The sequence below is a fragment of the Pseudomonas sp. NPDC089741 genome (assembly GCF_044748825.1).
GTDB classification, from domain to species: domain Bacteria; phylum Pseudomonadota; class Gammaproteobacteria; order Pseudomonadales; family Pseudomonadaceae; genus Aquipseudomonas; species Aquipseudomonas helmanticensis.
Genome location: NZ_JBIVGT010000022.1, coordinates 1 through 57,671, shown reverse-complemented (window position 1 = coordinate 57,671; position 57,671 = coordinate 1). Strand labels below are relative to the sequence as shown.

Annotated in this window: 46 protein-coding genes (1 of these 46 running past the window's edge); 9 read left to right on the top strand and 37 right to left on the bottom strand. The window is 60.0% G+C overall.

From position 1 onward, the window contains the following. The 8 genes from ACIPZE_RS19755 to ACIPZE_RS19720 form a co-directional block, all read right to left on the bottom strand. Window positions 1-59, bottom strand: partial view of a type II toxin-antitoxin system VapC family toxin gene (locus tag ACIPZE_RS19755; protein ID WP_283437758.1) — the 5' end (the start) only. It extends 361 nt beyond the left edge of the window; only the first 59 of its 420 coding nucleotides appear in the window; its start codon is at window positions 57-59; the stop codon falls past the left edge of the window. Next, entirely contained in the window at window positions 56-301 is a 246-nt protein-coding gene (locus tag ACIPZE_RS19750) for a FitA-like ribbon-helix-helix domain-containing protein (protein WP_034154589.1), read from the bottom strand. Before ACIPZE_RS19750 ends, ACIPZE_RS19755 begins: the two co-directional genes overlap by 4 nt. Before the next feature lie 89 nt (window positions 302-390). Continuing rightward, complete coding sequence (locus ACIPZE_RS19745; RefSeq protein WP_400774774.1) at window positions 391-1,719, bottom strand: DUF1329 domain-containing protein; 1,329 nt, start codon at window positions 1,717-1,719, stop codon at window positions 391-393. 208 nt (window positions 1,720-1,927) lie between these two features. Continuing rightward, window positions 1,928-3,886 carry a DUF1302 domain-containing protein gene (locus ACIPZE_RS19740; protein ID WP_283437761.1) on the bottom strand — a complete coding sequence of 653 codons (1,959 nt, stop codon included), beginning with the start codon at window positions 3,884-3,886 and terminating at the stop codon, window positions 1,928-1,930. A gap of 50 nt (window positions 3,887-3,936) precedes the next feature. Further along, window positions 3,937-5,226, bottom strand: coding sequence for a phospholipase (locus tag ACIPZE_RS19735; RefSeq protein ID WP_400774746.1), 1,290 nt, complete (start codon window positions 5,224-5,226; stop codon window positions 3,937-3,939). Window positions 5,227-5,455: 229 nt separating this feature from the next. Beyond that, window positions 5,456-7,024 (bottom strand): FGGY-family carbohydrate kinase, encoded by a 1,569-nt coding sequence (locus ACIPZE_RS19730; RefSeq protein WP_400774743.1) that lies wholly within the window; start codon window positions 7,022-7,024, stop codon window positions 5,456-5,458. Between the two features lie 20 nt (window positions 7,025-7,044). Next, complete coding sequence (locus tag ACIPZE_RS19725) at window positions 7,045-8,640, bottom strand: glycerol-3-phosphate dehydrogenase/oxidase (protein ID WP_400774741.1); 1,596 nt, start codon at window positions 8,638-8,640, stop codon at window positions 7,045-7,047. A 5-nt stretch (window positions 8,641-8,645) separates the two neighbouring features. Further along, complete coding sequence (locus ACIPZE_RS19720) at window positions 8,646-10,241, bottom strand: FAD-binding oxidoreductase (protein WP_400774738.1); 1,596 nt, start codon at window positions 10,239-10,241, stop codon at window positions 8,646-8,648. A 210-nt stretch (window positions 10,242-10,451) separates the two neighbouring features. Between ACIPZE_RS19720 and ACIPZE_RS19715 the strand changes: the two genes are divergently transcribed. Both ACIPZE_RS19715 and ACIPZE_RS19710 read left to right on the top strand, forming a co-directional pair. Beyond that, a complete protein-coding gene (locus ACIPZE_RS19715) occupies window positions 10,452-11,468 on the top strand; it encodes an AraC family transcriptional regulator (protein ID WP_400774736.1) in 1,017 nt (338 codons plus the stop codon). A 479-nt stretch (window positions 11,469-11,947) separates the two neighbouring features. Next, on the top strand, window positions 11,948-12,313 hold the full coding sequence (locus tag ACIPZE_RS19710) for a DUF6124 family protein (protein ID WP_283437767.1): 366 nt from the start codon (window positions 11,948-11,950) through the stop codon (window positions 12,311-12,313). 395 nt (window positions 12,314-12,708) lie between these two features. Here ACIPZE_RS19710 and ACIPZE_RS19705 read toward each other — a convergent pair whose 3' ends face one another. From ACIPZE_RS19705 to ACIPZE_RS19670, 8 genes are all read right to left on the bottom strand, one after another. Then, window positions 12,709-13,077: a glyoxalase superfamily protein gene (locus ACIPZE_RS19705; protein WP_129388804.1), complete on the bottom strand. Its 369-nt coding sequence runs from the start codon at window positions 13,075-13,077 to the stop codon at window positions 12,709-12,711. Window positions 13,078-13,228: 151 nt separating this feature from the next. Beyond that, window positions 13,229-14,686 carry an amidohydrolase family protein gene (locus tag ACIPZE_RS19700; protein WP_283437768.1) on the bottom strand — a complete coding sequence of 486 codons (1,458 nt, stop codon included), beginning with the start codon at window positions 14,684-14,686 and terminating at the stop codon, window positions 13,229-13,231. Window position 14,687: 1 nt separating this feature from the next. Continuing rightward, entirely contained in the window at window positions 14,688-15,548 is an 861-nt protein-coding gene (locus tag ACIPZE_RS19695; protein ID WP_400774732.1) for a MurR/RpiR family transcriptional regulator, read from the bottom strand. A gap of 16 nt (window positions 15,549-15,564) precedes the next feature. Continuing rightward, the gene (locus tag ACIPZE_RS19690; RefSeq protein WP_283437770.1) at window positions 15,565-16,914 is read right to left on the bottom strand and encodes a GntP family permease; all 1,350 of its coding nucleotides are present in this window, start codon (window positions 16,912-16,914) and stop codon (window positions 15,565-15,567) included. Between the two features lie 658 nt (window positions 16,915-17,572). Next, window positions 17,573-17,740 (bottom strand): hypothetical protein, encoded by a 168-nt coding sequence (locus ACIPZE_RS19685; RefSeq protein WP_400774731.1) that lies wholly within the window; start codon window positions 17,738-17,740, stop codon window positions 17,573-17,575. 158 nt (window positions 17,741-17,898) lie between these two features. Then, the gene (locus ACIPZE_RS19680; protein ID WP_400774728.1) at window positions 17,899-18,792 is read right to left on the bottom strand and encodes an NAD-dependent epimerase/dehydratase family protein; all 894 of its coding nucleotides are present in this window, start codon (window positions 18,790-18,792) and stop codon (window positions 17,899-17,901) included. Between the two features lie 103 nt (window positions 18,793-18,895). Continuing rightward, window positions 18,896-19,807: a LysR family transcriptional regulator gene (locus ACIPZE_RS19675; RefSeq protein ID WP_129388789.1), complete on the bottom strand. Its 912-nt coding sequence runs from the start codon at window positions 19,805-19,807 to the stop codon at window positions 18,896-18,898. Between the two features lie 119 nt (window positions 19,808-19,926). Next, window positions 19,927-20,517: an NAD(P)H-dependent oxidoreductase gene (locus ACIPZE_RS19670; protein WP_105709250.1), complete on the bottom strand. Its 591-nt coding sequence runs from the start codon at window positions 20,515-20,517 to the stop codon at window positions 19,927-19,929. Between the two features lie 184 nt (window positions 20,518-20,701). Here ACIPZE_RS19670 and ACIPZE_RS19665 point away from each other — a divergent pair, with 184 nt between their 5' ends. Continuing rightward, complete coding sequence (locus ACIPZE_RS19665; protein ID WP_283437774.1) at window positions 20,702-21,016, top strand: putative quinol monooxygenase; 315 nt, start codon at window positions 20,702-20,704, stop codon at window positions 21,014-21,016. On the opposite strand, the gene ACIPZE_RS19660 is transcribed toward ACIPZE_RS19665, so the two are convergent. Then, window positions 21,006-21,770, bottom strand: a complete 765-nt coding sequence (locus tag ACIPZE_RS19660; protein WP_400774724.1) for a sulfite exporter TauE/SafE family protein — start codon at window positions 21,768-21,770, stop codon at window positions 21,006-21,008. The two genes, ACIPZE_RS19665 and ACIPZE_RS19660, sit on opposite strands and share 11 nt — an antisense overlap. A gap of 212 nt (window positions 21,771-21,982) precedes the next feature. Here ACIPZE_RS19660 and ACIPZE_RS19655 point away from each other — a divergent pair, with 212 nt between their 5' ends. The 3 genes from ACIPZE_RS19655 to ACIPZE_RS19645 all read left to right on the top strand — a co-directional run bounded on the left by ACIPZE_RS19655 (window position 21,983) and on the right by ACIPZE_RS19645 (window position 23,909). Next, window positions 21,983-22,864, top strand: coding sequence for a LysR substrate-binding domain-containing protein (locus tag ACIPZE_RS19655; RefSeq protein ID WP_400774722.1), 882 nt, complete (start codon window positions 21,983-21,985; stop codon window positions 22,862-22,864). Window positions 22,865-23,059: 195 nt separating this feature from the next. Next, complete coding sequence (locus tag ACIPZE_RS19650; protein ID WP_045123182.1) at window positions 23,060-23,566, top strand: flavin reductase; 507 nt, start codon at window positions 23,060-23,062, stop codon at window positions 23,564-23,566. Between the two features lie 67 nt (window positions 23,567-23,633). Next, window positions 23,634-23,909 carry a LysR family transcriptional regulator gene (locus tag ACIPZE_RS19645; RefSeq protein ID WP_129388777.1) on the top strand — a complete coding sequence of 92 codons (276 nt, stop codon included), beginning with the start codon at window positions 23,634-23,636 and terminating at the stop codon, window positions 23,907-23,909. A gap of 33 nt (window positions 23,910-23,942) precedes the next feature. Here ACIPZE_RS19645 and ACIPZE_RS19640 read toward each other — a convergent pair whose 3' ends face one another. The 7 genes from ACIPZE_RS19640 to ACIPZE_RS19610 all read right to left on the bottom strand — a co-directional run bounded on the left by ACIPZE_RS19640 (window position 23,943) and on the right by ACIPZE_RS19610 (window position 33,144). Next, window positions 23,943-24,503, bottom strand: a complete 561-nt coding sequence (locus ACIPZE_RS19640) for a chorismate--pyruvate lyase family protein (RefSeq protein ID WP_400774719.1) — start codon at window positions 24,501-24,503, stop codon at window positions 23,943-23,945. Between the two features lie 80 nt (window positions 24,504-24,583). Next, window positions 24,584-24,949 (bottom strand): helix-turn-helix transcriptional regulator, encoded by a 366-nt coding sequence (locus tag ACIPZE_RS19635; RefSeq protein ID WP_283437779.1) that lies wholly within the window; start codon window positions 24,947-24,949, stop codon window positions 24,584-24,586. Between the two features lie 129 nt (window positions 24,950-25,078). After that, a complete protein-coding gene (locus tag ACIPZE_RS19630; protein WP_400774715.1) occupies window positions 25,079-26,530 on the bottom strand; it encodes an efflux transporter outer membrane subunit in 1,452 nt (483 codons plus the stop codon). Window positions 26,531-26,540: 10 nt separating this feature from the next. Beyond that, window positions 26,541-29,618, bottom strand: a complete 3,078-nt coding sequence (locus ACIPZE_RS19625; protein ID WP_129388765.1) for a MexW/MexI family multidrug efflux RND transporter permease subunit — start codon at window positions 29,616-29,618, stop codon at window positions 26,541-26,543. Then, entirely contained in the window at window positions 29,615-30,715 is a 1,101-nt protein-coding gene (locus ACIPZE_RS19620) for an efflux RND transporter periplasmic adaptor subunit (RefSeq protein WP_400774712.1), read from the bottom strand. Before ACIPZE_RS19620 ends, ACIPZE_RS19625 begins: the two co-directional genes overlap by 4 nt. 134 nt (window positions 30,716-30,849) lie before the next feature. Further along, on the bottom strand, window positions 30,850-32,007 hold the full coding sequence (locus ACIPZE_RS19615; protein WP_129388759.1) for an oxidoreductase: 1,158 nt from the start codon (window positions 32,005-32,007) through the stop codon (window positions 30,850-30,852). A gap of 228 nt (window positions 32,008-32,235) precedes the next feature. Continuing rightward, window positions 32,236-33,144: an NAD(P)-dependent oxidoreductase gene (locus tag ACIPZE_RS19610; protein ID WP_400774772.1), complete on the bottom strand. Its 909-nt coding sequence runs from the start codon at window positions 33,142-33,144 to the stop codon at window positions 32,236-32,238. Window positions 33,145-33,266: 122 nt separating this feature from the next. Between ACIPZE_RS19610 and ACIPZE_RS19605 the strand changes: the two genes are divergently transcribed. Further along, window positions 33,267-34,412 carry an LLM class flavin-dependent oxidoreductase gene (locus tag ACIPZE_RS19605; RefSeq protein ID WP_129388753.1) on the top strand — a complete coding sequence of 382 codons (1,146 nt, stop codon included), beginning with the start codon at window positions 33,267-33,269 and terminating at the stop codon, window positions 34,410-34,412. Window positions 34,413-34,513: 101 nt separating this feature from the next. Here ACIPZE_RS19605 and rfbA read toward each other — a convergent pair whose 3' ends face one another. The 5 genes from rfbA to ACIPZE_RS19580 all read right to left on the bottom strand — a co-directional run bounded on the left by rfbA (window position 34,514) and on the right by ACIPZE_RS19580 (window position 41,066). Beyond that, the gene (gene rfbA / locus ACIPZE_RS19600; RefSeq protein ID WP_129388750.1) at window positions 34,514-35,437 is read right to left on the bottom strand and encodes a glucose-1-phosphate thymidylyltransferase RfbA; all 924 of its coding nucleotides are present in this window, start codon (window positions 35,435-35,437) and stop codon (window positions 34,514-34,516) included. Window positions 35,438-35,500: 63 nt separating this feature from the next. Beyond that, complete coding sequence (gene rfbB / locus ACIPZE_RS19595; protein ID WP_400774708.1) at window positions 35,501-36,583, bottom strand: dTDP-glucose 4,6-dehydratase; 1,083 nt, start codon at window positions 36,581-36,583, stop codon at window positions 35,501-35,503. A 64-nt stretch (window positions 36,584-36,647) separates the two neighbouring features. Next, on the bottom strand, window positions 36,648-38,825 hold the full coding sequence (locus ACIPZE_RS19590; protein WP_400774705.1) for a prenyltransferase/squalene oxidase repeat-containing protein: 2,178 nt from the start codon (window positions 38,823-38,825) through the stop codon (window positions 36,648-36,650). 22 nt (window positions 38,826-38,847) lie between these two features. Continuing rightward, complete coding sequence (locus tag ACIPZE_RS19585; RefSeq protein WP_400774703.1) at window positions 38,848-40,056, bottom strand: hypothetical protein; 1,209 nt, start codon at window positions 40,054-40,056, stop codon at window positions 38,848-38,850. Window positions 40,057-40,094: 38 nt separating this feature from the next. Then, entirely contained in the window at window positions 40,095-41,066 is a 972-nt protein-coding gene (locus ACIPZE_RS19580; RefSeq protein WP_400774701.1) for an acyltransferase, read from the bottom strand. A 567-nt stretch (window positions 41,067-41,633) separates the two neighbouring features. Here ACIPZE_RS19580 and ACIPZE_RS19575 point away from each other — a divergent pair. Next, window positions 41,634-41,978 (top strand): cupin domain-containing protein, encoded by a 345-nt coding sequence (locus ACIPZE_RS19575; protein ID WP_008083343.1) that lies wholly within the window; start codon window positions 41,634-41,636, stop codon window positions 41,976-41,978. Window positions 41,979-42,239: 261 nt separating this feature from the next. Here ACIPZE_RS19575 and mmsB read toward each other — a convergent pair whose 3' ends face one another. Continuing rightward, on the bottom strand, window positions 42,240-43,127 hold the full coding sequence (gene mmsB, locus ACIPZE_RS19570; RefSeq protein WP_400774699.1) for a 3-hydroxyisobutyrate dehydrogenase: 888 nt from the start codon (window positions 43,125-43,127) through the stop codon (window positions 42,240-42,242). A gap of 9 nt (window positions 43,128-43,136) precedes the next feature. After that, window positions 43,137-44,663 carry a CoA-acylating methylmalonate-semialdehyde dehydrogenase gene (locus tag ACIPZE_RS19565; RefSeq protein WP_400774696.1) on the bottom strand — a complete coding sequence of 509 codons (1,527 nt, stop codon included), beginning with the start codon at window positions 44,661-44,663 and terminating at the stop codon, window positions 43,137-43,139. Window positions 44,664-44,812: 149 nt separating this feature from the next. Between ACIPZE_RS19565 and ACIPZE_RS19560 the strand changes: the two genes are divergently transcribed. Beyond that, window positions 44,813-45,760, top strand: coding sequence for a LysR family transcriptional regulator (locus ACIPZE_RS19560; protein ID WP_400774694.1), 948 nt, complete (start codon window positions 44,813-44,815; stop codon window positions 45,758-45,760). On the opposite strand, the gene ACIPZE_RS19555 is transcribed toward ACIPZE_RS19560, so the two are convergent. The 6 genes from ACIPZE_RS19555 to recC form a co-directional block, all read right to left on the bottom strand. Beyond that, window positions 45,757-46,209, bottom strand: a complete 453-nt coding sequence (locus tag ACIPZE_RS19555) for an OmpA family protein (protein WP_174823960.1) — start codon at window positions 46,207-46,209, stop codon at window positions 45,757-45,759. The two genes, ACIPZE_RS19560 and ACIPZE_RS19555, sit on opposite strands and share 4 nt — an antisense overlap. Window positions 46,210-46,255: 46 nt before the next feature. Next, window positions 46,256-47,524, bottom strand: coding sequence for a diguanylate cyclase domain-containing protein (locus tag ACIPZE_RS19550; protein ID WP_400774691.1), 1,269 nt, complete (start codon window positions 47,522-47,524; stop codon window positions 46,256-46,258). Then, window positions 47,521-48,096 (bottom strand): YfiR family protein, encoded by a 576-nt coding sequence (locus tag ACIPZE_RS19545; protein WP_283437801.1) that lies wholly within the window; start codon window positions 48,094-48,096, stop codon window positions 47,521-47,523. The genes ACIPZE_RS19550 and ACIPZE_RS19545 overlap by 4 nt, the downstream gene beginning before the upstream one ends. Window positions 48,097-48,215: 119 nt before the next feature. Then, window positions 48,216-50,333: an exodeoxyribonuclease V subunit alpha gene (recD, locus tag ACIPZE_RS19540; protein ID WP_400774688.1), complete on the bottom strand. Its 2,118-nt coding sequence runs from the start codon at window positions 50,331-50,333 to the stop codon at window positions 48,216-48,218. Beyond that, a complete protein-coding gene (recB, locus tag ACIPZE_RS19535) occupies window positions 50,330-54,019 on the bottom strand; it encodes an exodeoxyribonuclease V subunit beta (RefSeq protein ID WP_283437803.1) in 3,690 nt (1,229 codons plus the stop codon). Before recB ends, recD begins: the two co-directional genes overlap by 4 nt. Further along, window positions 54,016-57,468, bottom strand: coding sequence for an exodeoxyribonuclease V subunit gamma (gene recC / locus ACIPZE_RS19530; protein WP_400774686.1), 3,453 nt, complete (start codon window positions 57,466-57,468; stop codon window positions 54,016-54,018). The genes recB and recC overlap by 4 nt, the downstream gene beginning before the upstream one ends. Between the last annotated feature and the right edge of the window lie 203 nt (window positions 57,469-57,671).

Genomic DNA, 57,671 nt, shown 5'->3' with positions numbered 1-57,671 from the left:
CGGGACGCTGGCTCGACTCGCATGAACTCTGATAGAACGTTGGTATCAAGCACTATCATTCGGAGAAATCCACCGCAGTGGCTTTCTCTGAACGCTCCGGCAAATCGAGGTCTATTCCGCCGACAGCACTGAATCTGTTGCGGATTCGGCTGCCAAGGCCACCGGCACGGTCTACCGTTGTCAGAGCCCGGCCTAAAATAAGTCGAGCCTCTTCCTCCATGGAATGCCCATTGTGAGCCGCGGTGATGCGCAGTTGTTCCTTGAGCTTTTCATCAAGGTTTCGAATTGTAATGCTGGCCACGACGCCTCCTGCAATCAATGAAATCATTGATTGCAGGCTAGCACATCTTCAACTATCAAAACCCGGCAACTTTACCAATGGTATCCCGCTTAACGAGTCCCACGCTGGCGCAACGCCGACGGCATGAAATACGCGTCCTCCGGCACCGGTTGCGCAAAATCCACGGTCTCCGCTTCTTCGTTATCAAGGTTCTGCACGTAGTAACGGCGCGCCTGTAGATCATGGAAGACGTCCAGCGCACTCCAGGTGGTCGGTAGGTCGTAGAAGTTTTTCAGGTAGGCCATCGACACGCGCCACAACTCCCCTCGCCCATCGTATTGATCGACCAGTGCGGCGCCCCAGCTGTCTTCATCGAGAAACAGCACGCGTTTGGAATAGATGTGTCGCGAACCTGGTTTGAGGTTGCCTTCCACCACCCAGACCCGGTGCAGTTCGTAGCGGGTGAACTGCGGGTTGAGGTGGCCGGGGGTGAGCAGTTGCGCGTATTTCACGTCGGGGCTGCCGACTTTGTAATTGTTGTAGGGAATGTAGATTTCCTGTTTGCCCTTGAGCTTCCACTCGTAGCGATCCGGCGAGCCGTTGAACAGGTCGGTGTCGTCGGCGGTGCGCAGGCCATCGGAGGAGGCGATTGGCGTGTCGTAGGCGAGGTTCGGCGCACGGCGTACGCGGCGTTGGCCGGCGTCGTAGATCCAGGCCTGGCGCGCGTCCTTGAGCTGGTCGAGGGTTTCGTGCACGAGGGCAGCGCCACCGGCCAGTCGCGCCGGGCTTTTCACGAAGGCGAGGTAGTAGAACAGGATGTTTTTCAGGTCAGCGAACTGGCCGTTCGGGCGGTAGTAGTTAAACAGCGCTTCCTGCTGCGAAGTGACCAGCGCGAAGCTGCCGTTGCGTTGGACCGGCGCTTCGGAGGCGCGGCGCACGACGTAGATGCCGCGATAGCGGGTGATGTGGTTCCACAACACTTCGATGCCGTCCTTGGGCACCGGAAACGGTACGCCGCCGTAGGCATCGGAGAAGCCGCTGCCGCCTTCGAGCAACTTTGCCGAGGTGGCGTTTTTCAGGGTGTTGTCGTACACCCATTGCGGCGCCGAGCCGGAGCGGCGGGACGGGTAAATCGGCATCTGGAAGGTGTCGGGATAGCTGTTGAACAAGGCGATCTGGCCGGGGCTGAGGTGCGTTTTGTACTGGTCGAGATTGGCTTTGGTGATGGTGAACAGCGGTTTGTCGGCGGCGTACGGATCGGGGTGATGCTGACCCGACTTGTAACCGGCGGGGGCTTGGGTGATGCCGCCCGTCCACGCTGGGATGGTGCCGGCGGCGTTGCCAGCCCGCTCGGCGCCCATGGGAGTCAGGGTGGTTTTCAGTTGTTCGGCTTGTTGCGGGGTTATGGCGGCGAAGACGCTGCCGGCGGCCAGACTCATGACGAGCGCGAGCGTGGTCTTGGTCAATCGTGAAGTGTGAAACATGATCAATCTCCGAAATGGGAGTGAGGTCTGCAATGCTCCGCAGTTCCCCTGTAGGAGTGAGCCTGCTCGCGATAGCGGTGTGTCAGACAACACCTACAACGACTGAAAGTCCGCCATCGCGAGCAGGCTCACTCCTACAAGGGGTGCGTCGATATTCTGGGTATCAAAGGAAATACTTGAGGTTGAACCCGACGTTGTCGCGGTCGCGGATGCCGTTGTTCTGCCCGCCGCCGTAAAACTCGGTGTACTGCAGTTCGGCCTCGAGCTTGTTCTGGTAGTTGGCCTTGATCCCCAGCGTGTAGGCCTTGCGCCCTTCGATGGTGTTGCCGGCCTGGTAGCTGTTGCCCTGGAAGTCGTCCTTGTAAACGATGTAAGGCGAGACGTTGACCCCGGCGTACACGTCGTTCCACGTGCCGTTGAGCATCGCCGTGTAGCTGTAGGAATCACGGTTGACCTGATCGTCGCGATCACCGCCCGACACATAGGAATAGTTACCGGTACCCGCGTAATAACGGTTCGTGCCGTCATAAGCGGTGTATTGCAGACTGCTGCCGCGCAGGTGTTCGGAGGCCAGTTCGAAGATGCCGAACAGCGAGTCGAACGAGGCCGTCGGGCCGAAGTTGTAGATGGTCCCCAGCGAGGTGTTGAACGCTTCGACACGTTCGGCGTTGTTGATCTCGCTGTTGAGGTTGACCATCTGCCCACCGACATTGATCGACCGACCCGTCACCGCCACAGCCGCACCGTTGGCCAGGTCGCCAATCAAATCGTTGGTCGCCGCGACGCCGATCGGCAGATTCGGTCGATAAGCGATTTCACCGAACACCGAGGCCTCGCCCAACGTCGTGTTGAAACTGAAGCCATACATGCGGATGTCTTCGGCGTAACGCCGATGCGCCTGGATATTGCCCATCACATCAGCGGTGGCCAGACCGTTGGCGAGCGCTCCCGCCTGATCGCCCGCGACGCCCGCCAGCAGGTTGGTCAGGGCGTTCATGTCGATGCCCTTGTAACCGCCGAGATCCGCCGCGATGGTCGGTTCCTTCGCGTGGTAGTTGACCATGTACAAACCGAACTCGGTGCTGTTGAGTTGCTCGGCGATGTAGCGAAACGCGAAGCCAAACTGGCCGTCGTTGCGCGCGTTGTAGTCTTTGCCGATCGACGCCACTTTCAAGGTATTGCCGTAGGCCGGGGTCACCCCGTTGGCGTACAGCCCGGTGGATTTCAGCACCGGCCCCAGCAACGGGTTGTTGCCCAGCGCGCTGTACAAACCGATGACATTGCCAAATCCCGGCACCGGCGTATCGAGTGCGGTGCCGCTGAAATTGTTGTAACCGGTGTTGCCGCCGTCAGCGAACAGATCGGTCTGCGAGTAGAAAGTGCCGACCGGATCGATGCGAGTTTCCTTCCAGTTGGTCTGGTAGAAACTCTCCATGGTCAGCGAATCGGTCAGGCCGATGTTGAAGCTCAGCGCCTCGACCGGCACCAGCACTTCTTTCACTTCGGCGCCGGGCAAACGGTACTTCGCGGCGTCCACCGGGTTGGTGGTGTTGATCCCGCCGCGATAGAAAATCCCCTCGCCCCAGTTGAACACCTGACGGCCGACACGCGCGGTCACCGGCATCTGCGCAACGTCCCAACTGCCGTGTACATAGGCGTCGAGCATCTCGATGCGGCTGCCGGCGATGTCGCGGGTCTGACTGGTGAAGCGGTCGTCCTGCGGGTAACTCTGGCTTGGTTGCGAAGGGCTGTTGTTGTCGTAGTAGTTGTTGCGCTTGTCCATCAACTGCGTGTCGTAAAACGCGGTGCCGCGCATGAACAAACCGTAGTTCTGATAGTTGGCTTCAAGCTCGGAGGTGATCTTGTACACCTCGGAAACCAGCCCGGTGTCGAAGTTGCGATTGCCGTCGTTGGTGTTGACGTCATCGTTACTTTTATCGCGACCCTGCACCCGCCACAAACGACCGTAGGACAAGGTCGTGTCGAACGAGCCGGTGACCTGTTTGTCGAGCACGCTGAATTCCACCGCGTGCGCGCCATCGACTGCGCACAGTTGCAGCAAGCCGGCGAGGCCGACACCGGGCAGCGCGGCGCCCGTCAGGCGCAATCGAGTGTTGATCATGTGTTCCTCCTTCCCTGTTTTTTTATTGTTTTTTTATCCTGCCGCGAGGGCTAGGGTGCCAATCCCGCGCTGACGTAAATCCGGCTGTGCGCGCCGAAATGGCCGAGCAATTTGAACAGCTGCTGATTGAGCGCCGGATGGTCGAAATTTTCCCGTTGCAGCTGATTGCCGCTGCTGAAATCACTGGTCGCTGGCGCCGTTGCAAGCCACTGGCCGATGGCCTCGTCGAAGGCTGCGGAATCGTCGACCGACTCGGCACTGACCACTTCACGCAGGTAGTCCACCGAGTACGGCGGATAGCGTTTGTCCTGGGCGACATCGACGTAAGCGTCGAGCATCGGATGCGGCTGCCCGACGCGCAGCAAGCGGCGCAGCCAGGTCGACTGGTACTTCTCCACTTCCATGTGCCGCGTGGCGACGCGCTCGATGGCGGCCTGTTTGTCTTCGGCGAAACCGGCGATTGCCTTGCCTTCCAGCAGCAGCAGACTGGCGAGGTCGACGCCCGGCAATGGCTTGGCGTGATAGGGCTGGGTCAGGTCCTGAATGTGGTGCAGGCCCCAGCCAAGAAAGCGATAGCCCCAGTACGGATGACCGCTGGCAAACGCCAGTCGCGCCAGCCCCATGTATTGATACGCGCGCCAGTCCGGCCAACTGCGTTCGAGGAACCCGGCAGCCGCGTAGACCACCGCGCTTTCGTGGAAGAAGCCCATGTGAAACGGCGCCTGCGAGCTGTATTGAAACCGTGCATCGCCGAACGGCTGCGGGCCGAATCCGTAGAGCGCGCCGACGTTACCGGGGTTGTCGCTGAACAGATTGATGTCGTGACCGTAATCCGGCTCATCGGCGGCGCTGGCCAGCACCGCCAGTGGGGCGACTTTTTCATGCTCGGCGACAACGATAAAGCGCTGGCGATTCCATGGTGAAAGGGTCTGTTCGACCATGACTTGATCGGCTTGCAGATGCGTACGTTCGGGCAGGTCTTTGCCCGGCAATGGCTGAATGACCATCGCCAGATGAATCTGCGGATTGATGCGCAACGCGGTAAGGAAGTCGTGGCGCAGATTGTCACTCGGCGTGGCGGGTAATTTCAGGATGTCGGGGCGCGGCGGGTATTGAGTGAAGTGCTTGCGGGCGAAGGTTTCCTGCTCCTCCAGCAGCGCACTCACGGCCTCGTATTGCTGCGCAAGAAAGGTTTCCAGCGGCTCGACTTCGACCAGTGGCGCGTCGCGCAAGGCCGGCAGATCCTGCAATGCCAGATAGCTGCCCACCGTATGGTTCGACCAGCCCCAGGCACTCGGGGCCGTTGCACAAAGCAGCAACAGGAGGAAGGTCAGCTTCATGGCTTGTGGTTCTTATTGGAGAGGCCGTGGGGGATGAGCCTAACAACCGACCTCGCTGCTGACACTGTCCGATCTCACCAGAAAAACTCTCCGATGGCGCCATTCCAAATCTCAACACGATCCCTGTAGGAGCTGCCGAAGGCTGCGATCTTTTGATGTTGATCTGAAAAAACAAGATCAAAAGATCGCAGCCTTCGGCAGCTCCTACAGGGGGATTTATGGTGGGTTTTCAGGCGGGGTAGCCGGTGATTTTGCGGATGCTCTGGTACAGCGGTTTGAGTTGGCGGTACATGCGCAGGTAGACGTCTTTGTACAGTTGCTCGTAGATTTTTTGTGCCTCGGGTTGGGGGTGGAAGACCGCACCGACTCGGGTCATCGCCGCGATGGCCGTGGGGAAATCCACGTGCAATCCCAACCCCACCGCACAACAAATCGCCGCGCCCAGGCCCGACGCTTCGTAGACATGCGGACGCTCCGCCGGCAGGCCGAAAATATTTGCCGTCAGTTGCATCGCCGCATCACTTTGCGAACCGCCACCGGCCACGCGCAGACGCTTGATCGACACCTTTGAACGCCGCTCGATATTCTCCATGCCCTGACGCAACGCATACGCCAACCCTTCAAGAATCGCCCGGTAAATATGCGCGCGGGTGTGCACATCGCCGAAGCCGATCATCGCGCCTTTCGCCTCGACACCCGGCTCGCGAATCCCCGGCGACCAGTACGGTTGCAGCATCAAACCCATCGAACCTGGCGGCACCGCATCGACCAGCGCATCGAACAGTTGCTCCGGCTCGATACCCTGCGCTTGCGCCTGCTGCATCTCGCGCAGACCGAACTCGTTCTTGAACCAGCTGACCATCCAGTAACCGCGATAAATCATCACCTCGCAGTTGTACTGATCCGGCACCGCCGAGGGGTACGGCGGAATCAACGGGACGATTTCCAGATAGCGCGAACGGGTGCTGGTGATCGTCGCCGTGGTGCCGTAAGACAAACACACCGTGTTCGTATCGACCACGCCGGAACCGACCACTTCGCAGGCCTTGTCGGCACCCGCCGCAATCAACGGCAAGCCTTCCGGAATACCGGTATGGCGAGCGGCTTCAGCGGTGATGTAGCCAAGGGTTTCACCGGGTTTGTGCAGGGTCGGCAATTGCTCGGGCCGCACCGCCAGCGCCTGCCATTTCCAGTCACTCGGCGCAGCCCATTTCAGGCGTTTGAAGTCGAACGGCAGATAGCCGACGCAGCAGCCCACCGAGTCGACGAAGCGTCCGCAAAGACGATGGGTGAGAAACCCCGACAGCAGCAAAAACTTGTCCGTCGTCGCCCACACCTCAGGCTGATGCTGAGCGATCCAGTTCGCCTCAGCCTGGGCACGAAAATAATCCACGGTGCCCTGCGCGCCGACCAGTTTGAACAGCCAGCCCCAAGGCCCTTTGATCCCGCCTTCGACTTCGCTCTGACGCTGATCGAGCCACAGAATCGCCGGACGCAATGGCTTGCCCTCGGCATCGACGTTGATCACCGTACCGCGCTGAGTGGTCAGCGAAACACCGGCAATCTGCGAACGATCAATGCCAGTCTGCGCCCACACCTGCTGACAAGCCTCGCCGAGTTTCGCCCAGTAATACTCCGGATCCTGCTCGGCCCAGCCCGGTTGCGTCGAGTAATACGCCTGCAATTCAACCTTGCCTTTGCCGAGCAGATTGCCCTGCAAATCGAAGAGCAGCGCGCGCACGCTCTGGGTGCCGTTGTCGATCGCCAGCAGGTAACGCTTGTTTGGGTGGTTATCCATGGAGCTCTCTTCAAGGGGCATCAACGCGTGGCATCCGGCAAACCGTGATGGCGTTGCCACAACGCCCGATAACGCTGAGTTTCTTGCTGCCAGCGTTCATCGCTCCAGGCCAGTCGTGGCTGGCAGAGTTGGCGGATGGCGGTGAAATATTCTTCGCCGCCATGAGGCAACAGCAGACCGAGACGCGTGCGGCGCAGGAGCAGATCGTCGAGATGCAGAACCATTTCAGACTCGCAGGCGAAAGCCAGTTCGGCCCACAAAGTGTCCGTAGCGCCGACCGCGTCGTGGCCGACTTCTTTGATCAATTGCGCCAGCCTCGGCAAGTCGCGGCCATGCCGTCCGGCCAGACGTCGCCATTGTTGGCGATTCAATTCAGCAATCGGCAGCGCAGGCACAGCGGCAAACACTGGCGCGGCGTCATCGACGAAGGGACGTTCGAGCATGTCCGCGCAGGCCTTGAGCACTTCGATGGCTTGCGGGCGGAACGTGGTCAGTTTGCCGCCGGCCAAGGTCACGCAACCGGGCTCCTGCCACAGCACATGTTCACGGGTTTCGTTCGAGGGTTTGTGTTGATGATCGCCCGCTGCACTGCCGACTACCGGACGTACGCCCGACCAGGTCGACAACACGTCATTCGCCATCACTTCTGCGCCAGGGAATTGTTGCGTGCAGGCGGCCAGCAGATAGTCGAGTTCTTCAGCGCTGATGCTCGCGCTCTGATCCAGATCTTCGCGATGATCAAGATCCGTGGTGCCCACCACCGTCGCGCCTTCCCACGGAAAAACGAACACCGGTCTCCGGTCGCGCTCATGCAGAAACGTGAACGCCTGCGCCACCGGCAGACGCCAGCTCGGCAGCAATAAATGACTGCCGCGTAACGGCCGTAATTGCCGTGGAGTCTCAGTCGGGCGCAAGCGTTCAGCCCACGCACCAGTGGCCACCGCGAGCACACCACAACGCAATTGCAGGGTCGCGCCGGCTTCGCAATCTTCGATCTGCACGCCGCACACTCGGCCGTTTTCTCGCAGCAAATGTTCGACGCGAATGCCGTTAACCACGACCGCGCCATCGGCGCGCGCCTCGCTCAATACGCGCATCACCAGCCGCGCATCGTCGGTCAGTGCATCGACAAAACGGGTGCCGCCGAGCAAGTCATTTTCCTTCACGCCAGGCGCCAGATAACGCAGCTGCTGCGCGTCATGAAAACGATGGCTGCGCCGACCCGCCAAGGCGTCGTAAACGCTTAGCAAACCACCCAACACCCGAGGCCCGGGAAAACCACCGCGATAGTGCGGCATCATGAAACTCATCGGCTCGACCAGCCCCGGCGCTTCGTCGAGCAAGCGCTGACGCTCGCGCACCGAATCACGGGTCAGGCGCCATTGTCCTTTAGCGATGTAACGCAAACCGCCATGGACCATTTTCGAGGATCGGCTAGACGTGCCCCAGGCAAAATCACGCTGTTCCAGCAACAGACAACGCCAACCACGGCGCGCCGCTTCACGCAGGATGCCGGCGCCGCTGATGCCGCCGCCAATGACGATCAGATCCCAGGTTTCCTCCGCCAGTGTTGGCAGAATCTGCTGGCGCCACGCGGCGTTCCAGTCCTGACTCATGGCCGTCACTCCGGCAGCAGCGTGCCGGGGTTGAGGCGCCCGGCCGGATCGAAGTGTTTGCTCAGCGCCTGCAAGGTATCCATCGCCAATGCGCCCTTCTCGCGCAACAGATACGGCGCGTGATCCTTGCCGACGCCGTGCTGGTGACTGATGGTGCCGTGGTTGTCGACGATGGTCTGGCTGGCCGCGTGTTTGAGCGCTTTCCAGCGCGCCAGCGTCGCGGGGTAATCCGCCGCCGGGCGAAACACGTAGGTGGTGTAGATGCTCGAACCTTCGCCATAGACGTGGGACAGGTGGGTGAACACATGCACGCGTTCGCCCTCGGCGGCCAAGGCCTCGCGCAGACTGTTTTCGATGAGGTTGAGCAGGTTGTCGACGTTGCTCCAGTCGGTGGCGGTTTCGAGGGTGTCGACCACGTAACCGGCGTTCCACAGATTCTCGCGCAGGTAAGGGAAACGGAAGCGGTTCTGCGCCCATTTCTTGCCGAGCAAGGTGCCGGTGAACACGCCGCCGAAGGCCTTGAGATGTTGCCGCGCCTGGGTCAGCGACAATGCGTTTTGCCTACGATTGCCGGTCACGCCGAAGGTCAGCAGGCATTTGCCCTCTGCCGCCCCCCTTAGCTTCAGGTATTTTTCCAGCCAGGCGATTTGCTGCGGATGACCGGCCAGCGCCAGTTGCGTTTCGGTTTCCACCGCATTGGACAGGCGCAACATCGACAGCGGTACGCGCGCCTGGGCCAATTGGCGGATGGCTTGCAGGGCCTTGGTCCAAGAGGGCAGAAATACACCGTAGAAACGCTCATCCGCCGGCAACGCGCTGACCCGCACTTTGACCTCGGAAATGATCCCGAAACGGCCTTCACAACCGAGCACCACTTCGCGCAAATCGGGTCCGGCGGCCGAAGCCGGGAAGGTTGGAATGTGCATCGGCCCGGCGAAGGTTTCCAGTGTTCCGCCAGCAAACAACTGCTCGATCCGGCCATAGCGCAACGACTGCTGACCGCTGGAACGGCTGGCGACCCAACCGCCCAATGTCGACGCCTCCCACGACTGCGGGAAATGCCCCAGCGTGTAGCCCCGCGCACGCAACTGACTTTCCACCTGCGGGCCACTCGCACCGGGGCCGAACGTTGCCAGCAGGCTTTGTTCGTCGAGATCGATCAGGCGATTCATCCGCGCCAGCGACACCGTCACCACCGGCCGCGCTGAATCCGGCGGATTAATGTGCCCGGCCACCGAGGTGCCGCCGCCATACGGGATCAGGCACAAATCCTGTCCATGGGCGAGCGCCAGCAATTGGCGAATATGCTCAGAGGTCTCGGGAAACGCCACGGCATCGGGATAATTGCCCAGCGCACCTTCGCGCAACGCCAGCCAGTCCGGCAGGCTCTGGCCCCGGGCATGCAACAAGCGGTCATGGGCATCGACGCTGTACAAGGTATGCGCCTGCAACCGCGAGGCCGGTACGCGCGCCAATGCCGCTTCAAGCGTGGCATCGGCCAGCGCGCGCCCCTCGCCCAGTCGTTCATGAAGAAACTCCGCGCCCTGGGCCGGCAGTTCGACCACCGTGGTTGCATCTCCCCAGCCGTTCCAGCGTCGCATGCGTGTGTCCTTTTTGCCGTCAGTTCAGTGATATTTCAGGCCCCCATACTAGCCAGCGGCCGCAAAGTGTCACGGTCGCATCCGGCCAGTTCGTGTAGCCAATTGAGTCAAACGTCGCGCAAGCGTCAGCCATTTACTTTAGTCGGGGTTTCAAATTACCTTTCAGGCTATTCGTCCGCCTCCACTGCCGTTGATCAAAGGAATGGGATCATGCAATCGCTTGGCTTCACCTCGGTTCCGCCGCTGCTCAAATACCTGCGCCACGCCGAACAACTGGGCATGGCCGTCGAGCCTGCGTTGGCGGCGGCGGGTTTGCAGGCGCAGCAGTTGAGCGACAACACCCTGCGCTTGCCGGGCGAGGCGCATGAACGCTTGCTGAATTATTTCTGCGAACATTCGGGCGATCCGTTGTTCGGGCTCAACGCGGCGAATTTCGTCCTGCCCAATTCGTGGAGCGTGCTCGGTTACATCACCATGAACTGCGCGACCCTCGGTGATGCGATGAGCCGGATCATGCCGTTCGAGAAACTGGTCGGCGACATGGGCGTCAGTCGCGCCGAGGTGCAGGATGGCCATGTTCATCTGATCTGGACCTGTCGTTATCAGCGTCCGCGGATTCGTCGGCATCTGGTGGAGAACGTGCTGGGGTCATGGCTGCAATATGCACGCTGGATCGCCGATACGCAGATGTCGCCGGCCGCTGTCTGGCTTGAACATTCATGCCCGACCGAGGCGACGCCGGCGCAGTACGAGGCGTTTTTCGATTGCCCGGTGTTGTTCGATCAGCCGTATTCGGCGCTGATCGTGCCGCTGGCGTATTTGCAGCTGCCGTTGCGTCAGGCGGATGCGCAATTGCTGCGAACCCTGGAAGAACATGCGCTGGGATTGATGGCGACGCTTGCGGATGCGTCACTTGAGCAGCAGGTGAAGAACATTCTGCGGCAGTTGCTCAAGGAGGGGTTGCCGCGCAAGGAGCAGGTGGCCGAGCAGCTCGCGGTTTCAGTGCGTACGTTGCAGCGGCAGTTGCATCAGGCGGGGACGTCGTATCAACAGATTCTGGATGATTTGCGCCAGGAGCTGGCTGAGCATTATTTGCTCAACAGTACGTTGCCGATTCAGGACATTGCGCAGTATCTGGGGTTTACCGAACCGAGGTCGTTTCATCGCACGTTCAAGAGTCGGCGGGGGATGCCGCCGGGGGAGTTTCGGCAGATGCATCGGGGGTGAATGTTCCGGCCTCATCGCGAGCAGGCTCACTCCTACAGGGGGGCTGTATGGGACACAGAATTTGCGTTCACTGAAGATCAACTGTAGGAGTGAGCCTGCTCGCGATGAGGCCACTCCCCACAACGCAATAAACACTTTCAAAGATGATGTTTAAGGACACTCAGCGTTACGCGAAACAGCCCACAAATCCTTGCGCCATAACCTACGCCTAAGCCAGAATCCGCCGGCTTGTGCGCCCTGAGCATGCTGCGTAACTTGATTCGGTCACTGATTTCCAGTGATCGGGTTTAGTAGCCCGGAATATTTGGGGCGTATAGCTCATCAAGCAGTCGGGTCTTGCCTGAACGTTATGGTGGCTGTGCGTAGGGCGCCCTCGGGCGCGCCGGTTTCCCAGATCCCCGGTCTACTAACCTGCGCATAGCTGCCTCCACTTCTTTTAGTAGAGAAGCGGTGGCCAGCTTAATTTGAGGATCTGGTTAATGTTAAAAGTTACGCCAAACCCGCCGGCCACCGACCCGGCATCCCCCTACGAATCCCCCGATTCCAAGAGATTCCACGAAGCCGCCGAGCGCGCACTCGATCACTATCTCGGCCCGCCAAATGCCGACCTCATGGCCGCGCCCTACTCCCCCAACACGCTGTACATGGCCAACCCCGAAGCCGATACCGAATCCCTGCTGGCCGACGCCAGCGAAACCCTTGGCTCCGCCACTGTGATGCTAAACAACCATGCGGCGCTGTTTGCAGGCACCCACCGCAAGACTTTGCAGGGTATTGCGCAAGTGGTGATGGTGGCGGAAATGGCGGTTAATCGCGTGTTGGACAGGTTAGTGCCGACCGAGTAACGCAAAAGCCCACCGCCCAACTGGAAGGGTTGGGTGGCTGGCTTCTTTTTGCGGTGTGTCATTTTCCCCTCACCCCAGCCCTCTCCCGAGGGAGAGGGAGCCGACCGAGGTGTCTGGTGCTATACATCGACCTGAATGACCGAGTCGATTATGGATTCGACTAAGCAGGTTCAGGTCGGTGTATCTCTCAAGCATCCCCGGGTCAGTCCCCTCTCCCTCCGGGAGAGGGCTAGGGTGAGGGGGCGACCGTGGGATGTTCGCTAAATACGACGACCTGAAAGTGCTGCCGTGAATCCATAATCGCTGCAGATCTTTCAGGTCGATGCATAACGACAAGACAACGCGGTCAGTCCCCTCTCCCTCCGGGAGAGGGTTAGGGTGAGGGGCTTTTCGTTCTAGAGGCTAATCGCATTGGTAAACACCAACCGATTGCCGAACGGATCGGCGATGGTCATGTCCTGGCTGCCCCACGGCATGGCCTGAATCTGCGGGTGCGAGAACTTGTAGTCCTTGGCCAGCAGTTGCTGCTGGAAAACCTCCAGTTCATCGGTCTCGATGCGCAGCGCCGAACCCGGGCTCGCATCGCCGTGATGCTCGGACAGGTGCAGCACACACTCGCCACGCGACACTTGCAGATACAGCGGGAAGTTCGCCTCGAAGCGATGCTGCCAGTCGATCTTGAAGCCGAGGAAGTCGACGTAGAATTCAACGGCCTTGGCTTCATCGAAGATCCGCAGGATCGGGGTGGTTTTGCCGAAGCTCATGGGGTGCTCCCTGACTGGTTGGCCCCGCAGCGTAGCTGGGGTGGATGTCAGCAATTCGGCTTGGTCGCGACATTCTTTAATCTCAGAGTGCCACTATGAGACGTGGATCAAAAGATCGCAGCCTGCGGCAGCTCCTACAGGGACATTGAGATCAATGAAAACCTTCGCGTAAATCACCTTCGCGTGCCAGAAACCGCCCTTCCCTGCGCCCGTTCGCCTGCCCGTCGCGATAACTCAACACGCCATTGATCCACACGCCATCAATCCCCTGCGCCGGTCGTTGCGGATCGTTGAAATCCGCCACATCACGTACGGTCGCCGGGTCGAACAACACCAGATCAGCCCAATAACCTTCACGAATTTCGCCCCGCTCCTTCAAACCAAACCGCGCCGCCGACAGCCCAGTCATCTTGTGCACGGCGGTGTGCAGCGGAAACAGCCCGACATCGCGACTGAAATGGCCCAACACCCGTGGGAAAGCGCCCCACAGACGCGGATGCGGGAACGGATCTTCCGGCAGTCCGTCAGAACCGACCATCGATAACGGATGGGCGAGGATTCTTCGTACATCGGCCTCGTCCATGCCGTAGTACACCGCACCCGCCGGTTGCAGGCGTTTCGCGGCGTCGAGCAGCGGCAGATTCCATTCAGCGGCGATGTCGATCAGGTCGCGACCGCTGACTTGCGGGTGCGGCGTCGACCAGGTGATGGTGATGCGATGCGCATCGGTGACTTGCTTCAGGTCCAGCGTCGAAGAACTCGCCGCATACGGGTAGCAATCGCAGCCGACCGGGTGGGTTTTTGCCGCTTCTTCCAGCGATGCGAGTAACTGCGGACTGCGCCCCCAATTACCGACGCCGGCGCATTTGAGGTGGGAAATGATCACCGGCGATTGCGCATGTCGACCGATTTTAAAAGCTTCATCCATAGCCTCCAGAACCGGGGCGAATTCGCTGCGCAAATGGGTGGTGTACACCGCGCCGAATGCCGTCAGCTCTTCAGTCAGTTGCATGACTTCATCGGTGGACGCGTTGTAGGCGCTGGCGTAGGCAAGACCTGTGGATAAACCCAACGCACCGTCCTCAAGGCTTTCACGCAATTGCTCGCGCATCGCGGCGATTTCATCCGGCGTCGCGGTGCGGAACAGGTCGTCCAGATGATTGCTGCGCAGCGCTGTATGGCCGATTAATGCGGCAACATTCAGCGTGGTGTTCGCTGCTTCCACCGCCGCGCGGTAATCGCTGAAGCGCGGATAAACGAACGCTGCCGCTGTACCGAGCAGGTTCATCGGATCCGGCGGATCGCCCTTCAACGTCACCGGCGAAGCGCTGATCCCGCAGTTGCCGACAATCACTGTGGTCACGCCCTGGCTGAGCTTTGGCAGCATCTCTGGCTGACGAATGACCACGGTGTCGTCGTGGGTGTGCACGTCGATAAAACCCGGCGCCAGCACGCGGCCGGCGGCGTCAATTTCTTCAGTCGCCGTGGCATCGGACAAATCGCCGATGCGCTCGATACGGCCATCGCGGATGGCCACGTCGGCTTGGTAGCCGGGCGTGTTGCTGCCATCGATGATCAGGGCATTGCGAATCAGGGTGTCGTACAGCATGTCAGTCTCCCAGCGGCAGGTGATCGTCGCCGCCACGGTATTCGTCGAGGGCCAGTTTGATCCGCCGCAGACGCTCTTGATTGTCTTCAGGATTGGCCAGCGCCAGCTCGGTGGCGAGCACGTCGATGGCGAGCAGCATGCCGTAGCGCGCCGCCGTCGGTTTGTAGATGAACGAGGTCTCCGCACCTTGCAGCGGCAGGACAATGTCGGCCAGTTCGGCCAGCGGCGAGTCGGCGCGGGTGATGGCGAGAATGCGTGCGCCGTAGTTGCGCGCCAGTTCTACGGTCTCGAGCAATTCCGGGGTGATGCCGGTCAGCGAGCAGACGATGAGCACTTGCTCGGCGTTGAGGCTGGCGGCGGTGACGCGCATCATCACCGCGTCATGACACACCGCAATCGGGTAGCCGAGGCGCACCAGCCGCACCTGCAATTCGTCGCTGCACAGCGTCGAACAACCGCCCATGCCGAAGGCGTGAATCATCCGTACCTGGCCGAGCAGTTTCACTGCGTCAGCGAAGCGTGATTCGTCGAACCCGGCCAGATGCTGGCGCAGCGTGGTTTCGATATCACCGACGATCTGCCCGTAGAACGCCGACTGCTCAGGCGTGCCCGCCGGGTCGAGAAAACGGCTACCAACGCCGCTGGCCTGGGCCAGTTGCAGGCGCAGATCACGCAGGTCACGACAGCCGACGGTGCGGGCAAAACGCGACAGCGTGGCGGTGCTGACTTCGGCGCGTTGCGCGAGGTCTTCGAGGCTGGCACTGGCGGCAAAACCAACGTCGTCGAGCATCAGCCGGGCGATACGACCTTCGCCGGCGCTGAAGGAATCCTGGCGGGCGCGGATCTGGTAGAGGATGTCCATGGGCGGCGGGCTCCGGTTACAGCAGGTAAGAAAGGCCGACGGTCAGACCGAAGGCGACCAGCGAGATCAGCGTCTCAAGCACGGTCCAGGTCTTGAACGTCTGCGCGACCGTCATGTTGAAGTATTCCTTGATCAACCAGAAGCCGCCGTCGTTGACGTGGGAAAAGATAACCGAGCCGGCGCCGGTCGCCAGCACCAACAGCTCCGGGTGTGGATATCCCAGACCAATGGCCACCGGCGCAACCACGCCGGATGCGGTGGTCATGGCCACGGTCGCGGAGCCGGTGGCGATGCGCATCAGCGCGGCGAACAGCCAGCCCATGATCAGCGGCGACAGATGAAATTCGTGAGCGAGGCCGACGATTTGGTCAGTCACGCCGGCATCGACCAGAATCCTGTTCAGCCCGCCTCCGGCGCCGACCAGCAAAGTAATGCTGGCGGTCGGTGCCAGGCATTCGTTGGTGAATTTAAGGATCGATTCACGGCTGAAACCCTGGGCGATGCCCAGCGTCCAGAAGCTCAGCAAGGTCGCCAGCAACAGTGCAATCACCGAGTTGCCGATGAACAACAGGAACTGGTTGAAACCGCTGCCCGGCGTGGAAATCAGGTTGGCCCAGCCACCGATCAGCATCAACACCACCGGCAGCAGAATGGTCGCCATGGTGATGCCGAAACCCGGCAGTTTGTCGCGCGGTTCGCGGTCGAGGAATTGCTTTTCCAGCGGGTTATCTGCCGGCAATTGAATGCGCGGCACGATGAATTTGGCGTACAGGGGACCGGCAATAATGGCCGTTGGAATGCCGATGGCAATCGCATACAGCAAGGTCTGCCCGACCGAGGCCTGATAGGCCTGCACCGCGAGCATCGCCGCTGGGTGCGGCGGCACCAGTGCGTGCACCACCGACAGGCCAGCGACCATTGGCAAGCCAACCATCAGAATCGACACACCGACGCGCCGCGCCACGGTGAACGCGATCGGCACCAGCAAGACAAAACCGACTTCGAAGAACAGCGGCAGCCCGACCAGAAAAGCGATGCAGACCATCGCCCAGTGCGCGTTCTTCTCGCCGAATTTATCGATCAACGTACGCGCCATCTGCTCGGCGCCGCCGGATTCGGCCATCATCTTGCCAAGCATCGTCCCCAACGCGACCACCAGCGCAATATGCCCCAGCGTCTTGCCCACCCCGGCCTCATACGCGCCCACCACTCCGGAAGCCGGCATCCCGGCCACCAGCGCCAGGCCGATGGAAATCAGGGTGATGACGATGAACGGATTGAGCCGGTAACGGGCGATCAACACGATCAGCGCAATGATGGCGACGGCGGCATACACCAGCAGCCAATAGCCGAAGGAAGGCGTCATGCGGTACTCCTCGAAAGGGTCACGTTCGAATGGGTTGTGAAACTCATAAATCATTTCGAGATCGAGATTTCAAACCGCATGAAAGTAATTTTCGTGGAGAGTTAAGACGTGTCGCAAATGGATATGTCTTGTCGTGATTAATGAAAATCGCGGGGCGCGATTTTCATATTTATGCAGCCAACGCAAAACCCTGTAGGAGTGAGCCTGCTCGCGATTGCGTCGTAACAGTCAATATCATCACTGGCCGAATGACAGCTATCGCGAGCAGGCTCACTCCTACAGTTTGATTGCATTGCATCAGGTACAACGTGGATAACCTGTGGGAGCCGGCTTGCCAGCGATGACGGTTGCACATTCAACTTAGAGGCTGACTGATCGACCGCTATCGCTGGCAAGCCAGCTCCCACAGGTTCGCGTCCAACCCTACGTTGTGTTTCTCTAAGCCAGCCAAGCGCTATACTCGCCTTACATTCCGTAGAGTCCCCGCCATGACCTCCGCGCGTCGCACCAGAAAAAAACTGACAGCCGATACTCTGATCCGCGCAATCGCCAGCTCGACAGCCATAGAGACGGGCCAAAGTGTCGAGACAATTGAGCGCAAACTCAAAGTCAGATCCAGTAAGTTTCTAAATTTGTCCCTGGCCAAGTAGCGTCGACCTCAAGTCCACAATGCCTGCCGAACCCAATACTCCATGGGTTCGTAGTTGCAGTTCAGCCCCTGACTGATTGCTGCAAAATAAGCCTCTTTGTTTCGCTCCCAACTGCTGTAATCCAGCGGCACGTAGCCCGCCTGCACGGCCATGACATCCGCCAATAATCGCGACAAGCGCCCATTACCTGTACCTGCTGAACTGGCGACGTTCAGAGCACCATAGGTCTGACGCAATACAAGCGCAAAGCCTTAAACGAAAACGGCTACCCGATGGCAGCCGTTTTGAAGATTTTGAAGGGTGATAGCAAAGCCCGGCGGGGCTCAAACACCCATCACACCATTTCGTTACGAATCCATTCAACCACTGACGTGCGTTTCGGCGCCCAGCCCAGCAGTCCGCGCGCATGTTTGCCGCGTACGCGGCTGTTGGAGCCGAGGCCGTAGTTGGCCATTTCGTAGCCCCATTCGGCTTCGGCATCTTTCAATGGCCAGTCTTGCGGTTGGCCCAGGTTCAGCGCTTGGGCCATGGCGGTGGTCATGTCGATGAACGAGGCTTCACCGCTTTCGACGAAGTAGAACGTGCCCGGGACGTTTTTGGTCAGTGCCAGCAGGTAGAGGGCGACGACGTCTTCGATGTGCACATTGGACCAGATGTTCTGGCCGGTGCCGACGTGGCGCACTACGCCGCTTTTGCGTGCCTGCTTGAGCAGTCGCGGCAATTGCACGCTGTCGCGATTGACGCCCAGGCTGTGGCCGTAGATCAGCGTGTTGCAGATCACTGCCGAATTCACGCCGTCCTGCGCCGCTGCGAGGATCAGGTTGTCGATGGCCACGCGCGCGGCTTTGTCGGCGGTCGGTTCTGGCAGGTTGTCTTCAAAGTAGATGACGTCGCTGGACTTGCCGCCGGATGCATCGCCAACGATGCTTGAACCGCTGGTGTGCAGGAATACTTTGTTGGACCCGCGCAAGGCATCGAGCAAGGCTTCGACCGCACCACGATGGTCGCTGCTGGCGGCGTTGATAACGGCGTCGGCAGCGCGGGCATGTTCGGCGAGCAGTGCTTTGTCATCCAGAGTGCCGATGACCGCGGTGATGCCCAGCGCTTTCAGCTCGGCAGCCTGTTCGGTGCTGCGCACAAGCCCGGTGACGTTATGCCCGGCCTGAACCAGACCGGTAGCGATCGAGCCGCCGATAAAACCGGCAGCGCCAGTGATGAATACGTTCATGGAGTAACTCCCTGCGTGAGTAAGTGATGGGACGAGTATCGGCCCGTGAGCCCGGGGGAAAAACCCGCTCCCGCCCAATTCACTCTTGCGCAGAGGTCACGAATCAGCCCTTGAAATCGGCGCTGGCGTAGGCGGCGAGTTTGCTCTGAATGAAGTCGAGGAAGCACTGGATGCGCAGCGCCAGTTGCGAGTTACGGTAGTACACCGCGTTGATCGGCTGGCGATAACCGCTGTTGAATTCGCCGAGCAGGACTTTCAGGCGACCGGCGCGGATGTCGTCGATGGTCATGAAGTGCGACAGGCAGGCGATGCCCTGCCCCTCCAGCGCCAGATGGCGCACAGTCTCGCCGCTGGAGGCGCTGATCGCCGGGGTGATTGGCCAACGGTCACCGTGCACGTAACGCAGCGGCCACTGGTTTAGACCTTCGTTTTGGGTGAAGCCGAGCAAGGTGTGTTCGCTCAGATCGGCGACTTGCTGCGGTGCACTATGTTTTTTCAGGTAGGCGGGGCTGGCGACGATCAGCAGCGGGCTGCAACCGAGTGAGCGCGCATGCAGCGTCGAATCGGCGAGGGTGCCGATGCGAATGGCGATGTCGGTGCTTTGTTCCAGCAGGTCAATAATCAGGTCGTTGCTGTTGAGTTCGAGCTGGATGTCCGGGTAGAGCCGGCGAAACTCGTCGATGTACGGGACCACGGCGTGGAGCATGAATGGCGAGGCGGCGTTGATGCGCAGACGCCCGGACGGGGTTTGCTGGCGCGAGGACAGGCGTTCTTCGAGTTGATCCATCTGGTCGAGAATCAGCTTGGCGTGTTCGAAGAAGTACTTGCCCTCTTCGGTCAGGTCCATGCGCCGCGTGGTGCGGTTGATCAGCGTGGTGTCGAGCTTGGCCTCCAGCTTCGACAGCGTGCGGCTGACCGCCGATGGCGTCTGGCCGACCTGCTCGGCGGCGGCGGAAATCGAACCGCACTCGATCACGCAGACGAAAATCTGCAACTCATCGGATCTGGCTTTCACGGGTATCCTCTTTTAGATCGCCAAGATCGCAGCCTGCGGCAGCTCCTACATGTGAACTCTGTAGGAGCTGCCGCAGGCTGCGATCTTTTGCTGTTACCACCGATAGTAGCTCGAAACACTCAAGCCTTGAGGCCAAACACCTCGGTCAGATGCTGTTCGTAACGCGCCACATCACCCTCGATGTTCGGACGCTTCATTACGTCTACGCACAGGAATGTCGGCAACCCGGTCATACCGAGAAATTCGTTGGCCTTGTGGAACGGGAAGTACACCGCATCAACACCTTTGGCTTCGAAGAAATCGGTCGGGTCATCGAACGCTTGTTGCGGTGCGTTCCAGGTCAGCGACAGCATGTATTGCTTGCCCTGAATCAGACCGCCGCTGCCGTACTTCTGCGAGGCGTCGGAGCGGGTGCGGCCATCGCTGGCGTAGAGGCTGCCGTGGCCTTCGGTGAAGACTTCGTCGAGGTACTTTTTCACCGTCCACGGCGCGCCCATCCACCAGCCCGGCATCTGATAAATGATCACGTCGGCCCAAAGGAACTTGGCCACTTCCTCAGCGACGTCATAGCCTTCGTCGATGAAGGTGGTTTTGACGTCGAGCCCGCCCCGATCGAGCACGCTCAGCGCCGCTTCATGCAGCGTGGCGTTGTAGCGACCGTCGGAGTGAGCGAATTTTTTACCGCCATTGAGCAACAGCACTTTTTTCATGAGAAAGCCTCGGCGCAGCCATTGGGCTGGGTGGAGAAGGGAAACTGGAATGGCGGCAGATTAACGGTCCGCCTCGCGCGGAATAAGCCGTGATTGCGCAAAATACATTTGACTGAAAAGCACGAATCGAATGCCGATTATTGCCATAGCATGCGCGGCCATCTGCATTTGAGGAGTTGTTTTGATGAGTGAACGCTTGGGATTTATCCTGCACGCCAAGACCCGCCCGGAGAAAGCCGAGGCCTTTGAGGCACTGTTTCGCGCCTATGTTGAACCGAGCCGCGCCGAGCCCGGCTGCATCGAATACCACATGTTGCGCGACAAGGAAGATCCGTCGCTGTTTATCTTTTACGAGATCTGGGCGAGCCAGGCGCACCTGGATGTGCATTCGAATTTGCCGCACATGAAGGAATTTTTTGCCCAGCGCATGGAGTATCTGCAACAGGATTTCGATATCCGCCAGATCGAAATGCTCAGCGATTCATCGGCTATCCGCTGATCAGCAAATGGGCGCCGAGCGCGCCCAGACCGATAAAAAAGACCCGCTTGAATAGCGCCGCACTGATGCGCTGACGCAGCCACTGACCGAGCAACATGCCCAGCACCGCCGGAATCAGCGCCAGCAACGAGGCGCTCAATTCGCCACCGCCCAACGCTCCACGCCAGAACAGACCGCCGGCCAGCGCCAGGGTCGAGACGGTGAATGACAGGCCGAGCGCCTGCACCAGTTCATCACGGCTCAAACCCAGCGCCTGCATGTAGGGCACCGCGGGAATCACGAACACACCGGTGGCGGAAGTGATGACGCCGGTGATCAAACCGCAGACCGGGCCGAGCCAGCCTTCATGGCGCGGTTTGACCCTGAGTGTCGGCAGACACAACCCGCTGAGCGCATACAGCAACAGCGCCGCGCCGAGTCCGCGCACCACCCAATGTCCGCCGGCCATGCCGATCCACAACGTGCCGATGCCGGTACCGAGGAAGATCGTCAGGAGCATTGGCCAGAGGCGTCTGACCAGCCCTTGCAGATGCCCGCCGAATGCCAGTTGCCAGAGGTTGGTCAGCGTCGCCGGAATGATCAACAGTGCGGCTGCCTGCGAGGGTGCCATAGCCAGACCGAGCAGGCCCATGGCGACGGTGGGCAGGCCGAGGCCGATGATGCCTTTGATCAGACCGGCGAGGACGAAGGTAGCGATGACCAGCAAAGACAGGGTCAGGCCGAGATTTTGGTAGAAGTCTGCGAGTGTGTTCATGGCGTTACTGTGCGCCAGTCGGGGTGGGGTGAAAATCTGCCATATACTGAGGCTGCCTCTCTATTTGCAAGAGGCTGTAATTTTTATTGCGGCTTCTGGCTTCATCGCGAGCAGGCTCACTCCTACATCAGATCTGTGGCGAACACAAAATCTGTAGGAGTGAGCCTGCTCGCGATGGGGCCGGCATAATCACCACAAAAACGGCTGCCGACATGCACTTCGACCTCACCGACCTGCGCCTCTACCTGCACATCCTCGACACCGGCAACATCACCGCAGGCGCTGCTCGCGCCCATTTATCGCTCGCCGCCGCCAGCGCCAGAATCCGTGCCATGGAAGCTTCGATCGGCATCGACTTTCTCGAGCGCGGTCGTCGCGGTGTCACTCCGACACCCGCCGGCACAGCGCTGGCGCAACATGCCCGCGTGCTGTTGCAACAGGCCGAGCGCATGCAGCAGGATCTGGCGGATTACGCACAAGGCGTCAAAGGTCAGATACGTTTGCTGTGCAACACCACGGCAATCACCGAATACCTGCCGGAAGTGCTCGCCGAATTCCTGCAACGCCATCGCAATCTCGACATCGATTTGCAGGAATTGCCCAGCGCACGCATCACTCATGCGTTGCGCCAGGGTGCCGCCGACATCGGCATCGTCTCCGACGCGGTCGACACCCGCGATCTGCAAACCCGAGCGTTTCGCGACGATCCACTGGTGTTGATCGTGCCTCTCGACCACCCCTTGGCCGGCTCGAACGAGGTCAGTTTCAGCGACACCTTGCAGCATGATTTTGTCGGACTGCGCGCTGACAGCGCACTGGCGGTGTACCTCGAAGAACAGGCACTGCACACCGGCGCACGGATGCAGATGCGGATTCGCGCTGACGGTTTTGATGGCGTGATGCGCATGGTCGCGTCGGGCGCGGGCATTGCCATTATGCCCTTGGCGGCCTTCGAGCGCGCGCCATCGCCAGCCTGCAAAAGCCTGGCGCTGAACGAGCCTTGGGCGCAGCGCAAATTGCTCTTGTGCGCGCGCGAATTCAGCGCGCTGCCGAGTTATGCCAAAGCGCTGCTGGAGACCTTGTCTGCTGCTTGAAAGGGGTGCATTGCCGGTTGATCACGCGGGCGAATATTTCTGCAAAATAAGCACAAGGAATAGCTTGCAAGGTACGTATACATACGTACTATATCGCCAGAGCGAACGTGTTGCCCGATACCGTTTTCGCACAACGACAACGGACAAGGAAGAACGGATCGGCTCCCAATGACCTACATGGAATGAGGTGACGCTGTGGTTGATTCAACGGAGTTTCGTAATGCAATGGCGATGCTGGGGAGTGCTGTCACCATCGTCACAACCGATGGCCCCGCCGGGCGTTTCGGGTTTACCGCTTCGGCGGTGTGCAGCGTGACGGATTCGCCGCCAACGCTGCTGGTGTGTGTCAATCGCTCGTCATCCAATCACGAGCATTTCAAAACCAACGGCGTGCTGTGCGTGAACGTGCTGACCGGTGGCCATCAATCGACTTCCGGGGCATTTGCCAACCGGCAGTTGACCATGCAGGAGCGCTTTTCCAGCGTCAACTGCCAGACTCTGGTGACCGGTTCGCCAGTGATTGCCGAGGCGTTGGTCAGCCTCGATTGTCGTGTCGCCAAGATCGACGAGGTCGGCACTCACAGCATCTTTTACTGTGAAATCCTCGAATTGCAGCACAGCGAAGCCACGGAAGGCCTCGTCTACTTCAATCGCAATTACTACCGTCTGAACGACGAGTTGCGCCTGGCCCCGGATCAGTGATTGTGCCTGCGGGTTGACGTGTGGCAGCGCTGCACGTCGGCCCGCCGGTCAAAACAGGGAAGTGCCCATGCTATTCAATGAAGACAACTTCGCGGATATCGACCTGAACCTGATCATCACCTTTCTGGTGTTGTTTCGTGAGCGCAGCGTATCCCGCACTGCCGAGCGCCTGAACGTCAAACAACCGGCCATCAGTGGATCGCTTGCGCGGCTGCGCAAGCGCTTCGATGATCCGTTGTTTCTGCGCTCCTCGCGCAGCATGCACCCGACTTTCAAAGCGCAACAACTGGCGCAGGCGTTGACCCCGGCGATCAGTCAGATTGAAGCGGTGATTCGGCTGTGATCTTGCGGGAGCGTGCTCCCGCAAGGCTTCAACTCATGAGGCGGATTTCAGACCCGAGGTGTACTCGATGCGGGCCCAGAATGCGGGCAAAAAGCACTCGCTGACCAGCAGCGGCGAACCATTGCGGGTGAAACGCGAACGCCGCGCCAACAGGCGTTTGGCCTGTGGCGCGAAGCGATGGGACAGTGCCGCCAACGGCGCACCGGGGGATAACAAAGCACACTGAAATGGCTCGCGCAGGGTCTGCTCCGAAGCGTAGAGAATCTCCGCCAGTGGGCGTCCGCCGTAGTTATTCAACTCTGCCCAGTCGCTGTTCAGCGCAGGCATGCTGGTCAGGCTGCGCGCCGTGACGCACGCCTCGCCATCCAGTTTCATCACCACTTCACGCACCCAGCCCGTGCTCTGCGCGGGCACGTCCAAGGCCTGCGCCTCGTCCGGGTTGAGCGCGCCCTGGAACTGCTCGACGACTTCGATGGAATAGGCGCCCATGGCCTTCAAGCGCGGTGTCAGTGCGCCAGGCAGAAACAGCCAGTGCTGTTCCGCGCCGGTCAATTGCGCCAGTGGTCGCGACGACCAGTAATGAGTCGTATCCATAACTGCACTCAACCTCCCTGTTGATCGTCAATCCATTGCTGGCGCTGAAGAACGAATCCTTCAGCGCCACGTTGTCGTTGTCACGCGGTAGTGCTGTCTTCGGTTACCTGATGCTTGCTGATCACATCGACGGTCTGTTCATCGAACTTGACTGCCGTGAGCAGCGAGTCGAGCAGGCCGGGAAAACGCACGTCCATGTCTTCGCGACGCAGCGACAGCAGGTTTTCCCGACCGTACGGCCGTTGCCAAATCAGACCGCTGTCACGCAGGACTCGCCAGTGGTGAGTCATGGTCGACTTCGATGCGCCCCGGAGAATCCGGCCGCATGGATGTTCCTGGCCATCGGCCAACACTTTCAACACGGTCAGACGCAACGGGCTGCCCAATGCAGACAGAACATTTTCGAGAAGGATCTGGTCCTGATTGGGGTGATTCGGGACGTTCATAGGTAGGTACCTTTGATGATATAGGCGGGAGAAAACTTGCTTGAATTCGTCTATACGAGAACAGTAAGACTATACACAACAAGCCCCTCTCCCGCGACAGCCGTCCCGGGGGCTACGGCACGTCTGAGACTACAGCCCAGCGCTCTTCTCGCCCTGCAACGGCTGCTCCTGGAACCCGCCGCCCAGCGCTGCCATCAACGAAATCGAGCTGTCGATGTGCTTGCTGTTGAGAAACGCCAGGCGCATTTCGTCCTGAATCAATTGTTGCTCGATGTTTAGCGCATCGAGGAACGTGTCCTCCCCGGCCTTGTAGCGTGACTGCGACAGATCGTAAGACGACTGGGCAATCGTGCAGGCATCACGCTGCACGACAATCTGCTGTTCGAATGAGCGCAATTGCGTCACCGAAATCGCCACTTCGTGCAGGGCCGAACTGAGCACGCGGTTGTACTGCGCGATCGAACTGTCCAGCTGCGCATTGCCAGCCTTGAGGTCGGAGCGCAGGCGCCCGGCATCGAAGATCGGCAGCGTCACCGTTGGCGCAACGTTCCAGAACTTGCTGACGCCGGCGAACAGCGCATCCCCGGTCAGAGCGTGCGAACCCGCTGCGGCGACCAGATTGATGTTGGGATAGAACGTGGTCTTCACCGCGTCGATGTTTTTGTTTTCGGCTTCGACGCGCCAGCGTGCCGCGACGATATCCGGACGGCGTCCGAGCAGTTGCGCCGGCAATTGCGCGGGCAACGCCACGACGCTGGCTTGCAGACTCGCCGGACGTTCGATGGTCTGCGCGCGATCGACGCCTTTGCCGATCAGCGCCGACAATTGCAGACGAGCGATTTCGATGTCCTCGTTGGCGCCGATCAGTGTCGACTCCGAACGCGCCTTGAGGCTCTGCACCTGTTTGAGTTGCGACAGGTTATCGAGCCCCGAGCCGTAGCGTGAATCGGTCAGCTCGACCAGTTTGCTCAGACGCTCCAGATCGCGGCGATTGAGCTCCGACACCTGCCAGGCATAGGCCAGCTGGTTGTAGGCCTTGACCACGTTGACGGTCAGAATCAGGCGCGACGATTGCAGATCGACTTGCGCAGCCATCGCGCTGTTCAGCGCCGACTCCCAGGCGGCACGCTGGCCGCCCCAGAGGTCGAAGGTGTAATTGAAATTGACCGCCAGATTGCGCGCGGTGAAGTACTTGTGCCCCTCGCCGCTGTAATCCTCGAACTTCGACAGCCGACCGCGAGTGACGCCGGCCTCGGCGTCCATTTGCGGATAGCGTTCGGCGTCGCGCAAGTCGAGAAACGCATTGGCCTTGGCCACCCGCGCCGTGACTTCCTGCAAATCCGGGTTGCTCGCATAAGCCTCCTCGATCAGCGCGCCGAGGCGTGGATCACCCAACGATGTCCACCAGTCGCTGCTCGGCCATGCGGCCGCCGGCAGTTTGTCTTTGAGGCTGTCGGAAGGCGCCTCGCCAAGCGATAACAATTTGCCTTGGTGATTGATCCCGGCGTAGTTCACACAACCCGCCGACAACAGGATCGATACCGCCAGAGGCGCCAGCATGAAGCGTGTAATCCGATACATGAAAACGTCCTCAGAAGGTGGTTTGCGGCGCACTGGCCAAAGCGGTTTCAGGGACGCTGGCCGACTGCTTGATCGAACTCAGCAGGGTGTAGACCGACGGCAGAATGAACAGGGTGAACAACGTACCGATGAGCATCCCCACCACAATCACCAGGCCCAGGCCGAAACGGCTGTTGGCGCCGGCACCACTGGCGAACAGCAACGGCGCCAGACCGACCACCATCGCCGCAGTGGTCATCAGGATCGGCCGCAGGCGGACTTGCGCGGCGTGCTGAATGGCTTGCACACGATCCATGCCTTGCTTGCGCTGCAGTTCGTTGGCAAACGCGACCATCAGAATCCCGTGCTTGCTGATCAGCCCGATCAGGGTGATCAAACCGATCTGCGTGTAGATGTTCATCGAAGTCATGCCCAGCGCCAGCGGCACCAGTGCGCCACAGATCGACAACGGCACGCTGATCAGGATGATGAACGGATCGCGGAAGCTCTCGTACTGCACGCTCAGCACCAGGTAGATGATCACCAGGGCCAGACCGAAGGTGAACGCCAGGCTGTTGCCTTCCTGTACGTATTGGCGCGCGTCGGACTGCCAGTCGAAACTGAAGCCGGCGGGGAAACTTTCCGATTGTTTTTGCAGGAACTCCACCGCAGCCCCCAGCGTCACGCCCGGTGCCGGAATGGCCTGGAACGTCGCGGAGTTCTGTTGGTTGAACTGGGTCAGGCGATTCGGCTCGACCTTGACGCTGAGGGTTGCCAGCGTCGACAACGGCACCGGATTGCCCTTCTGGTCTTTGACGTAATAGAGCTTGAGGGTTTCCGGGGTCAGGCGGTCCGAAGAGATCGACTGTGGAATCACATCGTACGAGCGACCGTGGAACGAGAACCGGTTGACGTACTTCTCACCGATCAGACTGTTCAGCGTCTCGCCGATGTCCTGCATGCGAATGCCCAGGGCGTTCGCCTTGGCGCGATCGACCTGAATCTCCACCACTGGATTGTTGAAGTCCAGATCGCTGTCGACCACCGCGAACAGACCGCTGGCCTGCGCCGATTTCTTGAGCTGATCCATCACGTTGAACAGCGCCAGGTAATCCTGATCGCTGCGGATCACCATCTGCACCGGCAAGCCACCGGTGGAACCCGGCAGAGGTGGCATCTGGAACACGAAAATGCTCGTGCCTTCGATCTGGTTCACCTTGGCCTGCAAATCCGGCTGAATGGTATTGGCATCGCGGCCGCGTTTTTCCCAGTCCACGAGGTTGATCCCGCCGACGCTGTTGGACAGGCCGTCAGTACCGTTGGCCACCCAGTTGCTATAGCCCTCGGGAATTTCGTTGAAGGTCTCGTAGAGCTTGTGTGCGTAGGCCTCGAGGTAATTCAGGTTGGCGTGCTGCGGTGCCTTGATCGCGGTCAGCAGAATGTTCTGGTCTTCCAGCGGCGCCAGTTCGGTCTGCGCCGAGCGATAGAGAAACGGCAGGCTGAAGAAGATCACCAGGGCCACGGTCAGGCTGATCCAGCGCCGCGCCAGCGAACCGCCGAGCAACACGCCGTAACGACGCGACAGGTTCTGGAAGAAGCGATCAGCCTTGACCGCCATGAAACCTTCGCTGGTTTTCGCATCCAGCAAACGCGTACTCATGATCGGCGACAAGGTCAACGCGACGATGCCGGAAATCACCACGGCGCCGGCCAGGGTCAACGCGAATTCTTTGAACAGCGTACCGGTGAGGCCGCCCATCAAGCCGATCGGGGCATACACCGCCGCCAGCGTGAAGGTCATCGCCACCACCGGCCCGGCCACTTCCCGCGCGCCGATCAGCGCCGCATCGAACGGAGTCTTGCCCTCCTCGATATGCCGGTGGACGTTTTCCACCACGACGATGGCGTCGTCCACCACCAGTCCGATGGCCAGAACCATCGCAAGCAAGGTCAGCAAATTGAGACTGAAGCCGAACATCTGCATGAGCATCGCCGCGCCGAGCATCGACAACGGAATCGTCACCAGCGGAATCAGTACCGTGCGGAACGTGCCCAGGCAGAGGTAGATCACCAGCACCACGATCACCAGCGCTTCGAGCAGGGTGTAAGACACCTCATCGATCGACGACTGAATGAAGTGCGCGACTTCGAAAGGAATCTGCACGGTCACGCCCGGCGGCAGGGTTTCCTGGATCTGTGGCAGCAACTCACGCACACGCTTGACGATCACCAGCGGGTTGCCGGTGGGCGCCGCATCGAGACCGAGGAACAGCGCCGGCACATCGCTCATCGCACCGCTGGTATCGGTCGATGCCGCATTCAGCTCGACCGTGCCGACATCGCGCACTCGAATGATGTTGCCGTTATCGTTGCGCAGCACCATGTCGCGGAAGTCTTCGACGCTGTTCAGGTCAGTGTTGACCCGCAGGTTGCTGACCACATACAAGCCTTTGACCTGGCCGGGTGCGGCCTGGAAGTTGTTGCCTTCGATGGCGGTCGAAACGTCCTGTCCGGTCATGCCGTAGCCGGCCAGGCGTTGCGGGTCGAGCCACAGGCGCATGGAGAGTTTCTGCTCGCCCATGATGTTGATCTTGGCCACGCCTTCGATGCCGGCGAACATCGGTTCAACGACGCGGGAAATGTAGTCCGACATTTCCGGAATGGTCAGGTTGGAACTGGCAAACGCCACGTAAGCCACGCTGGTGAAACCACCCGAGGTGCGTTCCACCACCGGGTCGTAGGCATCCTTGGGCAAGCGATATTTGATCTGGTTGACCTTGGCCATGACCTCGGTCAGCGCCGCGATGGAATCACTGTTGAGCGCCATGCGGATCGTCACCTGGCTGCGACCCTGGGTCGACGCCGAAGACAGATAATCGATGCCCTCGACCGAGGCCACCGCCTGGCTGATCGGCTGCGTGACGAAGCCTTGCATCAGCTCCGAAGAGGCACCCGGATATTGGGTCGTGACCGTGATGGTCGACGTTTCCAGCATCGGATACTGGCGGATCGGCAGGTTCATCAGCGCACGGACGCCGAACAACAGGATCAGCGTGCTGACCACCACGGCCAGCACCGGCCGGCGAAGAAAGAGGTCGGTGAAATTCATTTTTCCAGCCCGCTGAGTTTGAGAGCGATCGTGTCCGGGATACCTTCCACGGCGACGCCGTCATGCAGTTTCAATTGCCCTGATGTCACCACCTGCGCACCGTCGTTCAAGCCCTTGTCGACTACGGCCCAGCCATCGCGACGCTCGCCGACCTTGATGCTTTCACGCTTGACCTTCTGCACACCGGCTTCGTCGGTGTAGACCGAGAACACACTTTCGCCATAGGCGTTGTAGGTGATGGCGGTTTCCGGGATGAGCAATTCGGCGGTTTGCGGCAACGTCACCGAGACCCGTGCATACATGCCTGGACGCAGGAGTTTTTTGGTATCGGTGATGACCGCTTGCACGTTGATGGTGTGGGACTGGTTGATCTGCGGATCGACCGCGACGATCTTCCCGGCAAACGTCTGGTCCGCCCAGGCATCGACCTTGGCCTGCACCGTCTGGCCCAGTTGCACCCGCGAGCCATCGCGTTCGGCGAGGGTGAAATTGACCCGCAGCACGCCGGGATCGGTCAGGGTCGCTACGGCGCTGCCAGCCTGCAGATATTGGCCGAGGTGTGCCTGGCGAATACCGAGGGTGCCGGCAAATGGTGCACGGATATGACGCTGGGCAATCTGCGCCTGCATCCGTTCCATGTCACCTTTGGCCGCGTCGTATTGCGCGCGGGCACTGTCGAAGGCACGACGGCTTTCTGCACCCGTTTTGGCCAATTCCTGGACGCGGGTGAACTGCGCCTTGGCCGATTCGAACTCGCCCTTGAGGCGTACCAGTTCGCCCTGTTCCGGCGCGTCATTGAGTTTGAGCAGGACCTGCCCCGCCGCCACTTGATCGCCGGACTCGAAATCGATGTCCACCACTTTGCCGCTGACTTCGGCCGAAACCAGCACCTGACGCTGTGCTTCCAGTTTGCCGATCGCTTCAAGGTAATAGGTGTACGGTTGTTTTGTGGCCACGGCCAGACCGACCCGAGTACTCGGGATGCGCTGGTCGGCAGCCGCTTGCGGTGGCGCCCAGAAGCGCCAGCCAAGCACCGCGGAAAAGATCAGCACAAGAAGAAGAAATACAATCGATTTAATGATATTTCGGGCAAGCATATGGCACTCCCTTGACTCTTTATTGCGAGCACAAAAGTTCAGTTATTAAGAAATAAAGGCTGTCGCACAAAACAGGCGCGTTATATATCCCTGTGGCAATTCACGTTTAACGCGCCTGTCTTGTTAGTTATCTGTCAAGCCGCTGCCAGCGCATTGGTTTTATCCAGATAATATTTACCGATACCGTGCAAGTTCAAAGGCGACAAGGTGAAGTGCTTCGAACCGGTATGGATATCGCGGAAGCAACGCTCGAGGAAATGCGACTTGTAAACCGCCTTCGAGCCGGCCATCGAAAAGATCTGATTGACCGCGTTCACCGAGTTTTCGGTGAGTACCGATGCCGCCAGACCGACCCGTGCACTGACCGGTTCACCGAAGGTTTCACCGCGATTGATCACTTGGTGAATCGCGTCTTCGAGCAGCAACTGGGCGGTGTGCACCGACGAGATCGCGCGACCGGTTTTCTCGAAAATCACCCCTTCAAGGCCTGGATCGGCATTCACGGCGCGGTCATTGCGGAAGTGATCGACCGCAGCCCGGGCCACGCCCAGCACGGTGGACATCGCCGCCAGTGTGCCGAACTCGTAGTAACCGGTGGCGTAGGCACGCGAGCTGCGCGCCTCGGGCGATTGCTTGAGGCTTTCGGTGTCGAGGGAGAAGGCTTTGTTGACCAGCACCTGCGAGCATTCGAAGTGATGGCTGCCGGTGCCGCGCATGCCAAGGGTGTCCCAGGTCGGGAGGATTTTGCATTGGCTGGCCGGCACGAAGAACATCCGCACTTCTGGCGTAGTGTTGTTTTCGGTGCCTTTGACGGTGGCGGTGCAGACCAGCCAGTCGGCGTGCGCCGAACCGCTGGCGAATGCCCAACGGCCGCTGAGCAGATAATCGTCACCCATCGGCAACGCTTCGCCACCGGAGTGGATGGCGCCGATCACAAAGCCGTCGCAGTGGCTGTAGATCGCTTCAGAAGTACTTTCCGGCAAGTAGTCGGAGAGTCGGCCCATGGCCACCTGCACCGCCAGCTGCCAGGACAGCGACGCGTCGTGACGGGCAAATTCGAGCAACAGGGCGGAGGTGGTCTGGATATCGACCTGGGATCCGCCGAACGCTTTGGACACCGAAGTGCGGCCAAAACCATCCTTGAAAAATTGAGACATCACATCCTTGTGCGTCGCGTTCGTCTGCTCGCTGTAATCCCGGTGTTGAACGATCAGCGGGTTCAGTGCACGTACCTTCTCAAGCCATTCACTGGATTCGGAGGGAAGGCTGTTCCATTGCATTAGATTCTTCATAACGGCTCCTAGCTATTATTTATTAAGGGTCAGCAGATGAAAAAACAGACAGAATTTTATTGTTGTTAAACCCCGATAAAAATGTACGTCTACAGTCGTACATTGACAAGCGTTATTATCAGACTTCTTGCATATTTCAGTAAAAGACCCATAACTGTCCGACAAAAACTCCAGGCGCAAAGTGTCAACCGAACTTGCACGCAAGTTACGGTCTGTACAGTTAATTTATTACCGGGTGCCGGCGCGTCGGTCACTGACCTCTGAAAGTGATGCCCAGTCATGATCGGCCTGACCATGGGCCATGCCATCGAGCAGATTGTCCTTCAACACACTGGCAAACGGCAGCGGCACCTGCGCAGCTTCGCCGGCTTCCAGCGCCAGGCGCACATCCTTGAGCCCCAGCGACAGTTTGAATCCGGCAGGCTCGAATTGTTTGTCGACCATCAGTTTGCCGTAGCCCTGATAGACCGGAACCGCGAACAGCGTCGAGGTGATCATCTCGATGAAATCCGCGCGGCTGATGCCGTAACCAGTAGCCAGGGTCGAGGCCTCGGCGGTCGCTTCGATCGCGGCGGCAATCATCAGGTTGGCCGAGAGTTTGGCAACGCAAGCGCTTTCAGCGTCCGCGCCGAACGGCCAGGTCTTGCGCCCCAGCACGTCGAACAATGGCTGCACCCGCGCCAGTGCCTCGGCGGCCCCGGAAGCGAGGATATTCAGGTTGCCAGCCGCCGCGACGTCCACCCGGCCCAACACCGGCGCCGAGACATAACCAACACCGCGCGCCTGGTGCAGGGCGGCCATTTCCCGGGCCAGGGCGACAGACACCGTGGACATGTTGACGTGAATGCTGCCGGGCGCCAGACCGTCGATGGCAGCGGCATCGAGAAACACCGCACGAATCGCGGTATCGTCGCCGAGCATCGAAATCAGCACCTCGGCGCGAGCGGCAAGCGCCGGGCTGTCGACGGCTTCAGCGCCAGCAGCGACCAATGCTTGTAGCGGCGCTGCCGAGCGGTTCCACACACGCACTTGATGCCCGGCCTTCAGCAGGTTCAGCACCATCGGTGCGCCCATCGTGCCCAACCCGATAAATCCCAGTTCCATGTCGCGCTCCCGTCTAGATGAGGTCTTCGAAATCCGTTCGAACGATGATCCACGATTGCGATTGTACGTGTACAGGCGTACATTTCAAGTGCCGCGAAGATTTAACCTTCGCGGCAGGGTTTCAAACGAACCTTTACCCAAGGCAAGGAGGCTTTATGCAATTCGGGATCTACACCGTTGGCGACGTCACGCAAGACCCTACCAACGCCCGTACCCCCAGCGAATCGGAACGCATCCAGGCGACCCTGCAAATTGCGCAGAAAGCCGAAGACATCGGTCTGGATGTTTTCGCCACCGGCGAGCATCACAACCCACCGTTCATCACCTCCTCCCCCACCACGCTGCTGGCGTACATCGCCGCAAAAACCCAGCGCATCATTCTGTCGACGTCCACCACGCTCATCAGCACCAACGACCCGGTGCGCCTGGCCGAAGAATATTCGCTGCTGCAAAACCTCTGCGGCGGGCGCATGGACTTGATGCTCGGGCGCGGCAACACCGCACCGGTTTATCCATGGTTCGGCAAAAGCATCACCGACGGCCTGCCGCTGGCGATGGAAAACTATCGCCTGCTGCATCGGCTCTGGCGCGAAGAAGACATCAACTGGAGCGGTCGCTTTCGCACCCCGTTGAACAACTTCACCTCCATTCCCCGCCCGCTGGACGACCTGCCGCCCTTCGTCTGGCATGGCTCGATCCGCACCCCGGAAATCGCCGAACAAGCGGCCTATTACGGTGACGGTTTTTTCGCCAGCCACATCCTCTGGCCGCGCGAGCATTTCATGGCCCTGGTCGAGTTCTATCGGGCGCGTTTCGCCCACTACGGCCATGGCACGCCAGAGCAAGCCATCGTCGGTCTCGGCGGGCACATTTTCATGCGCCGCAATTCTCAGGATGCCCGCCGCGAATTCCGTCCCTACTTCGACAATGCGCCGGTGTATGGCCACGGTCCATCCCTGGAAGAGTTCATGGAGATGACCCCGCTGGCCGTCGGCAGCCCGCAGGAAATCATCGACAAGACACTGACCTTCCGCGAGTACTTCGGCGACTATCAGCGCCAGCTCTTCCTGTTTGACCATGGCGGCATTCCGTTGAAAACCGTGCTGGAACAACTCGACATGTTCGGCAAGGAAGTGCTGCCGGTGCTGCGTGAAGAAACCCGCAAACGCCGCTCGCCGCTGGCCGCCGAAGCACCGACCCACGCCAATCGCCTGGCACATCTGCAATCGCTGCAGATGCCGCCTGCCGACCAACGCCCGAACGCTAAAACCGCCCAGGCGGACAGCGTCACCGGCCACTAAAACCGCAGGAAAGCGAGCGTGCTCGCGAAGGCGCTCGTGCGGGGTGTTGACCCCGCCGAGCGCTTCGCCGGCAAACTCGCTCCACCTGACGCTTTGAACAATCAGGCCGCGCCCTTCAGCGAGCGCTGGGCATCCAGCACTGTCAGCACATCATCGTTGATCAACCGCGCCAGATACTGACCGTAACCGGTCTTGCTCATGCTGCCCGCCAGCACCAGCAACTGCGCGTCATCGATCCAGCCCTTGTTGTAGGCAATCTCTTCGAGGCAGGCGATTTTCAGGCCCTGACGTTTCTCGATGGCCTGGACAAAATTGCCCGCTTCCATCAACGCGTCGTGAGTCCCGGTATCCAGCCAGGCCATGCCACGGCCCATCACCGAAACGTTCAATTGGCCACGTTGCAGGTAGACATTGTTGACGTCGGTAATTTCCAGTTCGCCGCGTGGCGACGGCTGGATCTCGGCGGCAATGCGCAGCACTTCGTTGTCGTAGAAATACAGGCCGGTGACGGCGAAGTTGGACTTCGGCTCGCTCGGTTTTTCGCAAATGCTCAGGGCCTTGCCGTTGGCATCGAATTCCACCACACCAAAGCGCTCCGGATCTGCCACGTAGTAGCCGAACACGGTCGCGCCCTCTTCGCGGGTCGCGGCCTGCAACAGCGTTTCGCCGAAACCGGCGCCGTAGAAAATATTGTCGCCGAGCACCAGGCAGACGTTATCGTCGCCGACGAATTCGCGACCGATGATGAACGCCTGGGCCAGGCCGTCCGGGCTCGGTTGCACGGCATAACTCAGGCTCAGGCCCAATTGGCTGCCGTCACCGAGCATGCGCTGGAAACCCGGCAGATCTTCGGGGGTGGAGATGATCAGGATCTCGCGAATTTCCGCCAGCATCAGCACCGACAGCGGGTAGTAGATCATCGGTTTGTCATACACCGGCAGCGACTGTTTGGAGACGCCCAGAGTGATTGGATGCAACCGCGAGCCAGCGCCGCCCGCCAACAGAATTCCCTTGTACTTGGCCATGCCTGTTTCCTTTTCAGCAATAGATGACTGACGCCAGCCGGCGTCATTGAACGGGAGTTGATTTCAAGCCACGCGGGCTTCTTGCAGATGATCGCCGAGGCGTTCCAGGGCATAGGCGCCGGAGATCACGCGAATCCACCAGGCGCGATTGTCGAGGTACCAGTCGACGGTTTTTTTCATGCCGCTTTCGAAGGTTTCCTGCGGTGTCCAGCCCAACTGCGCCTGAATCTTGCCGGCATCGACGGCGTAGCGTTTGTCGTGACCCGGACGATCCTTGACGAAGGTCATCAGGTCGCGGAAATGCGCGACCCCGGCCGGCTTCTGCGCACCACGTGCTTCAAGCAGATCGCACAAGGTGTGCACCACTTCAAGATTGGTTTTTTCGTTGTGGCCACCGATGTTGTAGGTCTGCCCCACTTCACCGTTGCTGACCACCGCATACAGCGCCCGGGCGTGATCTTCGACAAACAGCCAGTCGCGGATCTGCGCGCCGTCGCCGTACACCGGCAGCGGCTTGCCTTGCAGCGCATTGAGAATCACGTGCGGAATGAGTTTTTCCGGGAAGTGATAAGGCCCGTAATTGTTCGAGCAATTGCTCATCACCACCGGCAAACCGAACGTGCGATGCCAAGCGCGTACCAGATGATCCGAACCGGCCTTGGTCGCCGAATAAGGCGAACTCGGCGCATAGGCGGTCGTCTCGGTAAACGCCGGATCTTCAGGTTCCAGATCGCCGTAAACCTCGTCGGTGGAAATATGGTGGAAGCGGAACGCCTGCTGACGCTCAGCGTCCAGACGATTCCAATAGCCGCGTGCGGCTTCGAGCATGGTGTAAGTGCCGACGATGTTGGTTTCGATGAAGGCCTGCGGGCCGTCGATCGAACGATCCACATGCGATTCAGCCGCCAGATGCATCACCGCGTCCGGTTGCAGGCGCGCGAAGATTTCGTCCAGCGCCGGCTTGTCGCAAATGTCCACCTGGCAGAAACGATAACGCGGCGAGTCCGCCACCTCAGCCAACGACTCGAGATTGCCGGCGTAGGTCAACTTGTCGACATTGATCACTTCGCAGTCGGTCTCATTGAGCAGAAACCGCACCACTGCCGAGCCGATAAAGCCCGCGCCCCCTGTCACTAAAATTTTCATCAGCGCCTCCCCTGGCAAAATGATGATTCACAGTCCTTCGATACTGCCCGCCTTCAGGGGCGGGTCAGTTCAGCAATGCCACCCAGTATTGCGACAGGCCTTGCTCAAGAATCAGCAGCGTCTGGATGCAGACGAAGCTTTCGTCGGTGGTGGCCGAGGTCGAGTTGAGCGGGCCGAAACCACCGTCCTGTTTCTGGTGAGAGGCGATCCAGTCCTTCGACGCCTGCAAATGAGTCGGCTGAGCGTCGAGCAGGTACATCGCCGCGATCGCCATGTAAGTACCCACCAGACTGACCGCTTTGCCCGGCCGATAGTGGAACGAGCCGTTTTCCAGTTGCAGGCTTTGCAGCCATGCCACTGTCTGCCGCGCGTCGACGATGCGCCGGTTGAGAATGAACAGCGTGGACACCACGCGATACACCGAAAACGCATCCGCTGGATAACCCGGCTTGTTGCCGAATCCACCGCCTGCGGAGCGACAGCGCAAGGCGAACGCCAGCACCGCTTGCTCATCCGCCGCTTTGGCGCTGAGCGCGTGCAACGACAGCACGGCAAGGTTGGTGTGCCAGATATCGGAACCGAAACCCGCCACGTCACCGAAGCCGCCATCCGCGTTCTGGCACGCTTGCAGATAGCCGACACAAGCCTCGGCATCGGCCGGCAACGCACCCAGCACGCGCAGCGACAACACCGCACAGTACGTGGCAAAGACATCACTGAGGTGCCCGGGCTGTTCGGCAAAACCACCGTCGATATTTTGCGAGGCCTGGATGCAGTCGATCAGGCTCGCCTTGTTTTCGATTTGCAGACCCAGCGCATGCAGATCGGAGATCACATGCAGACCGGAAAACACCTGCCACGTCTTGTCGGCGCGAAAGCCCAGCGGCGTGGTCTCGGCGGTCAGCCCGTAAGGTGTCTGGTTGGACGCCCGAGCCTTGGCCAGCCACGCGAGATAGCGCTGCAGATCGACATTGATCGACGGTACGCCACGCGGATGAATGTCCTGCACGTCGCCGCCGCCATTGATCACCTCCAGCTCGCGGCTTACCAGCGCGGCATCGTCGTGCGCTTGCACAACGCTGGCCGGCGCAATGGCTTGCAAAGCATGGGCTGCGGCGAGCTGGGTTTTCAGGCTCTTCAAGTGCAGCGGCAAGTACGTCAGGTTGCCGATGCTGAAGATCCCCGGCTGACGCGGCGGCGCCCAGAACTGGCGAATGAACGGCACGGTCGGGTCATCGGGCGTCGACCAGAAATAGCCTTTACCCATGAACAGCCCACCGTTGCAGGTGTCGTGAAACTCCAGCAATGCGGCTGTCACCGACGCCTGATCGCTGTCGCTCGCGCCGCCCGGCAAAGCCTGGATCACCTGCAACAGCAACGCCACGTCATACGCCGTCTTGATCGGAAAGGGCGACTCATGATGCTTGTAGGAGGTGTGCCAGTCGCAGCGAACCTTGCCATTGATGCCGACTCGATCCCAATAGCCGCCGTAGGCCGGGTCGCGGAACAGCGCCAGGGTCTGCAACAGAAACGAGCGCGCCAGATTCGCCAGCGCGTTGTCGTCACGCACATTGGCCAGACGCGCCAGCACCAGGCTGACTTGCGCCCGCACCGCGCAACGGCTCAGTGCGACATCGACACAGGACTCGCTATCGCTGCCGGCCACGCGGGCAATCAGGTTCTCTGCGTGCACTTGCAAATGCCCGATCAGACCGAGGCCCACAGGCTCGTTGCCGATCCGCGCCAGCAGGGCCGTGGCGCTGATGTCGAGGTCGATCGACGTCGCCAGTTCCAGCGGCGTCGACCAGTCGCTGGTGTATAACCCGGCGACCGTAGACCTGGCGTAGAGCGCTTCGACCCGCTCCAGCATGGCGGCAATCACCGCGCGGTTGCTGGCGTCCTCGGGTACCCGACGCTGATAGGCAATCAATGCTGCCAGCGCATCCAACTGCACCGCCAGTGTTCTGCAACGGCCCGAACCATGCGGCGTCCAGTAGCGATCGGCAAGTTCGTGAAACCCTGCGTTCGCGACGTCGTGCAAACGCATCAGCCCTTCATGGGCGAAACGCAGCTGCGCAGCGTCGCCGTGTTCGGCCTGATAGAGCGTTGCGTCGATCTGATCCTGCAACTGCTTGTCGCTGGAAATCGCGACGTTCCCACTGGCATCGGTGACGGCAAAAAAACCGCCGAATTCGATGTCCTTGAGGCCTTGATCAAATTGAAACTGCGGATGCAGCGCCATGGTGAATCCCTCTTCCTTGAGGTTAAGCCGCTTTGCTTTCGGTCAGCGGCACAACCATGTCGTTGCACAATTCGATGATACGGGTCGCTGCGCGCGCCGCGCCTTCGCCGTCCGGGGCCGCCACTTGTCGATGCGGCGCGTAGTACGCCGGCGACTGGGTATCTTTCTCCAGTTCGGTTTGCACCAGCTCGACGAGACGGTCGCGGTCGTGCCCCAGGTGGGTCGGGAAACCCAGCAGTTCGAGGCGGCGCAACGCTTCAAGTTCGTGGTATTCGGACTTCGATGGCAGCACGAACAGGGTCGGAATCTGCAGTGCGGCAATTTCCGTTACGGTGATCCAGCCCGGTGCCGAGATCAGCAGTTCGGCTTCGCGCAACAGGCCCATCCAGTCCGGGTAATACGGCACGCAAACCACACCGTCCTGCGCCTGGATATCCTGACGCCCCAGCAGCACCAACTTCAGCTGCGGATTGCGTTCACGCAGGATCCTGAAGCTGTCGAGGTAAGCGGCGAGCAGCGCATCCTTGTTCTGCGCAAACATCGTCGTGCCACTGATGGACGCGACAATGAACGGCGCATCGCCAAGATTCAGTTGCTCACGCACGTTCAGGCCGCTCTGCACATTGATGTCGCGAATCATCGGCCCGACAAAGTGCGCCTTGCCGCTGACCAGCGCTTCGGCGACCGGTGTGCCCTGATCGAGAGCTGCCACATACGGCTTGTCGGTCAGCACCAGTTGGCTCTGATTGATCATCCAGCTGAACTGGCTGTGCAGTGCGGAACGCGCACGCGCCATCTCCAGAGCATTGACCTCGAAGCCACCGTCGGCCAGGTCATGGTCTTCCAGCTGGCAAAGGGTAAAGTCATAGCGCTCGGTGACGAACACCAGCGGCGTACCGCTGAAAATCGCCGCCAGGCAGGCCGCCATGTTGTAATCCGATACCAGCACGCTCGGTTTGTATTCGGCGATCAGCGCCAGATAAGAGAGGATTCGCTCACCGGACAGGAAAGTATTGGCGATATAACCGCCGATATAATTGTTCCAGTCGAGTTCTTTCGACAAGTTGCTCTTTTTCGAGTAATCCACCAGCCGGCCGGCAATATCTACCACTTCGATGCCGGACTGTTCGAACAGCGGCGTGAATGTCGGCTGCAAAGAAGCCAGCGCCACGGTCAGCGGCATAGTCGGGCTTTGCTTTTTTATCGCCTGAGCGATGGAAAGCGCACGCATGTTATGACCGGAACCTGTCGGATTAGGGGCAAATAAAATCATTCTTGAATCTCCATTAGTTGAACAACGCCATGAACCACAGTGTTTTCCAATACATCCCTTATAACCACTGAGTGGGGTTTTATAACCGCACCATCACCAACACTCAGTGGACCAACCAAGAGCGCGCCCTCACCGATGACGCAACGACTGCCTATCCGCACGGGAGCCTCTTCCCAAGGCAACGAGCGGAATGAATGATCGTGGGTTGAAGCAACAATCGTGGCGCCCGCCGCCACCTCGCTGAACGCGCCGATCGACACGCCGCCGCCGGCTTCGATGACCACACCTTCACCAAGCCTGACGCCCGTGCCGAGCTCAATGCCGCCGAGCTGCGACATCCCGCCCTGACGGCTGCTGCGTCCGATCAGAATGCAGTCGCGGGCGATTTCCGCCGATGTACCGCCGCGCAATTCAGCGTCGATCAATGCTTCGTCGCTGATCTCCCAGGTGGCGGCATCCGGGTTCAACGATTTGAGCCTGGCCACCGACTGCGTTGAGCGATCGAGCATCGACGGCAAGCCCGAGCGGGCTCTTTCACGAACTTTTGCCAGCACTTGTTCCGGGCTCGGACGACCGTCCTCGACCACCGAGCGGAAGCCGATGAAGCGCGCCGGGCGCCCCACCATGATGGCGTCCGCCGACACGTCTGCGGTGACCAGCGCACCGGCGGCGATCACTGCGCCAGCGCCAATGCTGACACCAGCGTTGACGGCAACCTTGGCGCCCAGCCAGACATTCTCGGCAATACGGATCGGGGCTTGCGCGGTGCCCATGCATTGCACACCGGTGGCCAACATGCTGGAGGTGCCGATTGCGGCAAACTGCACGTCGCAGCGAAAACCGATAAAACAGTCATCACCGATCTGAACATTTTGCAGACGGGTGCCAGCGCGCACCCAGACATGGCGGCCAAGTACGCTGCCACTGTCCACTGTCGTCGAAACTTCAATTACGTTTACGTCGTCCACAATCCAGCCTCATTCCATGATGCCAAGCACAAGTGATTTGACGCACAAAGATATCCCGCGCACGCAGTCAATCGATGCGAACTCAATCATTAACTATTTATTTAAAACTTCTCTCAAAGCACGCAAGACATTGCGTCCGCGCAACTTATTAACTGACTGTTCCATTCAGTTATCGTTAATACTTAACGACAGGTGAAAGTTCACGCTTGCGCCAATGGCCAAGTCAGTTGTCTGTGTGAGAAAAAACGAATTCAAGTCGGTCCGTGACTCAGGTGTAACTCCATCAGGGTGGGAATGTCCTTTAGTACGAATGTTATAGTACAGACGATTTTCTTTTGCAATAGGTGTCCGAATGGTTATCTCGTTTTAGTCTAAAAATTTATTGAACTTTTATGGTGCATGACGGTATTAATTCCGTCATATGTGCACGGCAATGGTGCAACACTGACTGTTGCGCGAGCATTGCTGCTCAGCGCTCACAGGCATCAGGAGGTCGACCTCAGACATCCGGGCCGCTCCAGCTGACGCTAAGTTGGCGGTTCAATCCGTCATTTGCCTGGAGCCTTCATGTCCGCCCCCATCACCGTTCTGCGTGACACTCACCCCCTGCCGGTACTCGACGCCTGTAAGTGGGAAAAACTCGAAGGCGACCCGCACACCGTCAACCTCAACGCCTATACCAGCGAAGACGGCAGCAAGATCATGGGCACGTGGATTTGCACACCGGGCAAGTGGCGCGTCGAATATGTGAAATGGGAGTACTGCCATTTCCAGGAAGGCTACTGCGTGATCACCCCGGACGGCATGGCGCCGATTCACTTGCGTGCTGGCGACATCTTTGTGATTGAGCCGGGGATGAAAGGCACGTGGGAAGTGGTCGAGACCGTGCGCAAGTATTTCGTGTTCGCCTGATAAAGCAAAAGATCGCAGCCTGCGGCAGCTCCTACAGAAAACACAATCCTCTGTAGGAGCTGCCGAAGGCTGCGATCTTTTTAAGGCACAAAAAAGCCGGGAAATCACCCGACATGATTTCCCGGCAAATGTCCCACGTTCACACAATTCCCTGTGGGAGCTAGCATGCTGGCGATTGCGGTGGATCTGACAAAAATAAGTTGCCTGACACTCAGCCATCGCTAGCAGGCTAGCTCCCACAGTTTGTCCAGCGTTGTCTCTCTATTGCGGTTTGCGGTAGCTGTTGATGATCGCCGAGAAGTCTTTCCCGCCGTCACCGCGCTGGCTCATCGCCTGATACAACTGCTGCGCCACCGCGCCGAGTACCACCGGCTGGTGCGCCTGACGCGCCGCTTCCGTTGCCAGCCCGAGATCCTTGAGCATCAGCTCGGCACCGAAACCACCGGTATAGCCGCGCGACGCCGGTGCCGTTTCGACGATGCCCGGCCACGGATTGTACATTTCCGAACTCCAGCAGCGCCCGGTCGAGCTGTTGATGATGCCGGCCAGCACCGACGTATCGATGCCCAGCGCATCGCCCAGCGCCATCGCTTCACTGACACCGACCATAGAGATCGCCAGCAGCAGGTTGTTGCAGATCTTGGCGATCTGCCCGGTGCCGACTTCACCGCAATGGACAATGTTGCGGCCCATCTGCGCCAACACCGGTTGCAGGGTGGCGAACAGTTCCGGGGTGGCGCCGACCATGAAGGTCAAGGTCCCGGCGGTCGCACCACCGGTGCCACCGGACACCGGCGCGTCGGCCATGGCCACGCCTTGTTTCGCCGCAGCGACTGCCACATCGCGAGCGGTCTGCGGATCAATCGTGCTGCAATCCACCGCCGGCACGCCTTTGCCGATGCCGGCCAGAACACCGTCCTCACCGAGCCAGACACTGCGCACATGCACCGCCGCCGGCAACATGGTGATCACCAGCTCAGCATCCTCGGCAGCTTCACGCGCCGAAGCGCGAATGCTGCCACCGAGTTGCTCCAGTTCCGCCAGCACGGTTTTGTTTAGGTCGACCAGGTTCAGCGAATGGCCGGCCTTGATCAGGTTGCGCGCCATCGGCGCGCCCATGTTGCCCAGCCCGATAAATGCGATTTTCATGGCCGTACCTCAGCGCAGGTTGATGGTGGTATTCACGCCGTCGTTGACGCTGTCGTCATCGAACCAGCGCGCCGTGACCGTTTTGGTCTGCGTATAGAACTGCACCACTTGCTTGCCGTACGGGCCGAGGTCGCCGAGTTTCGAGCCGCGCGAACCGGTAAAGCTGAAGAACGGCACTGGCACTGGAATCGGGATGTTGATACCGACCTGGCCAACGTCGATTTCAGTCTGGAATTTACGCGCCGCCGCACCGCTCTGGGTGAACAGGCCGGTGCCGTTGCCGAACGGGTTGGCGTTGACCAGCGCAATCGCCTGATCAAGGGTGTCGACTTCCAGCACCACCAGTACTGGGCCGAAGATTTCCTGGGTGTAGATCTGCATGTCGGTGGTCACGCCCGAGAACAGGGTCGGGCCGACAAAGTTGCCTTGCTCGTAGCCCGGCACCTTGATATCGCGGCCATCCAGTTCCAGCTTGGCGCCTTCCTTGATGCCGCTTTCGATGAGGTCGAGAATTCGCGCCTTGGCTTTCTTCGAAATCACCGGGCCAACATCGGTGCCTGGCTCGCTGCCGGCGTTGACGGTGAGTTTCTGCGCCAGCGCTTTCAGGTCCGGCAGCCATTGTTTCGCCGCGCCCACCAGCACCACCACCGAGGTGGCCATGCAACGTTGCCCGGCCGCACCGAAACCGGCGCCGACCAACGCATTCAGCGTTTGCTCACGATTGGCGTCGGCCAAGACAACGGCATGGTTCTTCGCGCCCATCATCGATTGCACGCGTTTGCCGTGCTTGCCGGCCAGGTCGTAAACGTGGGTGCCGACCGCCGTCGAACCGACGAACGACACTGCTTTGATGTCCTTGTGCGTGCACAGGCCATCGACCACGTCTTTGCCGCCGTGAACCACGTTCAACACGCCGGCCGGAACGCCCGCCTCGACTGCCAGTTCCACCAGCAACATGGTCGACAGCGGATCCTGTTCCGAAGGTTTCAAGACGAAGGTGTTGCCGCAAGCGATGGCCATCGGGAACATCCACAGCGGAATCATCGCCGGGAAGTTGAATGGGGTGATGCCGGCGCACACACCGATTGGCTGGCGCAGCGTGTAAGTATCAACACCGCCGGCGACGTTCTCGGCGAACTCGCCCATTTGCAGAGTGCCGATCGAGCAAGCGTGCTCGACCACTTCCAGGCCACGGAAAATATCGCCCTCGGCGTCGGCAATGGTTTTGCCCTGCTCGGCGCTAAGCACCACGGCGATGCGTTTGGAGTGTTCGCGGATCAGCGCTTGCAGCTTGAGCATGATGCGCATGCGCGCGCCGATCGGGGTCAGTTTCCAGGTCTGGAACGCACGCTGGGCGGCGCTGACGGCGGCATCGACTTCAGCGGCGGTGGCAAACGGTACTCTCGCCAGCACTTGCTGGGTCGCCGGGTTGACGATGTCGTGCCATTCGGTGGTCTGCGATTCGACCCATTCGCCGTCGATCAGCAGCTTGACCTTCTGCAGCGTGGTTTCGTTGGGCGTAAGCGATGCGTTCATGTTGGTCTCCGAAACTTGTTTTTATCGTAGGAGCCAAGGCGAAGGGTTCGCCTTGAGATGAGGCGTGTGTCACGAATTGGTTGTCGGACTGTTTTTGGAGTATAGATGTGCAAACTTCTAATAAGAACGCACATATAAGCCCGTCCATCATGCAAAAAAACATCACCTCTTTAGGCTCGCTGAACTGGGACGACCTCAAGTTTTTCCTCGAAGTCGCCCGTACCCGCAAGGCCAGCACTGCCGCCAAACGCCTGGCCGTCGACTACACCACGGTGTCGCGACGGATCAGTTCGCTGGAAGCGGCGCTCGGTACTTTGCTGTTCGAAAAGTCGCGCACCAGCGGCTTTGTCCTGACCACAGAAGGTCAGCGCTTGCTCGGTTACGCCGAGTCAATCGAAAGCACCCTGCACATGGCCTGCGAACAGGTCTCCGGTTCCGGCGTGGCGCTGTCCGGGCATGTGCGCATGGGCTGCACCGAAGGTTTCGGCAGTTTTTTCATCACCCCGCAGTTGAGCCATTTCGTCGACGCCTACCCGGCCATCTCGGTGGACATCCTGCCGCTGCCGCATTTCATCAGCCTGTCCAAGCGCGAAGCCGACATCGTCATTGCGCTGGAGCGGCCGGAGCATGGGCCGTACGTCTGCTGCAAGCTCTGCGACTACCGGTTGCAGCTCTACGCGACCCAGGACTATCTCGACAAACACCCACCGATCCGCCGCCCGGCAGACTTGGGCAAGCATCAATTCATCAGTTATGTGGATGATCTGGCGTTCAGCTCGGAGCTGCTTTATCTGGCCAACGTGCTGCCCGGCGCCAGCGCGAATTTGCGCAGCACCAGCGTGATCGCGCAATTCGTCGCGGCGCAGCAAGGGCGCTCGCTGGCGATTCTGCCGTGTTTCCTCGCCGCGCAGGATCCGCGCCTGCTACCAGTGTTGCCGGAGGAGATCGACATCACCCGGCAGTTCTGGATGTACTGCCGGGAGGATCTGCGCAAGCTCAAGCGGATCACGCTGTTGTGGGATTACATCCGCGAGGTGACCGAACGCAATCAGGCGCTGCTGATGGGGACAACCGGCGAGATGCAGTTTGCCGATTAGTCGTTGCTGACCACGATCGCCACCCGGCGGTTCTCGGTGCGGCCCGCTGCCGTGCTGTTGGAGGCCACCGGTTCCTTGCTGCCGAGGCCCTGCAACTGGATGTTTTCCTGCTTCATGCCCACCGTGCCGAGTACGTTGGCAACGCTCTTGGCCCGGCGCAGGGACAATTGCTGGTTGTAGGTTTCCTTGCCCGAGGCGTCGGTGTGGCCATCGACCCGCACGCGCTCGATGCCAACACCGAGCAGCGCTTTGCCGATACGTTCGACGATCTCGGTACTTTCCTTGTTCAGGCTTTCGACATCGCTGCCAAACAGCACCTTGCCCGACAGGCCAAATTCCCAGCCCTCGTCGGTCAGTTCGAAACCTTGTTGTTTGAGCACCGCGACTTGCGCCGGGGTCAGGCCTTTTTGCGGCGCAGTCTGGCAACCGGTCAGGGTCAGTGCGGCCATCAGCAGCAGCGCGAAAAACAGTCGGATAGGCAGTGTGAACACGGGATTAGCTCCTGGTTTGAACGGGATCGACCGGGTGCTCCGCCCCAGCCGTGAATTGAGCGCCGCGCGACAAACGCTTGGCTTGGTACATCGCCGCATCGGCGGCATTGAGCAGCGCACCGGGGGTGGCACCATGATCGGGAAAAACCGCGATGCCGATACTGAGCGAGGTCACGACACTGGTGTCGCCCGGCAGCGCGATGGGCATGTCCATGCTGGCGAGGATCTTGTCGGCAATGCGCTCGGCGTCTTCGACCTTGTGCAGGGGCGTAAGCAACACGGCGAACTCATCGCCGCCCAGGCGTGCCACCAGATCTTCTTCGCGCAACTGCGCGCGAACACGATTGGCGATGGCCACCAACACCGCGTCGCCGGCAGCATGGCCGAAGTTGTCGTTGATGCCCTTGAAGCGATCGCTGTCGAGAAACAGCACGGCAACGCGCTCATTGAGTTTGCCGCCGTTGCGCAAGGCACGAATCAAGCGGCCCTCGAAAAAGGCCCGATTCGGCAAACCGGTGAGGCTGTCATGGCTGGCCTGGTGCGCGAGGGTTTCGTTTTCGCTTTGCAGGTGGCTTTGCCACGACTCCAGTTCGTCAAGCAAAGCATTGAAGTCGTTGCCGAGGTTGTCGAGTTCGGCGATCTGCGCCGGCGGCACCCGGCGATCCAGTGCGCGCTCGCTGCGGGCGGCGTGGGCCACGGTCGCAAGGCTGCGTAGCGGGCCGATGATTTCGCGTAATTGCCGGCGCGCCAGGTAGATTGCCACGCAGGCGCTGATCGCCGTGCAGAGGATGATCCCGGCCAGACCGCTGAGCAGAAACCGCATCAGGCTGCCGCCATGACCGGTGAGCAGGATATGACCGATCTGACGATCCTGATGCACGATCGGCAGGCTGATCGGTTTCTCCAGAACGGCGCGGGTGATCTGCATCTCCAGGTCGGAAAACAAGCCATTTTCCGGGCGTTGCCAGCGTGCGAGCAGCTGACCTTGGGCATCGAACACCTGCGCATCCGCGACTTCTTCGGTGGAGGCGATCAGCGCCAGGGCTTCGGTGGCGGCGGTCCTGTCGTTGAACACCACCGCCGCTTCCACGGTGTAGCTGATCGAACGGGCAATCAGGTGCAGGTTGTGATCGGCGTACACCCGCAGCGCCAGAACGCCGAGCAAAGTCAGCGAGATACTGGCCATCGACACCGCCACCAGAGCAACCGTCAAATGCCCACGGCCAAGAACCGAGCCCAGCGTTGGGCGGGTATTGGATCTGAACAGTTTCATGGTGCCGCCGGTTTGCGACGCGACAATTGCAGCACGCTTGGATGAATGCGTACGCCGCTGCGGGCCACGGAGTCGAGGTTGACCTCGAAGGACACCTGCTCATCGCCGACGCGCAGGCAGAACAGACTGCCCACCGTGCACTGATCGCCACCTTCACTGATGCTCAGTACCGGATGACCCATCAACGATTCGAAAAGCCGGCTGCGCTCATCCGCTGTCAGTTTGCCGATATAGACCGCATCGCATTCATTGACGATGGCTGGGTTATCGGCCAGCAAGCGCCGCACCAAGACTGGCCGGCCGGTGGCCTGCGTGGTGCCTTTGACCAGATCGTCGGTGTATTCGGTGGGGCCGACGATGCACAGGCGCAACTGCGCAGGTTCTACCGGCCAGCGTGCGTAACTGAGGATGCCGAGAACCACTTGGGTGACCGATTGCGCGCGATGCTCAGCCATGCCCGTCGGCGGTTGCGCTTGCGCGACGGCCACGCCCGTCAACAGCCAGAGCAGACCGACAAGCAACGCGAGTTTGCCGCCAACCGCGCGCGCTGTCGCCCAGACAGACACCTTCATGCAGGGATTCTCTTGGATCGTAGCGAAATGATGCCGCAACGATAGCACAGCGGTGAAACACCAGCGAGGCGGCGCCCTCTGACCGGTTGGTCAGTAAACGCCGTTCAACGCCTGGATTTTCACCCCCGAGGCGCGCTGCCCTCTTCCAGTTCCAGCATCAGTCCGCTGAGACGCTTGACCTTGCGCTGTACGGCTTCTTCAAACACCTCGGTACGCGATTCGATCAGGGTGAACCAGTGTTTGGCGCGGGTAATGCCGGTGTAGATCAGCTCCTTGGTCAGCACCGGGTTCAAGGCATCTGGAAGGATCAGCGCGGTGTGGGCGAACTCGGAGCCCTGCGACTTGTGCACCGTCATCGCGTAGACGGTTTCCACGTCGTTGAGCCGGCTCGGCAATACGAAACGCACGCCGCCCTGGCCATCGTTACGCGGAAAGGCCACGCGCAGCAGCGGTTTGCCGGCATCCGGCCCTTCACGCTCGGGCAGCTTGAGGGCGATACCGATGTCGCCGTTCATCAGACCCAGACCGTAGTCATTACGGGTCATCAGTACCGGGCGACCTTCGTACCATTGCTGATCATTGTCGATCAGACGTGCCTTGAGCAACGCGGCGGTAATACGCAGGTTCAGGCCTTCAACACCCCACGGCCCTTTGCGCACGGCACACAACAGCTGGAAGGTATCGAAGGCCTGCAAGACGTCACGCGCCCAGTGGGTCCAGTCTGGATGTTCCAGCGGTCTGTCGGGCGACGGACGCTGATTGCGCAGCACGCTCAGATAGTGCCGATAGCCTTGCGGTCCGTTGCCATCGCCGTGGCCGTCAAGCGCCAGTCGTTCGAGCTTGGGATCGTGTTCAGCCTTGGGCAGTCTCAACGAAAACACATCTTCATAGTGCCCGCTGTCCAGTAACTGACGCGCCTCTAGCGGTAGCTGCTGATTGACCCGCCGCGCGAGCTGACCGATGCCGCTACCCTCACCGAAACGTCGGGAGTGGCGCAGCATCACCACTTGTTGCGCCAGTGGATGGCCGCCGTCGACATCCTCGTGCAGGCCACTGCCTTGCAACGATTCACCGCTGACAGATTCCAGCCAGTGCCGGGTTTGCGGGTTGTACCAACCCTGTTCGGCGTCACGACACAGATCACCAAGGACTGCGCCGGCTTCCACGGAAGCGAGTTGATCCTTGTCTCCGAGCAGCACCAGTCGCGCATGGGCCGGTAACGCGTCGAGCAGGTTGGCCATCATTTCCAGGTCGATCATCGAAGCTTCGTCGACCACCAGCACGTCCAGCGGAAAGCGGTTGCCGGCGTGGTGACGGAAGTGTCGCGTCCCGGGACGACTGCCGAGCAAACGGTGCACGGTGGTCACGTCGCAGGGGATTTTCGCGCGCACCTCTTCGGCGACTTTCAGCGATTGCACTTGCTGACTGATGGACTCGGTCAGTCGCGCCGCCGCTTTGCCTGTCGGTGCCGCGAGACGAATGCGCAGCGGGTGACCAGCCTCCACCGCCGGTGCTTGAAGCAGTGCGAGCAGGCGTACCACCGTCGTCGTTTTGCCGGTACCCGGACCGCCAGTGACAATGCTGAAAGCGCTGCGGGTGGCAAGGGCGCAGGCGAGTTTCTGCCAGTCGATCACTTCAGCGGAGCCGGCCGATCCGAACAATTCGTCCAACCGCTGCGGCAGATCCTCCGGGGTTGCCTCGGTTTGGGCCAGACGCTGGCGCAACGCCGCATCGATGCGCCGTTCGTAAGCCCAGTAACGTCGCAGGTACAGACGTTTCCCGGCCAACACCAACGGCCGCTGTTGCGCCACTTCACGGGTATCGGCCGCCAACGCGACCAGACCACTGGCGGCCAGCGCCTTGCACCAATGCACGCCGTCGAGCGCCTCAAGCAATTGCGAGGGCAGCAATAACACGCCGCCTTGCACGTCGCCTTCGGGTGGCAACGACAGAGCGAAATCCGGCGCCTTGAGCGTTTCAAACAGATCCAGGCACACGTGGCCGTGACCCAGCTGGTGACTGGTCAGTGCGGCGGCGAGCAACACCAACGGATCGGTGCCCGGCTCCAGCTCGTGCAAAAATGCGACGAATGCCTTGTCCAGTGCACGCAGCCAGCCCCGCTCGACCCAGCGGGTGAGCAACAGCAGCAAATCGTCGGCGCTGGTCAGCGGCGCAAGTCTCGACAGGCTGTCGGCCGCCAACGGTGTCGGCAACAGATCAGCAAAAGTGCGGCTCATAGCAGGACTCCCTGTTCCCATGCGGGTTCGGCCTTGGGTTCGGGTTTGCCCTGAAACATCCGGTCCAGCCGTTCGATCAACTCGCGCGGCGGGCGGGCAAAATAAACGCCGCGACTGTCTGCACGGGTGCCCCGCAGGAACATATACAGCGCGCCACCGATGTGCCGGTCGTAATCATAATCCGGCAATCGTGCCTTGAGCTGGCGATGCAATGCCAACAGATACAACACGTATTGCAGGTCGTAGCGATTGTCGAGGATCGACTGTTCCATGGCTTGCTCGGTGTACGCCAGATCATCCACGCCCAGCCAGTTGGATTTATAGTCGGCCACGTAATAACGGCCGTTGTGTTCAAAGGTCAGGTCGATGAAACCTTTGAACATACCGTTGAGTTGCACCGGTTCTGCCGCCACCCGAGCGACGCCATTGTGCGTGTATTGGCGCACCAGTTCGTCGAGTTTGAGTACATCGACTTTATGGCTGGCGAACCAGAATTCCATCTCGACGCGGTATTGCTTGAGCTGCTCGAGAATCACCGGCGGCTGCCCGCCAGCAATCGGCAATGGCGACTTGAGCAGATGCTGCAGCCAGTCACTGAGGGTGACGATCCAGCCTTCCCAGCCACGCAAATTGCAGCGGCGACCAATCGCATCTTCCAGCGCCGCGCGAGAAACCGCGAAGCCATCGTCGCCGGCCCACTCCAGTAAACCGTGGAGAAACGTGCCCGGATTGGGGCCTCGGGGGAAGCGGTGGATATCGGCGCCACCGGCAATGATTTCCCGTGGCGCGTCCGGGTCAAGGCGCTCGTCATCGAACAGCTTTTGCGCTTGCGGACTGTCCGGTGCTTCATCGCTGCCAACACTCAACACATCGCTGATGCGCAGCGCGCTGTAGGACGCGATCCACCAGTTTTCGCTGGCCTTGCGCTTGGGCAATAGCGTGGCGCTGAGGATGGCTTCGTTACGCGGCGGCTGGTAATGCTCAGCCGTGGGCTGCGGCATTTCTGCGATGCTGATTGCCGGGCAGTCCTGCTGCAGGTCTCGCAGCCAACGGTCGAGCCCGCTGGATTCGCCCAGAGACGCACCACCGCCGAGCAAATAACCCAGCGCAGCAAGGTGCAGCACCGAGCTGTTATTATTGCCGCGCTTGAGATCCGTCACGCCCAACCAGCAGGCATGTTGCGCGCGGGTCAGGGCGACATACAGCAAGCGCAGATCCTCGGCGAGGCGCTCTTCATCCGCTTGCGCAATCAATTCGGCGGTTGGCTTGAGGCTCACCTGGGCCTTGCCCGAAGCGTCGTGGTAATGCAGCGGCAACCGGCTGCCATCGACCGGTTTTGCCGAGCAGATGAATGGCAGGAACACCAGTGGATACTCAAGCCCTTTCGACTTGTGGATGGTCACCACCTTGACCAGTTGCTCGTCGCTTTCCAGGCGCAGGATCTGCTCCTCACCCGCCTGCCCCGACAATGCCAGAAGCTCGGCCAGGTGGCGGATCAGCGCTTGTTCGCCATCGAGTTCCGCGGCGGCTTGCTGCATCAGTTCCGAGAGGTGCAAAAGATTGGTCAGCACCCGCTCGCCATCGCTGCGCGTCATCAAGGTCTGCGGCAAATGGAAGTCGTGCAACAGACGTCGGAGCATCGGCAACACGCCTTGCTTGCGCCACAGTTCGCGATAGCCGCGAAATTGCATGACGCGGGTTTCCCAGACCAGTTCGTCCTGGTTCAGCCGCTCCAGTTCAACCAGTGGCAGGTTCAGGGTGATGCAGGCCAGCGCGGCTTTCAGCGAACGTTCGACATCCGGTTCGGCGCAGGCCTTTAGCCACGCCAACAGGTCATGGGCCTCCTGAGCGGCGAACACCGAGTCCTTGTCCGACAGATACACGCTGCGCACACCACGACTGGCGAGTTCACCGCGCACGGCCTGGGCTTCTTTACCGTCGCGCACGAGGATCGCGATGTCCGAGGGGCGCAGGCCTCTGAAGTCCTTACCGTCCTGAGTGAATCCCGCACTGGCGCTTTGTCCGCCATTGAGCAGCGCAGTGATTTCGCTGGCACAGGCCGCCGCCAATTGTTGGCGATAGACTGCGCCTGACAAAGGCTGATCACTGGGCAATAACCAGACATTCAGTGCTGCGACGTCTTGCCCGGCAACCTGCAGTTTCTCCTTGCGGCCCTGAGACTCGACAGGGAGAAACGGCACCGGGTTATCACCATTTTTTTCCCGGAACAAAAACGCGCCGCGTCCCTGCTCGCGGGATTCGGCGCGTTCGAATACATGGTTGACCGCATTGACCATGCCGTGACTGGAGCGGAAGTTGGTGCCGAGCGTATGCAAGCGGCCGCTGGTGGCCTGACGCGCGCGCAAATAGGTGTAAATGTCCGCACCGCGAAAGGCATAGATCGCCTGTTTGGGATCGCCGATCAGAAACAGCCCGGTGTCTGGATTGTTGTCTTCGATCCGATAGATCGTCTCGAAAATCCGGTACTGCACCGGATCGGTGTCCTGGAATTCGTCGATCAGCGCGACCGGGAATTGCTCGCGAATCAGAATCGCAAGACGCTCGCCCCCCTCCGATTGCAGGGCAGCATCCAGCCGCAAAAGCATGTCGTCGAAGCCCATTTCGGCGCGCCGGCGTTTTTCTTCTTCAAAGCGCGCACCGACCCATTTGGCGGCATGTTGCAAGACCGCGGCGTCGGGGGTCGGCAATGCATCGAGACTGGATTTCAGCCCGGGCATGGCGTCCAGCCCGGGATGACTCGGCGCCTGGCCCTTCCAGGCTTCAGCCATGCCGTCGGGAGTCAGTCGAGTGAAGCCGGTGCCGATGTCCAGTTGCTCCATGGCCTCGTCTTCGGCCCAGGCCTTGAGCTTCTCGAACCACGGTTCAAAGTAGCGGGCCTGCATCTTGCGACCATCGACGCTTTTGCTGGCAACTCCTTGATGACAGATGACGAGCAACTCGTCTGCCCACTGGCGCCACGGCATTTTCAGTTCGATCAATGCCGCGCGGCGCTCTTGCAGGCACTCTTCGATGAGCTCAGCGGGCGCCTTGCCTTCATCGCTGTCGCGCTCACTGGCGAACAAGCCGCGGACACGCGGCAACAATGCTGCTGGACCGCCCCAGTTGCTGCGCACCCAATTGAGCGCATCACCCTGCATCGGGTAGCAGAACAGCCGCCAGTAATCGCGTAACACTTCGCCAAGCAGATCGCTGTGATCGGTTTCCAGCGATTGGGTGAACAGGCTGCCGCTGTCGAACGCATGCTCGCGCAGCATGCGCTGACACCAACTGTGGATAGTCGAAACGGCCGCTTCGTCCATCCATTGCGCGGCGATATCGAGACGGTTGGCGCAACCGGGCCATTGCTGCGGATCGAATTGATCGCGCAGTTCGGCGATCAGCCCGTCAGGGGCCGGCATCTCGTCACGAAAGAATCGCGCGGCCTCGGCCAGTCGCGTACGAATCCGCTCGCGCAGCTCTTTGGTCGCAGCGTCGGTGAACGTCACCACGAGAATTTGCGGCGGCAAAAGCTCGCGACCGAAGCTGCTGGCTTCACCGCCGTGCCCAAGAATCAGGCGCAGATAAAGTGCAGAAATAGTAAAGGTCTTGCCGGTACCGGCACTGGCTTCGATCAACTGGCTGCCACGTAGCGGGAATGCCAGGGCGAGGGGTGTTTTCGTACTCATGCGCGCGCCCCTTCACTGGATAATGAGCGCCACGGGGCTTCCTGCAATGGTCGGTACAAGGCGTCGCACCAACCGGAGAATGTTTCGTCCTCGAGCAATGCATCGAAGTCGGCATATTGTCGGGACAACGCCGGACTTTCGCGGCGCTCGCCCTCACTGGTCTGGCCATCACCTTCATAGGCTTTACGTGCGGCCGCTTCGGCCTTGAGCGGGTCGGTCTGCGACAGCCAGGCGAAGGCGGTTTTGACGGCGATCGGTAACGGCTGGCGCATGCCGGCCTGCCAGGCGAGCAGCAGATCGCCAAGGAAACGCAACGCTCGGTCCTGCTCCATCGGTTCAAGCAGCAAGGTGTCGTCACTGGCGACCAACGCTGTGGTCAGTGACAACCCGCTGGCGCAGGCAACAAGATGATTGACCCAGGGTTTGCTCAGTCGATGCCATTTGCGGCTTTTGATCGAGCCGATGCTGTTGGGAATGGTCGTGACCGACAACACCCCACCATCGCTGCGCTGATGCAGACCCGAGAGCCAGCCTTCCAGGCGCAAACCCTGCAAATCGAGGCTGATCGGGATCGCACTGGTCAGCGGTGTCGGCCACAACGTCAGGAGTTGTTGATAACGCTGCAACAGGTCCGGCAGCGGTTCGATCAGTTCTCGCTGCAAACATTCGCCGAAGCCAGCCATCGGCAACAGTCCACTGTTTTGCAGACGGCGGGCTTGAACCTCGAGGGCTTGATCGATGTTGTCCGGTTGCCTCAGCGCAGCTTCGAGCAGGCTGTCGCTGAGCATGTAACGCTGCAACGCGTCGAGCACGAAAGGCTCTTCATCGGCCAACGGCGCTTCGGCGGCTTCGAAATACACCTTGAGTCGCTGCGTGAAGAAGTGCCGCACCGGGTTACGCAGAAAGTCCTGCAGGAGAGCGAGGCTCAGCGGTTCTTCCTGAATGAAAGGCGTGAGCAATTGCGCGCTGTTTGGTGGCGCAGGATGTTGATGCAGCACCTGCCATTCACTGGCGTAGCTGAACAGTTGATCGCCTTCATGGAAATAGCGCGCACTGAACGGCTGCAACGGATGCTCCTCGGTCATGGCGCTCAACAAATCCTGAGTTTCATCGAGCAGCCGCCAGCCGCTGGCAAGGTGATCGCGCAACTGGCCGATCAACACCGACGCAGGGCGCTCGCTGTTGTCACGAATGCTGCGGCCGACCCAACTGATATAGAGCTGATGGCGCGCAGACAGTAGCGCCTCGAGCAGCAGATAACGGTCATCTTCACGCCGGGAACGGTCACCCGGTCGGTAATCGCTGCCCATCAGATCGAAGTCCAATGGCGGTTGCGCGCGCGGGTAGTCGCCGTCATTCATGCCCAGCAGGCACACCAGTTTGAAAGGGATGGCGCGCATCGGCATCAACGTGCAGAAGTTCACCGCCCCGGCGAGAAAGCGTTGCGACAAACGGCCCTGATCGAGGCCCGCGAGCCAGGCTTCACGCACCACAGTCAGTGGCAGCTCATCGACCAGAGCCACTGCATCGCAGGTCTCCAGCCAGGTTTCGCGAAGCTCTTCCAGTTGGGTCAGCAAATAATCGTCGTGTTCATTGCTGGCTTTGAAGAACAGCTGCATGAGCGCTTGCAATCGCCGGCCCCACTCTTTCGGTTGCGCCGATTGCATGAGCTCCTGATGGGCGAGTTCCAGTGCATCGAGCAACGCCACCAGCGGCCCGATCAATGCGGCATCCAGGCCACCGATTTCATCATACGGTTCGATACCCGCGCAGGCATTTGCGCTGCCAACGGCGTAACCGAGCAACATCCGCCGCAAACCGAAATGCCAGCTGTTCTGCTCCAGCTCATCAGGCAAGCCGAGCCCTGCGCGTTGCTCGGCGTTCATGCCCCAACGGACACCTGCGCCTTCGATCCAGCGGTGCAGTGTCGGCAAGTCGCGTTCTTCGACGCCGAAGCGCGCACGCAAAGCAGGAACATCGAGCAGGTCGAGAATCTCACTGACCGGAAAACGGCTGTCCGGCAGTTTCAGCAGATGCTCGACCGCGATCAGCAGCGGATCGCGGCCACGTTGGCCCTGGTCTGCCAAAGTGAAGGGAATGAAACGCGGATCATACCGGTCGAGTTGGCCGAATACTGCGCGGATATGCGGCGCATAGCTGTCGATGTCCGGCACCATCACGATGACATCACGAGGACGCAAATCGGGGTTGGCACTGAAGCGGGCCAAGAGCTGGTCGTGAAGGATTTCAACTTCACGCTGAGCGCTGTGGGCAATGTGAAAACGGATCGAATCATCTTTTGTCAGGTCAACCGCAGGCCAGTGCTCGCGAGTTTCGTTGAGCGGGCGCAGTTCGAGGATGTCGTCCTGTAGTTGATTGAGCAGATTGTGCGGACGGGTTTCGCTGAACAGGTCGATGCGACCGTCGCGGAACGCTGCACGGTAGCTGTTGGGATCGTCATAGCTGTCGAGCAGGTTGATGTAGTCGCGACCTTGTTTACCCCATGCAGCCAATAGCGGGTGGGCATGTTGGTGCAATGTGTCAGGGTCGAGGACAACAGGCATTCCGCTCTTGCGCGACTGCCGCTTGTATTGGTGACGCAGCAAGTCCTTGTCGGCGACGATATCGGCCCAGTGGTGACGGCAAGGGTTGTGCACGCAAAGCAGAACCTGGCTGAAACGTGCGAGCCCGGCCAGAGCTTCAAGGACTTGGGCCGGCAACGAAGAAATCCCGAAAACGATCACTCGCGAGGGAAGCCCGGTCGGAGCCTCTGTGAGATTGTTGATGCGCTCGATAAACCGTTGATGAACACCGGCGCGACTCTGTGCCATGCCTTGTTCACCCACGTCCTCCAACAATGCACGCCACAATTCGGCTTGCCAGCAACTGGTGGCTGGCAGAGGTTTTACTTCACCCCTGACATTGCGCAACTGGTGCCGCCCTTCAGCCCAATCCTCAAGCCAGTCAGCCCGATACACCTGATATTGGTCGAAGAGATCCGCCAGGCGCTCGGAGAGTTGGTAGCGCTTGCGCAAGTCGGTGTCGTGGGTGAGGAACCGTTGCAGCGGCTCGAAATGCTCGCGGTCGATGACCTGTGGCAGCAGGCGCATGAGACGCCAGGTCAGTGGAGCTTTATCGAGCAGGGATTTGGCCGGGATTTGTTCTCGGCCCAGAACCATTCGGTAGAGTTGCCACATAAAGCTGCCGGGCAGTTGCACATCAATCGCCGCAGCAATACCGCAGCCGCCGAGGTCGTCCTCCTCGGGGTCTTCCGCCAAAGCCAATTTAAGCCATTGGGCGATTCCGTTGCTTTGCACCAGGGCAATTTCGTTTTCCAAAGGCGCCAGTGGATAGCGTCGCATGATGCTGATCACAAGGCTGCGCAGTTCGTCCAGGCTGTTGCTCTGAACCACCATGAATGCAGCGTTGAGGGACTGGGCGTCCGGCATAAAGGCTTCCTTGGAAAAGTACAAAAGCTAGGGCAGAACCTTAGCATTGTCGGCAGGTTGTGACAGCCGGACGACGTCCGTGAATGCTGTAAGAACTTTCCTGCGGGCAAAACAAAACCCCAACTGCTTTCGCAATTGGGGTTTCGGAATTTAATCTTGACGATGACCTACTCTCACATGGGGAAACCCCACACTACCATCGG

What these genes read in the sequence shown, in the direction of transcription:
- ACIPZE_RS19745 (WP_400774774.1), bottom strand. Translation starts at nt 1,719, where the DNA reads ATGAGTCTGGCCGCCGGCAGCGTCTTCGCCGCCATAACCCCGCAACAA.
- ACIPZE_RS19740 (WP_283437761.1), bottom strand. Translation starts at nt 3,886, where the DNA reads ATGATCAACACTCGATTGCGCCTGACGGGCGCCGCGCTGCCCGGTGTC.
- ACIPZE_RS19735 (WP_400774746.1), bottom strand. Translation starts at nt 5,226, where the DNA reads ATGAAGCTGACCTTCCTCCTGTTGCTGCTTTGTGCAACGGCCCCGAGT.
- ACIPZE_RS19730 (WP_400774743.1), bottom strand. Translation starts at nt 7,024, where the DNA reads ATGGATAACCACCCAAACAAGCGTTACCTGCTGGCGATCGACAACGGC.
- ACIPZE_RS19725 (WP_400774741.1), bottom strand. Translation starts at nt 8,640, where the DNA reads ATGAGTCAGGACTGGAACGCCGCGTGGCGCCAGCAGATTCTGCCAACA.
- ACIPZE_RS19720 (WP_400774738.1), bottom strand. Translation starts at nt 10,241, where the DNA reads ATGCGACGCTGGAACGGCTGGGGAGATGCAACCACGGTGGTCGAACTG.
- ACIPZE_RS19715 (WP_400774736.1), top strand. Translation starts at nt 10,452, where the DNA reads ATGCAATCGCTTGGCTTCACCTCGGTTCCGCCGCTGCTCAAATACCTG.
- ACIPZE_RS19710 (WP_283437767.1), top strand. Translation starts at nt 11,948, where the DNA reads ATGTTAAAAGTTACGCCAAACCCGCCGGCCACCGACCCGGCATCCCCC.
- ACIPZE_RS19705 (WP_129388804.1), bottom strand. Translation starts at nt 13,077, where the DNA reads ATGAGCTTCGGCAAAACCACCCCGATCCTGCGGATCTTCGATGAAGCC.
- ACIPZE_RS19700 (WP_283437768.1), bottom strand. Translation starts at nt 14,686, where the DNA reads ATGCTGTACGACACCCTGATTCGCAATGCCCTGATCATCGATGGCAGC.
- ACIPZE_RS19695 (WP_400774732.1), bottom strand. Translation starts at nt 15,548, where the DNA reads ATGGACATCCTCTACCAGATCCGCGCCCGCCAGGATTCCTTCAGCGCC.
- ACIPZE_RS19690 (WP_283437770.1), bottom strand. Translation starts at nt 16,914, where the DNA reads ATGACGCCTTCCTTCGGCTATTGGCTGCTGGTGTATGCCGCCGTCGCC.
- ACIPZE_RS19680 (WP_400774728.1), bottom strand. Translation starts at nt 18,792, where the DNA reads ATGAACGTATTCATCACTGGCGCTGCCGGTTTTATCGGCGGCTCGATC.
- ACIPZE_RS19670 (WP_105709250.1), bottom strand. Translation starts at nt 20,517, where the DNA reads ATGAAAAAAGTGCTGTTGCTCAATGGCGGTAAAAAATTCGCTCACTCC.
- ACIPZE_RS19665 (WP_283437774.1), top strand. Translation starts at nt 20,702, where the DNA reads ATGAGTGAACGCTTGGGATTTATCCTGCACGCCAAGACCCGCCCGGAG.
- ACIPZE_RS19660 (WP_400774724.1), bottom strand. Translation starts at nt 21,770, where the DNA reads ATGAACACACTCGCAGACTTCTACCAAAATCTCGGCCTGACCCTGTCT.
- ACIPZE_RS19655 (WP_400774722.1), top strand. Translation starts at nt 21,983, where the DNA reads ATGCACTTCGACCTCACCGACCTGCGCCTCTACCTGCACATCCTCGAC.
- ACIPZE_RS19645 (WP_129388777.1), top strand. Translation starts at nt 23,634, where the DNA reads ATGCTATTCAATGAAGACAACTTCGCGGATATCGACCTGAACCTGATC.
- ACIPZE_RS19640 (WP_400774719.1), bottom strand. Translation starts at nt 24,503, where the DNA reads ATGGATACGACTCATTACTGGTCGTCGCGACCACTGGCGCAATTGACC.
- ACIPZE_RS19635 (WP_283437779.1), bottom strand. Translation starts at nt 24,949, where the DNA reads ATGAACGTCCCGAATCACCCCAATCAGGACCAGATCCTTCTCGAAAAT.
- ACIPZE_RS19630 (WP_400774715.1), bottom strand. Translation starts at nt 26,530, where the DNA reads ATGTATCGGATTACACGCTTCATGCTGGCGCCTCTGGCGGTATCGATC.
- ACIPZE_RS19625 (WP_129388765.1), bottom strand. Translation starts at nt 29,618, where the DNA reads ATGAATTTCACCGACCTCTTTCTTCGCCGGCCGGTGCTGGCCGTGGTG.
- ACIPZE_RS19620 (WP_400774712.1), bottom strand. Translation starts at nt 30,715, where the DNA reads ATGCTTGCCCGAAATATCATTAAATCGATTGTATTTCTTCTTCTTGTG.
- ACIPZE_RS19615 (WP_129388759.1), bottom strand. Translation starts at nt 32,007, where the DNA reads ATGAAGAATCTAATGCAATGGAACAGCCTTCCCTCCGAATCCAGTGAA.
- ACIPZE_RS19605 (WP_129388753.1), top strand. Translation starts at nt 33,267, where the DNA reads ATGCAATTCGGGATCTACACCGTTGGCGACGTCACGCAAGACCCTACC.
- rfbA (WP_129388750.1), bottom strand. Translation starts at nt 35,437, where the DNA reads ATGGCCAAGTACAAGGGAATTCTGTTGGCGGGCGGCGCTGGCTCGCGG.
- rfbB (WP_400774708.1), bottom strand. Translation starts at nt 36,583, where the DNA reads ATGAAAATTTTAGTGACAGGGGGCGCGGGCTTTATCGGCTCGGCAGTG.
- ACIPZE_RS19590 (WP_400774705.1), bottom strand. Translation starts at nt 38,825, where the DNA reads ATGGCGCTGCATCCGCAGTTTCAATTTGATCAAGGCCTCAAGGACATC.
- ACIPZE_RS19585 (WP_400774703.1), bottom strand. Translation starts at nt 40,056, where the DNA reads ATGCGTGCGCTTTCCATCGCTCAGGCGATAAAAAAGCAAAGCCCGACT.
- ACIPZE_RS19575 (WP_008083343.1), top strand. Translation starts at nt 41,634, where the DNA reads ATGTCCGCCCCCATCACCGTTCTGCGTGACACTCACCCCCTGCCGGTA.
- mmsB (WP_400774699.1), bottom strand. Translation starts at nt 43,127, where the DNA reads ATGAAAATCGCATTTATCGGGCTGGGCAACATGGGCGCGCCGATGGCG.
- ACIPZE_RS19565 (WP_400774696.1), bottom strand. Translation starts at nt 44,663, where the DNA reads ATGAACGCATCGCTTACGCCCAACGAAACCACGCTGCAGAAGGTCAAG.
- ACIPZE_RS19560 (WP_400774694.1), top strand. Translation starts at nt 44,813, where the DNA reads ATGCAAAAAAACATCACCTCTTTAGGCTCGCTGAACTGGGACGACCTC.
- ACIPZE_RS19555 (WP_174823960.1), bottom strand. Translation starts at nt 46,209, where the DNA reads ATGGCCGCACTGACCCTGACCGGTTGCCAGACTGCGCCGCAAAAAGGC.
- ACIPZE_RS19550 (WP_400774691.1), bottom strand. Translation starts at nt 47,524, where the DNA reads ATGAAACTGTTCAGATCCAATACCCGCCCAACGCTGGGCTCGGTTCTT.
- ACIPZE_RS19545 (WP_283437801.1), bottom strand. Translation starts at nt 48,096, where the DNA reads ATGAAGGTGTCTGTCTGGGCGACAGCGCGCGCGGTTGGCGGCAAACTC.
- recD (WP_400774688.1), bottom strand. Translation starts at nt 50,333, where the DNA reads ATGAGCCGCACTTTTGCTGATCTGTTGCCGACACCGTTGGCGGCCGAC.
- recB (WP_283437803.1), bottom strand. Translation starts at nt 54,019, where the DNA reads ATGAGTACGAAAACACCCCTCGCCCTGGCATTCCCGCTACGTGGCAGC.
- recC (WP_400774686.1), bottom strand. Translation starts at nt 57,468, where the DNA reads ATGCCGGACGCCCAGTCCCTCAACGCTGCATTCATGGTGGTTCAGAGC.